Genomic DNA, 45,630 nt, shown 5'->3' with positions numbered 1-45,630 from the left:
CTTAAAATCTAGTATTTTTTAAGAGGATGGATCTCGATGCCGGAAGCGAAAGTGATCTGAGCTCTACCGTAATCGAAAGGTACTCTCGATGCCGGAATCGGAAGGAATCTGAGATCTACGGTAATCGAAGAGTGTTCTCAATGCCGGAAGCGAAAGGAAGTTGGGTTCTACGGTAATCGAAAAGGTGTCTCGATGCCGGAAGCAAAAGGAAGTTGGGTTCTACGGTAATCGAAAAGGTGTCTCGATGCCGAAAGCAAAAGGAAGTTGGGTTCTACGGTAATCGAAAGCCCGTCTCGATGCCGGAAGCAAAAGGAAAAGGAGTTCTACGGTAATCGAAAAGGTGTCTCGATGCCGGAAGCGAAAGGAAGTTGGGTTCTACGGTAATCGAAAGGTGCTCTCGATGCCGGAAGAGAAAGTATCGGGGGTTCTACGGTAATCGAAAAGGTTTCTCAATGCCGGAAGCGAAAGTGATCTGAGTTCTACGGTAATCGAAAAGGTGTCTCGATGCCGGAAGCAAAAGGAAGTTGGGTTCTACGGTAATCGAAAGGTGCTCTCGATGCCGGAAGCGGAAGGAAGTTGGGTTCTACGGTAATCGACAGGCTATTTCAATGCCCTTTTCATCAAGGAAACAAGTCAAAAGGTAAACGAAAGCCCGTCTCAATACCCTTTGGCTCAATCTCTCATCCAAAAAAGTCATCGAGAATTAACTATACCATCCCAAAAGCACTCCAATAAAAAAAGTGGATTAAATTAATCCACAGTTATAGCAATTATTTAAGGTATTTCCAAAAGTTCCCGTGTTTTGCTTGGATTTTCTTTACTTTTTGTTTTAATTGTAACTTCTTCATTTCTCGTTCTGCTTTTCCAATGGTCCAGCCGTATACCTCAGATACTTCTTTACTTCCGACAACATCATAGTAAGCCAGAAATTGTTCAAGAGGTGGTTTTTCGGATGGGATTGGTGTTTTTTGAAGCATTTCAATTAATACGCGTACATAAATATCGTATGGATAAAGTCCTGAAATTTTGATTCCTTGTTCTTCTATATCTCTGTTAAAGAAAACGATCGTTGGTGTGTAATCTACTTCCATTTCTTTCGTTAATTTTAGGTCGCATTGAAGTGCTTTTTTGGCAGATGGGGAATAGAGGTCTTCTTGGAATTCCTCAATATCTAATTCTGCTTCTTTCGCACACTCTAGCAGTATTTCATTTTTGGATATATCTTGTTTATCTAAAAATATTTTTTCTTGTACTTTTCTCAGAAATACTCTACCAGCTCTTTTACCTTGTAATTCTGCTGCTTTAATAGCTAGGAAAGCTGCCTTTGGTGAATTAATTGGATTCTCTATCCATAGGTCGCCATCACAGCTCATTCCGGTTCGTTTGGCTGTTCTTTCCCAAATTTCACGTAATTTCTTAGGTTGGTCAAAAGGCTCTTTGTTTAACGGATTTAAATAACCACCTATAATTGGATAGATAGTAAAAAAACGTCCATATTCAATCGTAAGCTTTTTAATATAAGGCTCGAGTGACCAGCACTCTGGGCATAGTGGATCAATAAAAACATAGATTTCAATTGGCTTTTGTACAAAATAGCTGTCGTAATGAGGCGATGTGTTTGTCTGATTTGAGCCACCTAGCCCAGGACGATTCCAACTCACATCGATTCTCCTTTCTTTGTTTCCATTGCCTGAGATTAAATTCCGTAATAGGAAGTCATCTATCAGGCGATACCACTTTTAATTAAGATGAATAGCTTCGTGCACCTGCGACTAGTGAATTGCCACAGGGAGATTACCTTGGCCCTTGTGCCGAGAAATCGCAGTCCCGATCTCAGTACATCGCAAAGCGGGCGCACTGCATTTTTTTATTATGGTGTGTTCATCATATGATGAGCGGTCATGGTCAATCTTTCAAAAATAGCTGTACGATATGGTTCTTCAATGTTTGCTTCATCAAGTGCTTCATCCATACATTCTAACCACGCATCTTTTCTCTCTGGTGTTATTTCAAATGGTAAGTGTCGACGTCTTAACATTGGATGTCCACGGTATTCATTATATAATTTGGGTCCACCAAAAAACTGTGTTAGAAACATATATTGTTTTTTAGCTACCTCTGTTAAATCATCTGGAAAAATAGGAATTAACTTTGGATGATTTCCTACTCGTTTGTAGAAAGCATTCACTAGACGGTCGATAGTCTCTTCCCCGCCTATCGCTTCGTAAATTGTTCCTGGTTCATTCATCCTTGATATCTCCTTCTATATTTGTACAAAGATAAGAAAGTATGACTTTCAGAGATGTCTAGCTCCGAGCGCCTGCGACTAGCGAGACTTCCTTCGCCTCCGTACGATAAGTCAACATCGACTCCCTTTGGTCGTCGTGTTTCCTTTATCTCCTACGCCTCAGTCCAGTCCGTACGTCGCAAAGCGGGCGCTCTGCGCTTTTCTTATTATTGTAGCAACGAAATGATAGGTGGGCAAATAATCTGATTTTACCAAGGATTAATTACCTACTTCATTAAGCTTATAAACAACCGCTCGATCTTATTTTTCGTTTGTCTTTTTGGAATTTGAAATTGGGTTAAGATTGATTGAAACGCATTTTCTCCAGCCGTAACAGTAGGTGCTTCAATTTCTAGTTCATAGTCATGTTGATGATTATAGGTGCTATAGTCCAAAACGTATAAAATATCATTTTCGGCATATTCTCTTCTCTCAGTAGTTAAACTACCAAAGAAACGGAGTGACTCCAGAGGGATTCCCATTTGTTTTAAGGCCTCTTGAATATTTTCTTTTGCGATGCAGTGACCGTTTAACCACTCGAACGCTTCTTCTTTTGTAAGAGAATCATGGGTTTCTAGTAAACCATCTCCGTGAGGTTGTTTTAAAGTTAGCTGATATTTCCCTTGTTTTTCGCGAATGCGTAAGGCGCTACTTTTTTCTTTAAGTTGAAAGTCATCTGTCTCAAAATAATAATTCGTTTGAGAGAAAGCTTTGTTAGGAAAAGGTAGGGCAGTTAATAATTGATTATATTCATGTTCAGTCAATAAGTTTTTAAATTCGATTTCAATTTCTTGGGTCATAATTTCCTCCAGTATTGTATACATTAGGTTTCATGAGTGAATTTTAGTTACTATTGATTATGGCGAAAGAAAGTTAATTATGCAATCATTATCGTTTTCATAATTGTATGGTAAAATAGTAAAAGATATGGTACGGAAGGTTTGGTGGTAAGATGAATTGGCAAGTAAAGCTTGCACCGTATTCGCAAGTAGTTGCAGAATTAAAAGTTAAGTTAAGAGGGATGAGGGCACAATTTGAATATGAATCCAGCCATTCCCCAATTGAATTTGTGACTGGTCGTGTAAAGCCAGTAGATAGTATTATTAGAAAAGCAGAAAAGAAGAAAATACCACTAGATCAAATCGATGAGCAAATGCAAGATATAGCTGGTTTACGAGTGGTTTGCCAATTTGTTGATGATATATATACGGTTGTTGATATGATTCGTTCTAGAGAGGATTTATCCATTATTGAAGAGAAAGATTATATCACGAATAAAAAGGAAAGCGGATATCGTTCCTATCATATGATTATTAATTATCCGGTAGAAACCATACATGGAATGAAAAAGGTGATCGCAGAGATTCAAATTCGCACATTGGCGATGAATTTCTGGGCAACTAATGAACATTCGTTAAACTATAAATATGAAGGGGCAATTCCATCAGAAATCCAGACGCGTTTAAAAAAGGCAGCTGAGGCAGCTTTTAAACTAGATGAAGAAATGTCGAAAATAAAGAATGAAGTACAAGAAGCACAACGATACTTTCATCATAAAACTACATAATCGTACCAGTAGAGGGGGTTGGCATGAATGAAATTTAAAATTGTATCTAAAGGTGACGAACGATCTAACAAAATAAAAACAACGATTAAACAATATTTGACTGATTTTGAATTAATTTATGATAGAGAAGAGCCAGATTTAGTTATTTCGGTTGGAGGAGATGGAACTTTTTTAGAAGCATTTCATCGCTATGTCCACCGATTAGATAAAACGGCTTTTATTGGAGTACATACAGGTCACCTAGGATTTTACGCTGATTGGTTGCCAGAAGAGGTAGAAAAATTAGTAATAGAAATTGCAAAAACACCATTTCAAGTGGTGGAATACCCATTACTTGAAGTAATTATTCGTTCAAAAACAGGTGAAAGCGAAGACCGATTCTTGGCCTTAAATGAAGCTACGATCAAAACGCCAGATGGCTCGGTTGTATTTGATGTGGAAATAAAAGGGGAACATTTTGAAACGTTCCGAGGGGATGGATTATGTATTTCAACGCCTTCGGGAAGTACAGCTTATAACAAAGCATTGGGTGGTGGAATCATTCATCCAACTTTAGAAGCAATACAGTTGACGGAAATGGCTTCGATTAATAATCGTGTGTTCCGTACAATTGGGTCGCCACTTATCTTGCCTAAACATCACACATGCTTGTTAAAACCTATTGTTGACCGAAGTTTTTTAATTACGATGGATCATTTTACTAGAAACTATACGAATGTAAAATCAATTCAATGCCGAGTGGCCAAAGAAAAAATTCGTTTTGCCAGATTTCGTCCATTTCCATTTTGGAATCGTGTTCGTGATTCGTTTGTTACAGAAGATGACGGCCAACTAAACAGACTTAAATGAGATTTGTGGAGGCAACAAGATGGAATGGAAAATAAATGAGCAAAATGAAGGAATGACGATACGAGAATTCCTCCAGCGAGAACATCAATTTTCCAGACGAATAATTAAGGCAATTATTTATGATGGTGGCAAAATATTAGTCAATCATGAGCCAAAAACAGTTCGTTATGTATTAAAGTCTAATGATGAACTTAAAATTGTATTTCCTCCTGAATCGAAAGGAAATCACATGTACCCAGAAAATCTCCCATTAGACATTGTATACGAAGACTCATCTATACTTATAGTTAACAAGCGGGCCGGGATAGCAACGATTCCTTCCTCTCAGCATCAAGGGGGGACAGTGGCAAATGCAATACTAGCTTATTATGAAAAACAGCAGATTCCCTACACGGTGCATGTTGTCACAAGATTAGACCGGGATACGTCAGGACTATTATTAATTGCTAAAAGTCGTTACATACACTCGCTCTTATCAACGTCTCAAAAACAAGGTAATGTGAGTCGAAAATACCAAGCAATCGTTGAAGGAATACCAGTTCCCCTTGAAGGAGTAATTGATGAAAAAATCGGGAGAAAAGAAGGCTCGATTATTGAACGAGAAGTACGATCAAACGGTCAAAGGGCAGTGACGCACTATAAAGTGATGGAAACAAATCATGGTCATGCATTGGTCGATGTTGTGCTAGAAACAGGTAGAACCCATCAAATTAGAGTACATTTTTCTCATATAAAACACCCATTAGCAGGGGACGACTTGTATGGGGGTTCATTGAAGCGAATTAATAGACAAGCATTGCACTGTTATCAATTACAGTTTATCCATCCCATTACGAAGAAGAGCTTAATATTTACAACAGAGATTCCTGAAGATATGAAAAAGATCCTTGCCCAGTAAGTTAGTCTTCTGGGAAGGATCTAAATTTTTCTTCAACAAAAGGTTGTTTGGAAGGGACAGCAATGGTTGTTTCTTCAGGCAAACGAAAGGCAGTTAGTTCATTGCCAAATACACAACCAGTATCAATATTAATAGTTTTATGGATGATTCTTGGTTTCAGAACCGGTGTATGGCCATAGATAATCCATCGTTCGCCATGATAATGTTGAGCCCAGTCTCGACGAATTGGGCGACCATCCACATCAAACTCACCAGTAATATCCCCATATAACACAAATGTCTGGACTTTTTTGTCCTTTCTTCCTATATAGGACTCTTTAATTCCAGCATGAGCGATAATGGCATTTGCTTCTGGAATCGATAAATATAGCTCTGCATTGTCGTATAAATACATAAATTGCTTGCGTATTTTCTGTTGCCTATTTTTATCTAAGGCTTGATACTCGGCAACCGTAGTTTCTAATCCGTGCTTTTGTTGTACTTTGTTACCAAGAAAAAAACGATAAAGTTTGTTACAATGATTGCCTGGAACATAATTGGCTTTTTTCTGTTTCACAACCATTTCATAAACAAGTTCAATCGTTTTAATGGAATTGGGTCCACGGTCTGTTATATCACCAACAAAAACAGGGATTCTCCCATCAGGGTGAACAAAATAATTCTCTTGTTTTTGTTCGTAGCCTAATTTGTGAAATAGCTCGCATAATTCTTCATAGCATCCATGAACATCGCCAATCACATCAAATTTCATTGAAATCACCACCATTCATATCGTAGTTTTTGTTAGAAAACCAAAATGCATTCTGAGAAGTCGAGGCACCGGTAGTCCGTACGTCGCAATACGGGCGCTCTGCGCTTTTCTTGTAATAAAGTATAAACGAATTTAATCTGCTAATGGTAATAAAAAGTTTAATCAAATATATTTAGTGAAATATAATCAATATAAGTACAACGCTTTACATTTGGCACTAATTCCTACAAAATAAATAAGTCACTGATTTAGAACCGATACAAGGGAGTGGCAAAGGGGAAATGAAGATGGAAAATAATCAACCAATCGAATTTGATGAACAAATACAACGAGCATTAGAAAAAGAAAACCTGGATGAATTCCGTACCCATTTTTTAGAGTTGCACCCCTATGAACAAGCTATCTTCTTTATGGAAAAAGAACATGATGATCGAATGAAAATTTATTCGTACCTTTCTCCGGAAGAAATTTCAGAAATGATGGAACACATCGAGATTGAAGATATCGATCCGTACATAACAGAAATGGATCCACGATTTGCAGCGATGGTGTTTAGTGAGATGGCAGCAGATGACGCTGTTGACGTTTTGAATGAAATGGAAAAGGATAAAGTTGCTAGCTTCCTAACAATGATGGATAAGGAAGCGTCTGATGAAATCAAAGAGCTGTTGCATTATGAAGAAAAAACAGCCGGAAGTATCATGACAACGGAATTCATTTCAATTTATAAAACACAAACCGTCAAGGACACGATGCTGCAATTAAAAGAAGAAGGTCCCGACGCTGAGACCATTTACTATATGTATGTGGTAGATGAGGATAAAAAATTAGTTGGTGTTCTTTCATTAAGAGATTTAATCATTGCTGATGATGATCAATTAATTGGTGGCATTATGAGTGAGAAAATTGTCCATGTTTCCGTAGCAGCTGACCAAGAAGATGTTGCTCAAACGATGAGGGATTATGATTTTCTAGCTGTTCCGGTAGTTGATTTTCAGCAACATTTATTGGGGATTATTACGGTAGATGATATTTTAGATGTTATGGATGAAGAAGCTAGCGATGATTATTCCAAACTAGCAGGGGTTGACGTGGAACGACCAGACGTTAATGCATTTGCATCGGCTAAAAAACGTCTGCCTTGGTTAATTATATTGCTTTTCTTAGGTTTATTAACAGCAAGTTTAATTGGAAGGTTTGAAGATACGTTAGATCAAGTTGCGATTTTAGCAATATTTATTCCATTAATTGCTGGTATGGCTGGGAACACTGGGACGCAAGCTTTGGCTGTTGCCGTGCGTGGGTTGGCAACAGGAGAATTTGGAACAGAGGGTAAGCTCAAATTAATTTTACGAGAAGCAGGAACGGGGCTTATTACTGGTACTGTTTGTGGTGTATTGATTACAGGAGTTATTTTTGTTTGGCAGGGCCAGATTTATCTTGGTATTTTAGTAGGGATTTCGATCATGGCAACCTTGGTAGTTGCTACTTTGGCTGGATCCTTAGTACCACTGTTAATGTATAAATTAAATATTGATCCGGCAGTTGCATCAGGGCCATTCATTACAACAATCAATGACATTATCTCGATTTTAATTTACTTTGGAATGGCAACCGCATTTATGGGGTTATTGATTTAATTAGAAAATCACACAGGGAATTGTGTGATTTTTTGTTTTGGGGAAGGTGGATTCATGGCTGAAAGTTGGTGGTCCTACGTTCCGTTAATATGCTGTTTTTATGCAAATATGAGGTTCAGATGGTTCTAGATTCCGTTATTTGCTATATTCACAAGTTTTTCAATGGAAAATCCTTGAATAGAGGAAAGAGGATTCATCAGGAGGTAAATTTTGCTGGAATTTAGGCGAATAACGGAATGAGGATTCATGGGTGAAACGTGGTGGTCCTAGGTTCCGTTATTAAGCAGATTTGATGCAAATTAGAGGTTCAGATGGTTCTGGATTCCGTTATTTGCTATATTCACAAGTTTTTCAATGGAAAATCCTTGAATAGTGGAAAGAGGATTCATCAGGAGGCAAATTTTGGTGGAATTTAGGCGAATAACGGAATGAGGATTCATGGCAGATACTTGGTGGTCCTAGGTTCCGTTATTAAGCTGATTTAATGCAAATATGTGGTTCAGATGGTTCCATATTCCGTTACTTTCCATATTCACATGTTTTTTATTGGTATATTCTTGAATAGAGGAAAGAGGATTCATCAGGGGGCAAATTTTGCCGGATATCTTGTGATTAACGGAAAGAGAATTCATGGCTGAAACCTGGTGGTCCTAGGTTCCGTTATTCCCCTACGACTTAGTCTTGCAACACGTTTCTCCTTCTAGGTACATATAATGGTTTGACGAATTGTTTATGAAGGAGTGGTTGTTAAATGGCAAAAAAAAGATATGCGCGATCACCGTTGATGTATATTCAGCAGCCCAATATAAAAAAGCCAGAAGCTACGATGCAGGATTCCTATAATAGTCCTAAAAAGAAAAAGGAAAAAGCTACCCAAAAGCAGGATGAGCCAAAAAGAAATCCTAGAAGAGTTAGTCCAATTAGACGTCCAGTCGCTTCAGTCAATCAGCAAGTGAATCCTGTTAATTCATCTCAACCAGAAGTGGAAGAAAAAGAGTCAACAGTTGATCAAGAAGAAGATAAACCTAGTAATGCTCGTACAAAAAAATTCAAGGATATGAATTTAAAGGAAAAGGTAGAGTATTTTGCTGATTCCCCTAAGCATTTACCAAAGATGAAATGCATTATTAAAACGGATGAAAAAACATATCGTGGGATTGTTTTAGAATTTAAAGATGATACTGTATTTTTTCGTGTAGGAAATAGGGCTACCCCTAGAAAAATTCCATTTGATTCGATTACAGAGGTAAGAATGTTAGGTCTTTAAGAAAAGCGCAAGCAATTGGACTTAGACAACTCTGATAGTTATACTAAATATCTTAAAAAAAATGCCAATTGAAGGGGGGAATGACCCTTCAATTGGTATTATTAAAGTAATTAGTTAAATACACTAATTGCTGGTAAGCAAGTTACATGGCAGAAGCAATTTAAGTCAACTGTGATACAAATGCCTGTGTTATCAAGGCCTTTTGTTTCTTGATCACAAGGGTCATGTAAGTGATCACACTTACAAGGGTCATTTGGATTTCTTAATAGTTCTAGTACTGCACAGCAATCGTCATCTATATCTTTAACACGGAAGATGAAGCTTGCTTGCATTTCACCAATTTTTCCTAGCTCATCGTTGTAACGATTTGCACCGAATCCTTTGAAAGGCTTACAACTATCTTTGCAGTATAATATTACTGGTACAGTGTCTAAACCAGTTCCAGGATCTGTTTCACCTAACAAATCATTAATTGAACGTTCACAACTGGTTTCACAGCAATTTTCAATTACATCTTCTTGTGCATCAAGGATCTCCCTCAACACATCACATACACAGTTACCTGTTGCAGATTCTCTTCCACAGCCACAACCCATAAATTATTTCTCCTTTCTAAATCTTTATTGACGTATTGTCTCTAATAGAGTATGTGTCTTAGGGTATATGGTGTGGGCATGCGTCCGGGTATAAGCAACAAAACTTTTACGAATATAAAATAGGCTTCATGTAAGAAGTTGGGAAAAAATTCAGCATATTAGGGCATGTGTCTATACCTAAGCTAAAGTAAAACATAGACTAATATCGAGTATATTTTGCAGAAGGAGTGACAGTTTGTATGTCTGATAATAAAAGAATTATTAAAGTGAAAGATCTTGTTATCGAAGCAGAGAATGTAATTATCGAGCCTAAAAGACGTCCTATGCGAGATCCTTTCTTCGGAGGATTTGATGATCGTCGACGCGTGGATGACATAGGAATGGAATCAAGTAGTAGTAGCAGTAGTCGAAGCGGTGAACTACTAGGAGATGACGATCGTAAAGATGATGACCGAAGACCATTTTGGATTTAAGGTTTAAGTAATATTGAAATCCCTCCCTTTATATTTGTTCGAACCTTGCAGCTAGCTATTAGCTGCATTTCTTTTTGTAAAGTAAAGAGGGGAGAGAGGTGATTGTTTGGGAGAAGGTAAAAATAGTTCAATTCCATGGATTAAGCATTTTCGTGATATAGAAAAGCATTTAGATATAAATGAAAAGTACTTTCAGGCACCAGAACGAAAAATAATTGAGTTTGAAAAGGAAATGGATATATTTAACGAGAGATTTATGGGGAATATCAATATAGTAGAAGATTGGATGAAAAAGTTAGAAAAAAAGATGGAAAATTAAGAATATGTTATAATTAAAGTAAGAGTTAGGATCAAATGGGGAGTGGTATTTATGGGATATATTTTGCCAGTGCAAAATCACCAATATGTAGATTATCAAAAACGTATTGAAGAGGCCAAAAGAAAGCCCCACACCATTGAAAAAGCCTACAAAGTCATTTTAGAAAATCAATATGAAGAAATAGAAAAAGATTATGAGCAAAGTGAAGGGAAAAAAGAAACCCCTTCTGAGAGTATGGTTGAACCATCATTCACTAACCAACCACCATTACCAGGACTAGGTGAAAATTTTAACAAAACTGTATAGAGGACGAAAGCGCAAGCAATCGGTTATTAACGAATGGACCAAAAAAAGGGTGTACACAAATCCCAACTGTACACCCAACTTATAGTTAATTTTCTTCCTTTTCATTAACAAATGGAAGAAGAAACAAATTTTGATCTCCTGATGTATACTCGGCATAAAAAATTTCTTCCACCTGTTGCACTTCTTGCTTTTTTAGTTCCTGTTTAAGCCATGCTTCTGTTAAATTTAATTCCTCTAAATTATCGTAAATAATTTCTCCATCACTGATTATTGTATAAGACAAATTGGCTTCTTGAGGGGGTAAATTTAAATCTCCTCTAGTTGGTGTCTGCTTTTGCGACTTTCTCATGACGGAAATAGTACCATCCGTTTCCAAAATTGCAAATGCAACTTCTCGAATAGAGAAAACGTCTTTTGATCGTAATAAATGTTGTAATTGATTAATATCGAGCTTGTTCTTCTTCATAACATCTCTTATTAATTTTCCATTATGAATGACAATTGCCGGACTTCCTTCAAGAAGTGCTCTAGTACTTTTAAATTTTTGGGTGATAATTTCCGTAATATAAAGTAGTCCACCCCAAATAATAATAACGAATCCTATGTCGAGAATACCAGCCTTTTCGTCAAATAATGCATTACCAACTAATTCACCTAAGATGATGGCAGAAATGAAGTCAAATGCAGTTAATTGAGAAATTTGTGTTTTACCGAGAAGTTTTGCAACGGTAAGCAATGCAACAAAGCCGAACAAGGACTCATACAAGATTGGTAAATAGTGATTCAATGATTAGCACCACCTTCTCAACATTAGCATGTCCTTTCGATTTAAACTAATACAAAAAAGAGGGTGGTGCGATAGGTGAACTTGTTATAAAATATAGATAATCCACACAAAGGGAGTTGCTACATATCGCTGCAATACTTACATTAATTGGAGATATTTTTAGTGCCATTGCTGCCGCTTTAACTGGTAAATCAAAGAAAGAAAAATAAAAAAAGCGCATGTCTGCGCTTTTTTTATAAACTTTTTACCATTGTAACGTGTGGGATTCCGGCATCCATAAATTCTTCAGAGACGGTTTCGTAACCTAGTTTCTGGTAGAATGCCTCTGCATGGGTTTGTGCATTTAGTTTTGATTTTTTAAAGCCTTCTTCTTTAATAACCTTTTCCATTTCTTCAATGATTTGTTGACCAAAATGTTTACCACGATATTCTTTTAGAACGCATATTCGTTCCAGCTTACCATATTCATCTACAAATCGAAGTCGACTAGCAGCTATTGGTTGATTATCTTCATAGCCAACGAAATGGATGGCTGTTGCATCATGTTCATCCAATTCTTCCTCGGGTGATACATTTTGTTCCTCTACAAAAACAGTCGTACGAACAGAGAAGGCATCATTTTTTTCTTGGGTGTTCTTAGTAATTATTATTCTCACAAGTATTCCTTCCCAAATACAAATGATTCATGTACGGTCCAAGAACCATTTTCAAGTTGGTATAGAAGCTGGAATCTGTCAACGGTATCTTTAATTTGGAAATTCCTCATTTTCATTCTTCCAAAAACATCGGAATACTCATCATCTAATAATTTTTGTCCGATGGTAATATGTGGAACAAATGCGAAACGTTTGTTGTCAGGGAATTTTCCTGTATGCATTTTTTCATATAATTCGTTCAGTGTATCGTGTGGTTCAACTTTTAAGTAGATGGTGTTGGTTACAGGTACAAATGAACTTACTTTATTGATTTCAACCTCAAAAGGTTTTGTTTCATTGGCGATTTTCTTTAATTCAACAACTAGTTCATCAATTGTTTCATCATCTGCATCAAATGCTTCTTTTAATGTAATATGTGGTGGTATAAGATCGTAGTGGGGATCATATCGCTTTCTGTAAGAGTTTGCTTCGTCTTGGACTTGCTTGGATGGGAAGATTGCAATTCCGTATTTCATATAAAAAACCTCCTATTCAAAATTATTATTTAAGTAAGTAGTTTGTTAATTTTGTTGGTTAACTTCTATTATAACAAAAATAAAAAGAATAACATTGATTTTTTTCAAATAAGTAAGAAGATAGAGCAAAATAAAGCTAGGGGAAGTTCGTATAATCCCACGCTCCGGAAATATACTTCGCTTTCACTTCCAGCACAAGGACGACATCTGTTCAATCTTCCTTCGGTCGATTTCACAGTGTCTTCTTTGCCGTGGGGGAGTGGTGAGCCACCTACTTGCTAAGCACTACGGTGTCTCACCGAGCTCCTACTTCCCACAGGACAAATGTTTTCGGTGGGGCGAGTAATCGCAGTCCCAAGGAAGGCATCGGAAGCATAATCTTCGCACGAAGGAAATTGTATTTTATTTCCAAGGAGTCTGCGTATATTTCCTCCGCTTTTATAGTCATTGTCCGCCTCATTGATAATTTTTTGGTTATTTTCCAGCCACTCTTTGGTTTTAATCATCACCAAACATGGTTTTTAGTGCGTTTGGCATGTCTTTTTGCCAGTACTTCCATGTGTGTTCACCATTTTCGATTTCTTTATACGTGTAGGTGAGTCCTTTTGTCTCCAATAAATCACGTAACTGGCGATTTGGTGTTACAAAGTCGACATCGGGTTCCATGGAAGTTTCTACACTCAACTCATTCGTTCCAATCGTATGATAGATATCTATGGTGTCTAATCTCTTTGCCTCATTTACAGCATTTAGTACCGTATCATTAACAAGAGGGGACTGCATAATAACTTTACCAAATGTGTTTGGATATTTTAATGCAGTCATTAGTGCTAGCGTACCTGCTAATGAGTCACCCATGAGAGTACGAGCACCACCCATATTATAGGTTGGTAATAAATCATCTAGAAATGGAACAACTTCACGAATAAGAAATTTAGTATAAGCCTCATTTTGTTCGCCATCCGGATGATATTTTTTTAGACGATCATAACGGTCTTTGTAATGGATTCCCACAAATACCGTATTTTCAATTTCAAAGTCATCATGAAGCTGATCACTTAATGTTGCAATTCGCCCCATTTGATAATAGTCATTTCCATCCTGCATGATGCAGAGATGATATTTGTATAATGGGGAGAATGTCTCCGGTTGATATATTTTCAATTCCATCGATTGTTGTAAAAATTCACTTTCTATTTGTTCTACAATCATTTTTCCTTTACGTGCCATCGTTACACCTCATCTTTCGGTTTCCACAGTCATAGTTTACCATATTCACACAATAAGACTAACTTCCAACCTCTTGCAGTTGGCCTTTGTATAAATCGTAATAATTTCTTCGTAGCTCTAATAGTTCATCATGACTGCCTTGTTCCATAATTTCCCCATTTTTTAGCATGACAATTTTGTCTGCTTCTTGAATGGTGTTTAGTCTGTGGGCGATTATGAAACTAGTTCTTCCTTCCATTAGATGTTTCAGTGCTTCTTGGATTTTTAACTCCGTAATAGTATCGATATTACTCGTTGCTTCATCTAAGACTAAGATAGATGGCTCAGCAATGAAGGCACGTGCAATGGTTAGTAATTGCTTTTGACCTTGACTAATCCCACTTCCTTCTTGGTCAAGAATGGTATCATACCCATCAGGAAGTTGAGTGATAAATTCATGAGCATTCGCTTTTTTCGCAGCTGTAATTACTTCTTCGTCACTAGCATCTAATCGGCCATAACGAATGTTTTCTCGAATCGTATCATGGAAAAGGAAGGAATCTTGTAAAACAAATGCCATATGCTGACGTAAGCTGGAACGTTTTATTGTTTTTAAGTCTTTTCCATCTAATAAAATCTCTCCACCATCATAATTGTAAAAACGAGAAATTAAATTAATAATCGTTGTTTTACCAGCTCCAGTATGACCGACGAAGGCAACTGACTGACCTGGCTTTGCTTCAAAGCTAATTCCTTTTAAAATCATGTCATCTTCATAGCCAAAGGTAACGTGTTTAAACTGAAAATGACCTTCTGTTGTGGATAGTTCTTTTGCTTCTTTTTCATCGATTTCTTCTTGTTGTTCATCAATTACATTAAATACACGTTCAGCACCAGCAACAGCAGATAATAGGACATTAAACTGGTTGGATAACTCATTCAATGGTCGTGTAAACTGACGTGCATATTCCGTGAAAATAACGATAATCCCAACTGTAACTAATCCATCTGTATTTATGACAAGGATCCCACCAACAAGGGCGATTAATCCGAAACTTAAAAAGTTCAACATGTTCATTACTTTAGGGATAAATCCTGCAATAGTTAATGCCCAGAATCCAGAACGATTTAATTTTTTATTTTTTACTTCGAATTCTTCAATGACGCGCTCTTCTTGAGAATACGTTTTAACAACATGCTGCCCAGAAACGATTTCTTCTACATAACCGTTCAGTTCACCTAAGTCATTTTGTTGTAATTTGTACAAAGGACCTGTTCGTCTCGTAATCCAACGGGTAGCAAAGAACATGACTGGAATAATCGTCATGGTCACTAACGTTAAAATAGGACTCAAAGCAATCATGACAGCAACTGTTCCTAATAAGGTTAGTACACTAGAAAAAATTTGGATAACTGATTGGTTCAATGTGTTATTAATGTTATCAATATCGTTTGTGATTCGGCTCATCAATTCCCCGTGCTGTCGTTTATCAAAGTAACTGATTGGCAGGCGATGGAACTGACTAAATAAATCGGAACGCAAGGAATAGACCGTATTTTGCGCGATTCCTACCATTAAAAAGTTCTGCAAGAAAATGGACAAAGAATGCATTAAATAGACGAAAATTAACAAGATGGCAAGTAGTCCTAATCCATCAATTTCTTGCAAAACAATATATTTATCAATAGATTTACCAACCATATATGGTCCTAATAACGCTAATCCTGAACTAATTACTACTAATAAAATAACGATCCAAAGCCTAGATTTTTCTCTAGCTAAATACGACCATATTCTTTTTATCGTTGCAGCTGTATTTTTGGCACGCTTATCCTTTATGTCCTTTGATATATTTTCTAGTGGAATTTTTTCATATTGAAAAGGTTCTTTTAACTGTTTAATGGACATGCGGATACTCCTTTCCAAATTGTGATTCTACGATCGAGCGGTACAATGCAGATTCTTTCAACAATTCGTCATGAGTACCAATTGCTAAGATTTCACCTTGATCCATTAATAGTATTCGGTCAGCATTCATTGCTGTAGAAACCTTTTGCGTAATAATTAACATGGTGTTGACATCCTTTTGAATCGCATCTAATAATCGTGCTTCTGTCGCTAAGTCGAGTGCACTCGTACTGTCATCAAGCATTAGTATTTTTGGTTTACGTATTAATGCACGCGCAATCGAAATTCTCTGCTTCTGACCACCAGACAAGTTGACTCCTTTTTGCCCAACTTTGGTATGGTACTGATTTGGCAAATTCATAATTGTTTCATGAATTTGTGCATCTTTTGCTGCTTGTAGAATCTCTTCATTAGAAGCATTATCTTTACCCCAAGCAATATTTTCGATAATCGGACCACTAAATAATAGTGGGCTCTGTGGAACATATCCAATACTTCGGCGTAATGTATCTAACTTATAGGAAGTAATGGGTTTCCCGTCGATATAGATTTCGCCTTCCGTTGTATCATACAGTCGTGGAATTAACTGGAATAAGGAAGTCTTTCCTGCTCCTGTTGCACCAATGATAGCCAATTTCTCCCCACTGTTTACAGTAAAAGATAGGTGATTTAATACAGGGTCTTCGGCTGTTGGATATTGGAAGGAAACATTAGAGAATTCAATTTCCCCGTTGGTTACCGGTTGGTCTTCCAATGACTCTTCACGATCTGTTAAATCAACCTCTAGATTCAATACTTCACTCAAACGGTCGGCAGAAGCCTTCGTACGTGAGAATGCCATAATAATAAATGAGAACATCGATATTGCCATAGCGACACGCATGGCATAGTTAACAATAGCAACAACATCCCCAACTTCTGTTGTTCCTGCAATTGATTGAGTATTACCAAACCAAATGATAGCGACGATACTCATATTCATAATAAAGAGTAGAACAGGCATGGAAGCTTCTACAAATCGAAAAGTCATTCTCGTATTATCTCTTAATCTCGTATTTGCTGTTGTAAAACGTCCCTCTTCATGATTTCTCCGGAAGAAGGCTTTAATTAACCGCATTCCCGCTAAGTTTTCCTGCATGACGCGGTTCACGTTATCGACACTCTTTTGAACTCGGTCAAACATCTTAGTCGCTTTTTTTAATACCCATAATAAAAATCCTAATAATAGTGGAACGGTAATTAGAAAGATAAGCGCCAGACGTGGATTGACAATAAACGCCATGATGACACCACCAGCAACTAGAAGTGGAGCTTTCACCATGATTCTAAGTGCCATAAATATTGTGTTTTGAATTTGGCGGACGTCGTTTGTGAAGCGCGTCATTAATCCTGACGTAGGATATTTGTTTAAGTTGGCAAAAGAAAATGCCTGCACTTTACGAAATAATCGCTCACGCATGTCATGTGCGAAACCCCAACTAACATGGGATGCGAAAAATGAATTAATGATACCAGAAACAAATGAGAAAAGTGCGAGACCAATCATAATGCTTCCCCACATAATAATGTTGTTTAAATCTTGGTTCATGACTCCTTGGTCAATCATTTTGCCTAAGAAAAAGGGGAGCAAGAGCTCTACACCAAGTTCAACTAGCATGAGTGAAAAGGCGACAAATGCTGGTAGTTTGTAAGACTTTAACGATGAAAAAACAGTTTTCACAAGTAGACCTCCGTTGTCAAAATAAATAATTTTCACTTTATTATAAATTAAAAACAAGTATTTTTCCAAGAATTTATTTCGAAAACAGAAATATATTGTAAAAATATGCGGTTGTCCTATTGGTCCTATAAAATAAAGAACATGAACTCATTTGAGTTTGCTCAATATATATTAATTAATAACAAAAGTCACCACAGGCTGCGAATTGCTCTGTGGGGACACCATTATTCGTTGTTAATGGTTGTTCGATTTCTTCCTTCATTTTTGGATTGATAGAGAGCAGTATCTGCCCGGTCTATGATAGCTTCGAAATCTTCGTCTTTGATGTTGGAAGAAGAAATCCCAATAGATATAGTAATAGGTTTTCCTGTAGGACTGTTCGTTTCTGCTATTGTTGTGCGTAATCGTTCTGCTAGATTATACGCATCATTCTCGTCATCATCTTTCAATATGATGGCAAACTCTTCTCCGCCATAACGAAAACATTGATCGGTACTTCGGGTAACCTCTTGCATCGTATTTGCCAAAAATTTGATCACTTCATCCCCTGTAGGGTGCCCGTACTGATCATTGACTCTCTTAAATCGATCGATATCAATTAAAATTAAGGAATGGGGTATTTTTTGATTAAAATACGTAACGATTTGATAATCAAAAGCTAATCGATTAAATAACCCACTAAGTCCATCTCTATAAATTCGGCTATTTAAGACTTGGAAATGCTTGCGAAAATGAAGATAAAGTTGCCTAACCTCGTAAAGATTAGAATGAATATTTATTTGGTCAACAAGGGCCGGAGTTGTTTTTTCAGTGATAGCTTTTTTAGAGAATTTTGCTAATTTATTAATTGGATTGGATATACGAAAAGCCACTAACCAAGCAAAAGATATAATGATAATTAACAATGGTAGTGATTGTAAAGCGATTTTTTGGACTAATGTATGGAGTGGAACTTGGATGACTGAAGTAGGGGTTTGGCTAATTATCCCCCAGTTGGTTTCATTGATGAAAGCATAGCCTGACAAGTATTCTTCCCCTTTATGGTTGGTGATTTTGGCAGATCCATAATTTCCTTCAAGCACATCTTGAATTAACTCGTGTTCAGCAATATTTTCGTTAATCCTTGAAGCATCTGGGTGATAAATAATTCGTCCATTACTATCAACTACAAAAGTAGATGATTCATCTAAGTGTTCATGAGTGGTTAAAATTCTTCCGAGTGAATTGTCTGTTTCTAAATACAACGTTCCATCGACAACACCTTGATACACATCGGAATCATTGAAAATGGGATAAGAAATAAGGATAACTAGGTTACCAGTTTGTGCTAAATAGGGTTCAGAAATAAATGGTGTTTTGTTTTCTAATGCTCGCTTCATTAAGTCTGAATTTATTTTCGTGCCAGGCTGTACACCATTCGCATTATTGGTTAAGATTTTCGGACTCATTAATTGGACGTATCCTTTGTTGTCCGTTGTAAATAGTGAGTTATAGTATCCCTTATTTGCCTCTAACCAATAATTTAAGTCTTTCTGTGTAAATTCCTCGTCATTTCCAATAATGTCAGCTAACGTACTCAAGTTTCTTGGATATCAGACATAAGTATCTCAGTACTGTCTGCAATGTTCTGTGCATATCGAAGGTTATTTTGTAAGTAATTGTTAGATAGTGAGGTTTCTAGTGCACGAATTGATATGTATAAGTGCGTAGCTGTAGTAGCAACTGCAACTAGAAACACTAATATACCTAACGCTGTTCTAATTTTAATGCCTTTTACTTTTCTCATAGTAATTCCTCCTCTATTTATCATGGAAGGAAATATTTACCTTATATGTCTATTTTATCAGACTATAGTCGCATATAAAGGGATGTAATGTGACAAAAGTATTACTAATGAGTTGTATCGGAAAGTGATAGTGAAGTGGGGAGGAGGTATATATAAGTGGCACTGATAATTAGCTTTTATGTAATATCAACAGAATAAAAACGTTGACAGAACATAGTAGGCTACATATAATTAAATTAGTTTTTACATTACATTACGATTCCGTAGCTCAGCTGGGAGAGCGCCACCTTGACAGGGTGGAGGTCGTTGGTTCGAGCCCAATCGGAATCACTAAATTAAGAAAGCGTTAATCCTTTGTGTAGCAAGGGGGTGACGCTTTACTTTGTTTTTGAAGTGACTTTTTATCCATATATACATAGGTGCTGCACTCATCATACTAAACTGTATCAATCTAAAGTTTTACTGCTATGGATTTATCTCTGTTTTAAATATCTGTTTTGGGGCAATAGTATTAATTCTAATAGTTGCTCAACCATATAATCTGAGTATTAGACTATTGTGAAGCAAGAGCTCCGTCCCCATGCTTGTATAATAACCGTTGTTTCTCTATTTTTAATGCATTTAATTTTTGGTATTGGGGATTATTTTCTTTCCAATTACTAGTATAGTTCTGTTCCCCTAGAAGGATGGTTTCCAATAGATTGTTAAGTTGGTTCTCAATTGTTTGAATTTGTGAGTTAATCTCTTTTCGGATATTTCGTAGTTGCAATAGAGAATGCTTTAGTAGCTTATTAGAATTTAAGTGGATTATTATTTGACTAATCACCATTTCTATAATTTTTGCCAAATCAATTGTTGATATAAATACTTTTGGGTGACTTTTGGTTGTACATTTAAAAAAGCTATTATTGTTTATTTTGTCCTTGCTGTAACATAATGGTTTCTGACAATAACCGCAGATGGGTAAGTAACTCTTCTGCGATTCTAAGTCGTCAAGTCGCTTAAGATACTCATTGAATACCTCACCAAGTGAATCTTGGATGGCACGAAAGTCTTTAAGGCTTAAGTAGGCTTCTACATGCTTTAATTTGTAATTACCCTTACTCAAGTCATGTCCTGCATAAAATGGATCCTGTGCAATCCTAATAAGGGTTTCATCGTTAGTTTTAAAAATACTTCGATATTTCTTTAGAAATAAAGCCAATTCATCAAGAGTCGAAATTTTACTTAATGAAGAAAAATACGCTTCTAACAATTCTTTTTTAACTGGGTCCTTGTAGTAATGTTTGTTTTCTTTTACATAGCCCAACTTTCTACCTGGGTATCTCTTGCTCGCTTCTATATTCCTTCTAGCAATATTTTTTCCTTCAATATCACTAAACATAGCAAGAATTCCCTCAAGGAAAATATCTTTAGTTGCTTGGACATTGCCATTGCCTTCAGATGTATAAATAACTTGAATATCGTGCTTAAGGCAAAGATCCGTGAATTCAATACCCTCATAGTAATCCCTAAACAATCGTGTTCTGTCAAAGGCATACAGTGTATCCACTTGGTCTTCCTTAATTAATGAAATGAGTTTCTGCATTTCAGGTCTTTCATTAATGAATTTTTTGTTAGCTGATAATGCATCCTCGTCAATTACTTTTATTTCTTCAGGTAACAACTTCTCTCGATAATAAGCATCTGCTGATTGTTGCATCTCCATGTTCTGCTTATCTGTACTTACTCGTCGAAAAAACACATGGTATTTCATTACTTCTCACCTCGATTATTTTTTGGCAATGTTTCGTAAAGTAGCTTTGCTTGTAATCGCGGAGGAAGGTTCAACTGCTCTACAATAATCCTGGATACCATGTGCTGAATCCATATATTAGTAGTTTGGTTGTTTTCCTCTGCGCTACGAAGCTCAACACGTCTTCTCATAATTACACACCTCCGTCTATCATCATTGACATTTGGAGGCTATGTTTATACTTCTAATTACTAGATTTATCCTCATCATTAAATAGATTTAGTTCGAGTTGAACTGATTCTTCACGTTGGCCACGTTTGACTAACACTCGTATTGATCCACTCTTATGACCAGGAAAGGGTTGCTTACTTAGCTTCTTCTTCATTTCGGTTTCTCCTTTGTTGTCGATATTGCAGGAAACCATTAAAAGCAAAAAGTGATATTGTTCCATTGTTAACGGTTTTCTTTAGTTTTTTTATATGATGGGGGAGTGTATTATTCATTTAACATTCCCCTTTCTTTTAAATGCTTTAGAGCTCTTTCGGTGTTATTTCGGATTTTATGGGAAGGTCTTTTGATGTTATATTTCATGTTGTGATTCCTCCTGTTATTTTTCGGTAGTTCATCCACCGCCAGAAAGAAACATAACCATTACGAAGAGAAAATCAATAGGCAATATATGGTAACTATACTAGATTTGAGATTCTATTTATTCCTCTAGTTTGCTAAATGTAATATTATATTAACAATTTACATAATGATCAAAAAAGGGTTTTTTACAAAAATGTATAATACTAGATATAGGTAAATTTAAAAGGGTGGGAAATTAGTATGAAGAAAACAGTTATCTCTATTTTTTCATGTATTCTAGTAGGTTTGTTCTTTGTAGTTGCACCATTACAGACACAGGTATTAGCTCAAAACTCGGAAGAATCTATTCAGTCTCAGACTAAAACAGTAACTCAGACTATACCTTATGGCCTTAATGACTCAATAGACGCATCAATTGAATATGATGTTGCGGGTTGGAGTGGAATCCTGTACTTAATAAACACTCAATCTACGGGAGATCATATCCTTGCAACGTATAGAGGAACTGTCCGTTGTTCGGGATTTTGTGGAATACCACCATACCAGTTTGAAGAAGATGAATAAAATTAATTAATTAAGGTTGAAAAATCGGGAATGCTTCATTCTTTTAAATTAAAGCATTCCCGATTAAACAATATAAATAAACTTATCAACAAATACATACCTTCAAGAAAAGAGGTGAGCATCATAAAAAAGCTATTTTTTATTATAGCTGGTTTAATTATTTTAACTAGTTGTACGGATGCTAAAATAGTCGTACCCATTCATGAGTATGCTGAATTACCAGCGGAAGAAATAGGAGAGGAACTAGGGGAAGAAACAATAGAGGAGAAGGAAGAAGAAATAGAACACGAAAAAAACGTCCCAGAAAGACCTAATCAATCTTTTAATGTATACAGTGAGGCAGGAGTGGTCGGAGGTTTAAGAGTTGGAGTTTGTTGGAAGGAAAGTGTGGAAGAAGACTGTGCTTTTACTCCGGAAAACCCTAGAGAGGAAACCATGAGTAAAAATCGGTTATTTGCAAATAAGGGAGAAGAATTGCATATCTCAATGACTCAAAATAATGAAGATTTCAAAGTTGGGATTAAACCACATCAAGTGGAGGTTATCCAATTTGGATTTCGTGATGATGAAGGGAAAGTCATTGATAGTGAAACAGTGGAAAACCAAACTTTCTTTTCGGCTCCTGATGAGCAAGGAAATTACTACTACCTTATTCATGTAATCTGGGATGAGGGTAAGACAAAGAGAGCCTATTATGCTTTTCGAATAAGAGTAAGCTAAACACATTTTTAGATACAGTTTTGTCGACCGCAGGGGCTCTTCCTATGGCCAGATTCTAGGAGGTTTTTCATGAATAACTTGTTACTATTTGAAAGTAAAAAAATAATGAAAACGCTATATTTTATAATTTTAATCATTGCACTATTCTCATTTGTCAGCTTTTATTTCGTTTATAACTTTGTGCATACCGAACGTGCTGACGATTATATTTATAAAAACGAAACCGTTAAATCAAATTTCCAATCAACAATAGAAGAATTAAGTATTACGGAGGAAAGCAATGCGGCAAATAAGGAAGAAATCGAATTCTTTGTTAATGAAATAGAAGAGCTTGATATGCTTTCTGAAGCAGCAAAGAATTATGATTGGAACACTATTCTCAATTACGAAATTGCAAATGGTGAAGAACTAGTTAAAATGTCCCCTTCTCAGAATGTATATACTTGGCCAACCGGTTTTACATATGAAGTTGTTTACGAGAAAAATAAATGGCTATTGGAACATAATATTCAACCTGTTTTCCCTATACATAGTAATTCAGAAATAACCGCTTATGACAGAGTGTTTGATACAGCAATAATAGAAGAAATCGCCTATGATTTTTATAATAAGTATGATTCATCTTCTGTATATTTTTTATATCTTCTTATTGGAGTCGGTCTAAACATTGGAGGAGCTATATTCTTTTTATTCTTATTTGGAAATGTTGTTACAAGAGAAGATATCGGTCGAAATGGACCAATTAACTTTTTGGCCACCATGCCATTAAAAAGCTGGAAAGTAATTTGGAGTAAGTTGATAACCACCGTCTTATTAACATTCCTCATATTATTAGCAACAGCTTTATGGGGGCTACTTTTAGGCATTATCTTTGATCGTTTTGGTGACTGGAATTACCCAGTACTCATTTACAAACCTGATTCTTCATTTCGATTTATGGAGATGGGAAACTTTATTCTTTTATCTATGCTGCTATTTTTTATTGTATTGATATTCTGCTACAGTTGGCTATTTTTATACTCCGTTCTAGTAAAGCAAACGTTTATGACAATTGTTCTTACCATCGTAACCTTAGTCTTGGGCAACTTATTGAGCGGATCCGATATTGGAAGGGGTCTATCGTTTGCTCCATATAATCCTTTTAATTACTTTCAGATAAACGACATCATAACAATGGAATACGCTCTAACTGCAGAAAATTTTAGTTTCACCATATGGAACGGTATTTTCAGCCTATTAATCTCTAGTTTTATTATATTATTTGCTTCCTATTTAATTTTTAAAAGAAAAGCTAAATAAATAGTAAACAACAATTTCGAGGGGGATTCTTATGATTGTTCAAGTTGATAACTTAACAAAGAAATATAAAAAAGAGTGGGTTTTACAAGGGGTCCAATTTGAAATAAACCATCCACAAATCGTTGCAATAGTGGGACCTAATGGTTCGGGGAAAACAACATTATTTAATTGTATGACAAATCTATTGTCGATTAATAGTGGGACAATTAAAGTACTTGAAAAGGATTACAAAGATACCTCTTTGTTTTATGATGTTTCCTATTTACAGGATAATCGAATTCTATATGAAAATTTAACTGCTTATGACCATTTGCAATTTGTTTGTAGTGTCATGAAACAGCCTAGCACCAAAATAGTAGAAGTAGCAAAACGAGTTGGGATGGAAAGTTATTTAAAGAAGCCTGTACAAAAATTCTCTCTAGGTATGAAGCAACATTTGTTACTAGCGATGGCAATCATTAATAACCCAAAGTTACTGCTCATGGATGAACCATTAAATGGTCTAGATCCCTCAAGTGCCATTAATATGCGAAAAATCTTATTAGAGCTATATGAAGAAGGAACGACTATTATGATTTCGTCCCATAATTTAGATGAAATCGATCGATTAACCAACACGATTTTCTTTATGAAGGATGGGCAAATTTTAGAAGAGTCATTAAAGAACTATAATATGAAACAATATTTCTTAAACGTAAATAATCTAGCACAAGCAAAAGACAAATTAAATGAACTATCCGTTTCTTATACAGTTAATAAGGATGACCAGGTTGTATTTTATGATAATGAAACATCCTTTCAAGACGTACTTATCCATTTAAATCAAAATGATGTTCTGGTTGAGGATATAGATATTAAACGAATTGGTGCTGAAAAAAGATACCTTGAACTATTTGAAAGGACCGTATCTGAATGAAGCTATTTCTATTTGAGTTAAAAAAGTTTGCTTGGACCAAAAAGTTTCTCATTATACTAATCGCACTAGTCTGTTCAGTGGTATTTCTATTCATTAGAAATGTCTTATTTCAGGATTATGCACAGGAGCAAAAAAATGAAGAAATTGCTTTATTCATTGAAACGAGTTCATCAAAGGATAGTGGCTATACCAGTCAATTAGAGCGATTAGGAAACAACGAAGAAGTTGAAATGAAACAAGAATTAAATCTTACCGTGTTGAATTTGGCTAGGGAATTACGAAATGTAATGGCAACTGAGGACGATTGGAAAACGGAATTAACGGTTGAGAATCGGTTATTAGTAGCTATCAGTGAGTATAAAGCTACCGGTGAGGACTATCCCATTTCTGACGAGGACATTTCTCATAGAATAGCAATGAATCATACCTTACTGGATTTGGAAATTCCACCTGAATTTGAGCATTATAGTACGGCATTTCCTAACTTTTTAAAGCAAGTGGTGGACCTATTTATTAGCTATAGTGGTTTAATTATTGTCTTACTACTTATTGGAGAAATAATGACGAGAGAATTTGAGAATAGGTCAATTAATCTATTATTTACATTACCTTTAAATCGGACAAAGTTAATTTTGGGTAAGTATTTTAGTGCACTACTGACTTCTGTTTTTACTTTTTTCTTCATTATTGCTGTAGGGGCGCTAATCGGAAAATTATTTGGAGCAGAAGGATCCTTTGCATATCCAGTACTGATTGAAAAAGAAGGGCATTTGTACTATATGTCAACGATGGATTATTTACAATTTGTCGTACTTTTATTTGCTATTATGCTCCTTTTTGTCATTGCACTATATATTTATTATAGTCTAGTATTCAAACATTTACTCGCATCCTTGTTAGCAATTATTGCTACTCTAATAGGTGGATATCAGCTAGGGAATTTTATTAATTGGACCCCATTTGCTTGGGTTAATCCGTTTCAATACACAATCCCTAAAGAAGCAATTCTATATCAGAATGAACACCTTTTCTATCAAGGTATTTCGGTTACTTTACTGGCGACATTGTTATTAGTCGTTATTTCTATACTTAGGATAAAGCGGAATTTTAATTAGTGGGGATTGGTATTTTCCTAATGAACAAAGTTTCACTTTATTGTTTCATCCGTTAAGTCGATATCAGCCTAATTAGGTTTTGTAGTACACTCTACCTCCATATGTTTTTAATAAAAGACTGCACCAAAATTACACAGAATTTCTAGACACAATGGAATTAACAGAAACAGATTGCATAAATAAACATTTGGAAACTGATTAAATGGACGTATTGGAATTTATAGATGCATAAATACTTAATAAAACTCGCTCTTGAGAATTGACAGGGTGGAGGTCGTTGGTTCGAGCCCAATCGGAATCACTAACTTAAGAAAGCGTTAATCCTTTGTGTATCAAGGGGGTGACGCTTTACTTTGTTTTTGAAGTTATGACTTTTTATCCATATATACATAGGTGCTGAACTCATCATACTAAACTGTATCAATCTAAAGTTTTACTGCTATGGATTTATCTCTGTTTTAAATATCTGTTTTGGGGCAATTGTATTAATTCTAATAGTTGCTCAACCATATAATCTGAGTATTAGACTATTGTGAAGCAAGAGCTCCGTCTCCATGCTTGTACAAGAACAGGCAGAAGTGGGGGACAGGAACGATAACCTTAAATTCTACTAGATTTAATAGTTTGCATACTTATAATTAAACATCCAATCATAAACAGGATGGAAGCAGGGATTCCTTGATACCAAATACTATCATTTTGATTAACGATTGTCCTTTCAGCCAATACATACTGGAAAGGATTTATCCAAAACAGACCATCCCACGGAATAAAGGTTAACACAAACCCCACTAAAAGTATTCCTATTAAAATGTAACAGGTAATAATGGGACTCCAATTTTCCCAGATATGATTGAAGTAACACAAATTCATAAAGGAAATAAATCAAAAGTTGATATAACTAAAACTAATAGACAATTTACTGCGCCTACCGAAACGGGTCTTTATTATTATAATGTTCATGCAAAATGGGAAGAAGAAATAAAAGGAGAGGCCTATTACGCATTTAAAGTAGCTGTGAGAAATTAAGCAAGAGTATTTTGTTTAGAGTTGAGACTTTCGTGTAGTTGAATAAACACTTCTTTCTTTTTTTATAAAAAAAGAAGTGCAGAAACATAATTTGCCTCTTCACTTCTTGTTCTAATGTGTAGGCTTTCTTACAAACTAGCGTTAAAGTAGTGAATGACGAAAATTTCAAATCACTTCAGGAATCAATTCCAATCGAAACAAACTTCTTCTCCAAGAATTCATCCATTTCGTGGTCAACATCCTCTTTGGAGAAGTGGGGGTGAGGTGCGTCAATGGGATTCTTAATATTTGGTCAATTGGTGTAGATTAATTGCACTAACCTTATCTCTCCTTAAATTTCTTGTATAGGTCTTGAACAAAGATTCAGTCACACTCCGTCCCCATGCTGATTTCAAGCAGTAATAAAAATGTGATATTATTGTAAATAAAAAGAGAAAGCACGTTCAATTAATAATTTGATTTTTAAAGGAAGGTAATAGGTGGATGAGAAAGATTTCATTAACAGAAATTGATGAAACTATTAGAGAAAATCGGAAGTGGGCGAACAATTCGATTCGAAAAGAAATGACATCTTCATCCCGCCGTAAAAAATCTCGAACAAGAACACAAAGTGAAGTTATTGCATTAAATGGAAATTGCTGTAACACGGTGGAATAAAGCGGTTGAAACAGGTAAAATTAAAAGATTGGGCGTAAGGCGTATATATTATGATTACAATTGGTGACCTTCGAAAGGAAATTGGCTCTTAAAGATAAACCTAAGTTCGAGAAACAAGTTGAATTTTCTGCTTTATTAACAGAATATTTAAAAATTAATAAGCGTTATTCCTGCTGTTATAGAAATGCTAAATTGAACTAGTAAACTTAATGCTTCGTAAGTCGACGTTCCTATCAATTAAAATAAATGGGGTAGAAAGATGATGAATAGTAGAATGAATCCAAAGGTAGATGAATATTTAAGTAACGAAAATAATTGGCAAGAACATATGGAGGAATTGAGAAGAATCATCCTTGATTGTGGACTAACGGAGGAACTGAAATGGAACCTGCCTTGTTATATGTTGGAGAAAGGTAATATCGTTATAATTCAAGGATTTAAAGAATACTGTGCCATTATGTTTTTCAAAGGCTCTTTGATGAAGGATCCTAATGGTATTTTAACGAGACCTGGGAAGAATTCGCAGGCGCAGCGTCAAATCCGATTCACTAGTGTACAAGAGATAATTGAAATGGAAAACATCATAAAAGCCTATATTCAGGAAGCAATGGAAGTAGAAAAAGCGGGGTTGGAAGTGACATTTAAAAAGAGTACAGATTATGCAATTCCTGAAGAACTACATAGTAAATTTGATGAAATACCAGACCTTAAAACGGCTTTTGAGAAATTGACTCCAGGACGGCAAAAAGCATATATCATTTATTTTTCTAATGCTAAACAATCTAAAACTCGAGAGTCACGCGTAGAAAAGTACATACAGCATATTCTCGATGGAAAGGGTCTGCGTGATTAGTATATTTAGATATGCTCCTTCAATTAAGACGAATAAAAATATCTATGAGGACGATTCTGCAGAAATATGAAGCAAGAGCTCCGTCTTTCCAGGATGCCAATCCTCGAACAATAAAAAATAATGTTTATATAGAACGTGTTAAACTTAAGGGAGTTTAATGCGTTTTTTATTTTAAAATAATTGAAACTTTTTACATATGTAGTCTATCTAATGGTTAGAGAAAGGAGGTATAGGATGAATCATTTAAAACTAATTAAAAAAGCAAAATCTGGTGATAGTGAAGCATTTGAAGAACTTTTGATGTTACATGGTGAACAACTTTATCGTACGGCATTTCTATATACAGGTAATCGCCAGGATGCTTTAGATATTGTACAAGAAACGAGTTATAAAGCATTTGTAGCAATTAAAACATTGAAAAAGAATAAATACTTTACTTCTTGGCTCATAAAAATACTTATTAATTCAGCCTATGAGTTTTTGAACAAGAAAAAAAGGGATATTCCACTTGAAAATATTGAACAATTTCTCCCACAACAAGATTCCACATTTAGTATCGAACAATTAGATTTATTTCAAGCAATTAATAATCTGCGAGCAACGTATCGTGATGCTATCATCCTATTTTACTTTCAAGATTTGCCAATAAAAGAAGTTGCAAACATTATGAACATCCCGGAGAATACGGTGAAAACTTACCTACATAGGGGGAAGGAACAACTAAAGGTTAATTTAAAAGGGAGTGAGTATGGTGAAAGAAAAACAATATCAGGAAGCCTATGAGAAGATAGAAGTTCCAAGTGAAGTTGTGAAACAAGCAATAAGAAAAGGAGTTCAAAGGGGTACTACAATAAAGCATAATAAAAAACCAATATGGAAAGTTGCCTCTATTATAGCTGTAGTATTTATGGTGGCTTTAGTTTCAGTAAGTATAACTTTCCCTTCATTTGCTGAAAGACTGCCAATTGTCGGTAGTATATATGACTTTTTCAAAGAAGATAACCAGGAATTTGTTTTTAAGGAGTATGAAGACAAATCTACAGGCATTAATGTTACCGAAGAGAGCAATGGGGTAAGTGTAACCATTACTGATGCTGTATATGATAGGGAAAGTATTACGATAGCTTATAAAATAAAAAGTGAAAAAGATTTAGGTGACGGTGCAGTGCTATCTGGGAATTTAGAAATAGAGGAGATAGCAAATACCCTCAATGAAGGTTCAATGCCTCCTAAAAAAATTGGAGAAAATGAATATGCTGGTCTACTCATTGCGACATTAGTAACAGGCCAAGAAGCAGATCAAATTCATGTTAATTGGAAAGGCAACACAATTATATCCTTTGATGGGGATCAACAAATGAGAACTTCAGGAAATTGGTCATTTGAATTTACCTTAGATTCCCTTGAAAGTAAGACGCAAAATTTTGCTGAAAATAACTACACATCAACAACAGATGGATTCAGTGTAGAACTTACAAGAACTACAACAACACCAATTTCTAGGGATTTTCATTTTAAAGAACAGATTGATCGTGATCTAGATGGTTGGATCGAAGAAGAATGGGACATTATTCTTTTTGATTATAAAGTATATGATGATTTAGGTAAGGAATATGACTCAATCGGTTTGTCTTCCTATGGTGATAAATTCGACAAAGGACATAGAATAAGAACCACAGTGATTGATGAAGAAGCAACTTCATTAAGAATTATTCCTATTGTTGAAATTTACGATAGAAAAGTGAATTTAGTTAAGGAACCATTTTATCTTAAACCAATTCACGTACCTTTAAATAAGTAAAAAAAGTATAGGGCCGGCAAAATGATCGGTCCTTTTCTATTGAAGGATACAAATTGGCAATGCACAGAAATATATTAATTGTCCAAACATCACTTTTAACTGTGGTAAGAGGTATTTATAGTATAATAGCGAGAGAAAGTTTTGTAAAATACCGAAATTTCATAAAGGATATCAGAAACTGCAATTTTGCATTAAATATTGTCATTAAAATAGAGAAATTTAATTAGAAATCTTAAAACTACATAGTGATAATAAAAATAATAGGTTTTTTTAGTTAATTTTGCTTGATTCAACATTTGAGTCAATGCTTGAGTTAACACTTGAACTAAAACTTGAACTAACACTTGAGTCAAATCTTGAGCTAAGACTTGACCAACAATGATTTAACTCATTTGATTCAACTTATTTGAGTCAACACTTGAGTCAACACTTGAGTCAACACTTGAACATACCTAAACATAGACGAAGAAGAAGAAGATGATGATGAAGATGATGATATAGTTCAACAAAAAGCTAAAGAAATAATTCTGTGAAAAAAATTTTTTCAAAAAGCACCCCTTTTTTCAAACTTTTTTCGAATGTAGTAGTGAAAGGAGGAATTGGAATGATTATGACTGTGGAGAGTGTAATCGTTTAAGCACTTGTGGGAGTGGTGTATTTTGAGAACGTCTGGATGAAATGGAGTCGAGGGGAGGTCTGGAAACTGTTGGTGATTGAATGAACCGCAACTTGCTGAAGCAGCAAATAAGTAATTTTGTAATTCTTCAAATTGATAATCAGTTAAAGAATATGTGACTATGGAAAAAGATTGTGTGATAGCTTATTGACTACATGCCCCCAGTGTTTGTAGAGCAAATGCTGAAAGAGAAACATTCAGTTGGAGGAGTGCTTATGAGAAAGTTGGAATTAATGCCTTTTAAAGAGAATTGGATGACGAACTACAATGAAGAGTCTAAAAGAGTTCAAGAGATTTTTGGTGAACTGCTTCTGAACATCCATCATATTGGAAGTACTTCTATTCCAGGAATGATAGCAAAACCGGTTATTGATATATTAGTTGAAATTCAGAATATCAACGATGTGGATTCGTTCAATAATGATATGAAAATGTTGGGGTATGTCCCCAAAGGAGAAAACGGGATTAGAGGAAGACGGTATTTTTTCAAAGAGAAGGGTAATAAAAGAACGCATCACGTACATATTTTTCAATCCGGTTCACATGAGATCAATAAACATTTAGCTTTTAGAGATTATTTAATTATTCATCAGGATGAGGCTGAGAGATACATAGAACTTAAAAGAAATCTTTATCAAAGAATGGGCGTTAATGTTAAACAGTATCAAGAAATGAAGGGTCCCCTTATTCAAGAATTAACGGATAATGCGCTTAATTGGGCAAATAAAAATAAAAAAACTTCGGTGATGGGATTCATTATACGTCAGAAGGAAGATGGAAGTAACGAATTACTGACATTATCAATCAGTTCTATCCCTTACGCAAGCCTGCGAGTACCAGGTGGAGGCGTAGAAGGCAATGAAGATTTAATAGGAGCGCTTAACCGTGAAATTTTGGAAGAGGCAGGATTATCCAATTTAACGCTTATTAGAAAGATCGGTTCGATCACCTACTATAAACCGTATATAAAACGAATGGTAGAGAGGCATGACTTTTTACTATTAGCCCCTGCAGACATTGAAGATTCATGGGGACATCGAGTAACAGGGGGGGACAAGGACTCCGGTTTGTCATTTAACTATCGATGGATACAAGAACATGAATTTCCAAAGCTAGATGGAGAGTTAAGAAGTTTTATTTCACCAGAATATATTTCGGAGTTATTTAATAGATAAAACAGTGCTATTGGGTGAAATCCTCATAGGACTGTTTTTTATTCTTTTCTAGCAATTACCATTAAATGAAAATACTAGTTGATTTCAAGGAGTAATTGGCGTATTATTTAAAAAATAGAATTTGAGAGGTATGAATAGATATGAATCCAATGCTGATAGAATTTCCAGAAGAATTTACAACAGAACGATTAATAATTAGAATGCCAAGACCAGATGATGGGAAAGTTGTTTATGATGCTATCCAAGCTTCCATTAATGAGCTAAAGCCTTGGTTGCCATTTGCTCAAAAAGAGCAGACAGAACAGGATGTAGAATTAAACATAAGATCGGCACATATTGCTTTTCTAAAAAGAGAAGATTTAAGACTATTAATCTTTCTAAAGGAAACAGGGGAATTTATTGCTACTTCTGGATTACATAAAATGGATTGGTCTATACCAAAATTTGAGATAGGATACTGGATTGATAGTCGATACAGTGGAAAAGGGTATATGACAGAAGCAGTTCAAGGAATTACTGACTTTGCCTTTAACGAATTACACGCAAGGCGAGTAGAAATTAAGTGTGATAAAAGAAATACGAAGAGTAGAGCTATTCCTGAAAAATTAGGGTTTGAATTAGAAGGAATTTTAAAGAATGATGACTTATCACCTGACACCAACGAATTAAGAGATACATGTATCTATGCAAAAACAGTCTAATTTTTCTTTGAGAGATTACATAGTTAAAAGAGGTCATTAGGCGTACTGAAAAAATAACCTTGTAAGGATTGTTAAGGAGGATATATGAACAAAAATATATACATAATTAGGCATTGTGAAGCGACAGGACAACCTTCAGAATCGCCATTAACGGAAAAAGGTTTTACTCAAGCTAAAAAAATATCCGAGTTTTTATCTGATAAACAAGTTGATCGGATCATATCCAGTCCATATTTACGTGCAGTTCAATCAATAAAACACTATGCTACAAGTAAAGATTTGGATATCGAAACGGATAATCGCTTGACCGAACGAGTGCTTAGTAGCACTTATTTTCCAGATTGGATGGATAAGCTAGAAGCAACCTTCAAAGATATGGATTTAACGTATGAAGGTGGGGAGTCCAGCAATGAAGCTATGAAAAGAATTGTTGAAGTTGTAAATGACGTTGTAGCGAGTCGTTCCCGTAATACAATTATTGTGGCACATGGAGGGATAATTTCCTTATTATTGCACCACTATGATAAAAACTTTGGATTTGAGGCATGGAAACGTTTGAGTAATCCTGACGTGTACCAATTGAGCATAACATCTGAGGAAACTCATATTAAACGACTATGGACTACGGCTTATTCGTCCTAATAACCTAGAAAATAAAAACGGGAGGTCTAGAATCTAGATCTCCCGTTAAAAACATTGTGCACTGAATTTTTCTTGAGGTATTGGCTTGCTTAAGTAAAAGCCTTGAATTTCATCGCAATGATTTTTTTGTAAAAAAGATAGTTGTTGCTGATTTTCAACGCCTTCTGCAATGACGGTCATATTTAAGTTATGGGCTAGATTTATCATTGCTTGAATAATCACACGGTCATCTGAATCATTTAACAAGTCTAAGACAAATGATTTATCAATTTTTAAACGGTTTAACGGTAACTTTTTTAAGTATAGTAGGGACGAATAATGTGTACCAAAGTCATCCAAGGAAAGCTGGATACCTATTGAATTTAACTTTTTAATATTTGATAACGTTAACTCAGGATTTTCCATAATCACACTTTCGGTCAATTCTAACTCGATATATTTAGGTGACACTCCTGTTTTCGATAAGGTTTTACTTACGATTTCAAAAAGGTTCTTCTTTTGAAACTGGGTCATCGAAAGATTCACAGCAATTTTAATAGGTGGAAAACCTTTATCCAACCAATGCTTATGTTGGAGACAGGCTTGATAAAGAACCCATTGATCGATTTCTTGGATTAACCCTGTTTCTTCTGCAATTGGAATGAATACTCCAGGGGAAATCATTCCTTTCTGAGGATGATTCCAGCGGATTAAGGCTTCTACCCCAGTAATTTTATTCGTTTTGAGTGACGATTGTGGTTGGTAATACAGAGTAAACTCATTATTTTTGATTGCTTGACGCAAATCGTTGGCTAGCATAAGCTTTTCAAAAGACTCTTTGCTATCAACAGGTCTGTAGAAATGAAAGGCTTCATTTTTTGTATGCTTTGCTTTGTACATGGCAGCGTCAGCATGTTTTAATAAAGTATCTGCATCATCACCGTGGTCGGGATACATGCTAATCCCAATACTTGGTGTAATATAAAGGTTATAGCCTTCAATTTCGAAAGGTTGCTCAAAAGCTTTTAAAATTCTATAAACCGAAAGCTTACATTCCAATTGATTACTTACTGTGGAATCAATAATGACAAATTCATCTCCACCATATCGACTTATGAAGACCTCATCGGAAACGGCGTTAGATAATCGTATTGCCACATGTTTTAGTAAGGCATCCCCTGCACTGTGTCCCAACGTATCATTGATTTCTTTAAATCGGTCTAAATCGAGGAACATCACAGCCCAACTCGTAATGGATTTATCTTTAAGACAGGTACAAATATACTCATAAAGATAGTTCCGATTAGGCAATTCTGTTAACTCATCATGATGTGCTTGGTAGTGTAGCTTGTTTTCGAGTTGCTTTTTTTCTGTGATATCTCGAAACATCGCTACATGATTTTCGATATGCCCTTTTTCATCCGTAAAAATCTGAATGGTAATTTCTTCTAAAAATAACTCCCCATTCTTTTTCCTGTTCCACATTTCACCAGTCCATTTCCCTTCCTGCCGTAATGTTCGCCACATGGATTGATAAAAGTCACGATCTTGTATTCCAGAACTTAAAATGTTAGGGTTTTTCCCAATCACTTCTTCAGGCAGGTAACCGGTTAGTTTTGTGTAAGAAGGGTTAATATAGATGATTTTATTTTTCTCATTTGTCACACACATTGCTTGTGGCATATTTTCATATGCTTTAGCTAATATATGGTTTCTTGTTTGAGAATCATCATTAGTTGAACATAAAACAATTCCTAAAATGTATTTGATGTTGTCGTCACTAAATGGGATAAGGATCATCTCAGCTTTACAATTTTCAATAGAGAAATTCTCTTTCTGAATACAATTAGAGTCAAACGCTTGTTGGCACAAGCTTATAAATCTGTTTGCGTCTGAATGATTAAGAACCTTATGGAGTTCCATATTAGTAATAGAAGTGTTCTCTTTACCCGTGTATTTTAAGAAGGAATCATTAGCAAACACAAAAGAATATGTAGAGTTACATTTAACTTTAATTATAAATAGACCATTTTCTATTGCTTTTAAAGCCTTGTTAAAAGTGGTTAGTTGATTGTTTAGGGCGTTTTGTTTATTTTCTATTTCTAACATGAAATCACCTCTATTTAACGGAATAGCCTATTAATCCGGTTTTTCCTTATCCAATCTTGAGGAAAAGGAAAAGTATTTCTTCTAATTGTGACAAAATCTTACAATTTTTGCTATCGGGTAAAACCCTATATATATTTCACTTGTATCCGTCTAAATACCTAGAATAGAGGTTATATTTTAATTATTTCTAATATAAAGAGGTTATGGTATGATACAAGAAAAATAAAGGGCTACCTCACAATGAGATAGCCCTAGCCATTATATTCATTTTTAATTAAACTTATTGTCCACCAAATTGTTGCTCTGCTGCTTGAACAAGACGTTTAGTGATCTCGCCACCAACAGAACCATTTGCACGTGAAGTACTATCAGCACCAAGTTGTACACCAAATTCTGATGCGATTTCAGTTTTCATTTGGTCTAATGCTTGTTGTACACCAGGGACTAACAACTGGTTTGAGTTATTGCTATTGTTGTTTGCCATGGTATATCACCTCCTTGGTACACCTTATATTGTGTTGAAAAATCGAGTTATATTCAAGAATTTTTGAATGGATAAAATTGGTTTAGCAATTAGAAAAATTTGACTTTTAGACGAGTTAGACTATTTCTTAAGAAAGTAGTGATTGTAATGTATGCCACTGCTTAGACTGGCGAAATAAGAAATTATCTTACACTCAACAACCCATTGTTAATTAAATTATTAATAATCTCCGCCATTTCCTTCGGTGGTTTATCCATACCATTAAATAACCACATCTTCATCATCTGAATACTTCCACTTACTATAAACGCACTCAAATAGTTGGAGAGTTCTTTGTCTAGATTGTTAATTTCCATCCAGTTTTTCATAAGAAAGCGGTGGGCAACAGTCTTCACTTTCTTCTCAAATGATGAATTTCCATTTTCATTTAATAATGTACGGCATTCATCATGCTTCGTGGAAAAATACTCAAGCAATTTAATCGTCATCTGGAGTGCTTCTTTCTCTTGCTCAAAATTATAACCACTTAAGTAACGATTCATTTCCTCTATTATTTCATCCTCCACTTGGTCAAGTAGGTCAAAATGATCGGTATAATGGGCATAAAAAGTGGAGCGATTAACATCAGCTAATTTACACAATTCTTTTACCGTAATAGTAGAGATTGGTTTCTCCTTTAAAAGTGTCATTAAACTATCCTTTAGCACCTTACGTGTATATTTTTTTCTTCGATCCATTTTTTCAGACATGAGCTTCCTCCTAAAAATCGACAACATATCCAACAGAAGATGAAAATGTGTTGGGAATTGTACGTTTTTTACAAAACTGTTTGTTGTAAATCCAACACGGTGTTTATATAATTGTAAGGTGGAATTTTTATCGGTGCAACATAAACTAATTGGATGACCTAGAAGAATCGTCCCGTAAGGAGTGAATGAACATAGCAGCAAGAATTATAAAACATAAAAAATCAATCGTTATTGTATTTGCTGTGCTCATGATAGTTAGCATTTTCGCACAGTTTACGGTGTCGGTTAACTATAATATGGTAGAATACTTACCTGAAGATGCACAGTCGACGAAAGCAATGGAAATCATGGAAGAGGAATTCGATGGCTCTATTCCTAATACGCGAGTCATGATCCATGATGTAACCATTCAAGAAGCATTAGATTATAAAGAAAAGTTAGCTTCCATTGAAGGCGTCTCTGATGTCACGTGGCTAGATGACGCAATTGACATTAAAACTCCTATCGAAATGGCAGATGTGGATACTGTTGAAACATATTATAAAAATGATCATGCTTTATTTTCCTTCAGTATCGAAGAAGGGGAAGAAGTAAAAACAACAGATGCTATTTATGAACTTATCGGAGAAGATAATGCGATGTCAGGGGAAGCATTAGATACGGCCACCCAACAGAAAATGGCCTTTACGGAAACGTTATATGCGGCTGCATTATTAATACCAATCATTGTTCTCATCCTAGTCTTATCGACTAGTTCATGGATTGAGCCGGTATTTTTCTTAACAGCGATTGGGGTTTCTGTCCTAATTAATCTAGGAACGAATATTTTTATCGGGGAAATTTCATTTGTTACTCAATCTGTTGCACCAATTCTGCAATTGGCGGTTTCCCTAGATTACGCTATTTTTCTTTTACACAGTTTTTCTGATTACCGGAAAAAAGTAGAAGATCCTGAAAAAGCGATGCAGCTTGCAATTAAACGCTCATTCCCAGCAATTGTAGCGAGTGCATCAACGACTTTCTTTGGGTTTATGGCATTAAGCTTCATGAATTTTGAAATTGGCTCTGATTTAGGTGTCAATTTAGTAAAAGGGATTGTCTTAAGTTTTATAAGTGTTATGGTCTTTTTACCTGCACTTACAATTATGTTTTACAAATGGATTGATAAGACGCAGCACAAGCCATTGTTACCAAGCTTTAAAAATATTGGAAGCAAAGTGCTTAAACTAAAAGTACCTAGTTTAATACTCGTATTTGTTCTTATTATTCCTGCATTTTTAGCTCAGAGCGAAACTAATTTTATTTATGGAATTGGTGAGCAACCAGAAACAACACGTGCTGGAAGTGACATAGCTAAAATTGAAGATGAATTTGGTAAGAGTACTTCGATCGTCTTGTTAGTACCTAAAGGTGATACTGCAAAAGAAGAGCAGCTCGTACAAGAATTAGATGAACTAAACCATGTAACTAGCATTCTTTCTTACGTTAATACAGTGAGTGCTGCTATTCCGCATGAGTATTTAGACGAATCAATCACCGAGCAATTTTATTCTGAGAATTACAGCCGGATTATCCTTAATACAAACACAAATACAGAAGGTGATGCTGCCTTTGGATTAATAGAAGAGATACAACAATTAGGTAAAGATTATTATGGGGATGATGCATACTCACTTGGAGAGAGTGTGACATTGTATGATATGAAAAATACAGTTCAACGAGATAATACAGTAGTTAATCTTCTTACCGTTATCACGATTGCGATTGTATTGCTTGTGACATTTAAGTCCATATCATTCCCAGTGGTTCTACTGTTGACGATTCAGTCGGCGGTGTGGATCAACTTATCTGTACCATATTTTACTGATTCTTCCTTAGTATTTGTAGGGTATCTCATAGTTAGTACCGTGCAGCTAGCAGCAACAGTGGATTATGCGATCCTACTGACAGAAGATTATAAAGAAAAACGTAAAGAAATGCCTGCACTTAAGGCAATTAAGCAAACACTTGATGAGAAAATATTCGCGATTGCGATATCAGCTTCCATTTTATCAAGTGTAGGGTTTATTCTTTGGATTACTTCGTCCAATCCAATCGTATCATCCATTGGGTTATTATTAGGACGTGGTGCATTACTAGCCTTCTTAATGGTAGTATTTTTCCTACCAGCCATGTTAGTGGTGTTTGATAAAATCATGGAAAAAACAACTTTAAAAGCAAATTACTATAAGGAGAAATGATGATGGGGAGAATGAAAAAGATTGTACTTGTCTTATTGGCTGTAATCCTTATTTTGCCGTCATTTCTTACGACAGCTTCTACTAATGACAGTAATGCAAAGGAAAATAAGACTGAGAGTGAGAGCGTTGGAAAAATAGGTTCCAAGGATGAAGTCATCTACGCGAATCTTAGTGCCACTGGTGAGAGACAAGAAATTTATGTGGTAAACACATTAGAAATTGATGAACCAGGAAAGGTTACCGATTATGGAACGTATTCCAGTCTTAAAAATTTGACGAATTTGACAGAAATGACTTACGAAAACGATCAAGTCATGTTCACAGCAGATAAGGGGAAATTTTATTATCAAGGGAATATGGTGGATCAAGCCTTACCTTGGGATATTTCAATCGACTATCTGTTAGATGGGGAAAAAATTGCACCGAGTGAATTAGCAGGAAAAGATGGTCAGGTGCAAATTCGAATGAATACTTCTGCAAATGAAACGATCAATTCCGTGTTCTTTGAAAATTATCTATTACAGGTTTCCCTGACACTTAATTCTGATCTATTTACGAACATTAGAGCAGAAGAAGGTACGATTGCTAATGCTGGTAAGAATAAGCAAGTGACATTCACAGTCATGCCTGAGAAGGAAGAAGAACTAGTATTAGAAGCAGATGTTGTAGGATTTGAACTAGACGGTATTGAGATTTCAGGTGTTCCATCATCGATGCCAATCGAGAAACCAGATGTCAATGAAATGACCGACGATATGAGAACATTATCGGATGCGATTTCTGATTTGAATGATGGTGTTGAAGATTTTAAAGAAGGAGTTTCTGAACTTAATAGTGGCGTTGTTGAACTACAAGATGGCTCTAAACAATACAAAGATGGTATCGTGGAGCTAGATGATGGTTCTTCTAATCTAGTGGATGGTTCTAAGGAGATTGAAGAAGCTCTTAATACTATGAGCAATTCATTAGATGGGTTAGAAGAGTTAGACTTTAGTTCTATGGAAGATTTGGCTAATGGGTTAACTCTTACTGTAGATGGATTAAGAGAAATTTCTCAGGGACTAGAGAATCTAAAGGAAAATTACGTTATTGCGTATGGTGCGCTTGATGGTGCAATAGAAGATATGCCTTTATATAACATTACTCAAGAAGACTTTGATGAGCTATACGAAAGTGGAGCAAATCAAGAAGTAATAGCACAATTAGAAGAAACGTATCATAAATCTGTTGCAGTGAAACTCACGTATGGTGAAGTGAAAGCAGCTTTTGATGCTGTTGAGGGATCGTTAGAAGGAGTTATTAAAGCCATTAATGATATGGCCAATAACATGGATGAAATGGCAAGTGGTGTTTCTGCCTCCCTTAAAGATATGGAAAGCTTAAATGATTTAACTCTTTTACAAGAGGGGATTGCTGAATTAGCAAAAAATTATCAGTCTTTCCATGATGGATTAGTTCAATATACTGGTGGAGTTGGGGAATTATCCGATTCTTACAAGGAACTACACAGTGGAATTGTTGACTTATCTGATGGAACGAATGAGTTAGAAGACGGTGCAGTAGAATTGCATGAGGGCACTACAGAGTTACATGAAGAAACAAGTAACCTACCTGATCAAATGACAGAAGAAATTGATGAGATGATGTCTGATTACGATAAATCTGACTTTGAAGCAGTATCTTTTATTTCAGCAAAAAATGAACAAATCAATACCGTTCAGTTCGTCTTCAAAACGGAAAGTATCCAATATGAAGAACCTGAAGTGGTGGAAGTAGTTGAAGAAGAAGAAAAAGGATTCTGGGCTAAATTGAAGGATCTATTTTCTTAATAAGAAAGGTGCTACCTACAGTGTGTGGGTAGCATCTTTTTATATCTGTAGGATTCAGAAAGTTATGATATAATCAGGTTATTCTATTAGGGATAAATTTTTGTCCCAATGTTAGCAACGATTATAATGGGAATACTATTATTAATTGAAGGATTATTTTTAATAAGTTATCCTTACAAAAAACGCAAAAATCGAGTTTGACAAGGGAAGTTAGGTGGGAGAAAAAATGGAGAGTCAAATGAAAAAGGAATTCGAAAAATCAAAATCAAAAGATAAAGAGGAACGATATGAAGCATATCACAATATATTAGAGGCAACAGAACAAGAAGTGGATTGGGCTTATGAAGTATGGGATCAATTACTAGAAGATTTAACGGATAAAGATAATCATCAACGGTCTCGCGCTGCACAATATTTAGCTAACTTAGCAAAAAGTGATCCGGAAAAAAGAATGCTTGATGATTTTTCAAAGGTTTGGAACGTTACATATGATGAAAAATTTGTTACAGCTAGACACAGTTTGCAGTCCATTTGGAAGGTTGGACTTGCTGGTAAAGAACAAAAAGAAATGGTTATGGAACATATGGTTGATCGCTTTAAAAATTGTGAGGATGAAAAGAATTATACGTTAATTCGGTCTGACATCATTCAAAACATGAGAAATTTATACGATCATTTAGAGGAAGAGGAAATAAAAGAAACAGCTTTAGAGTTAATTGAAACTGTAGATGATACAAAGTATAAGAAAAAGTATAGGAGTATTTGGAGATAAGAAGGAAAGAGGTTGGGACAAAAGTTCTTTTGAAATTACGAGAGGATTTTAAGTGGTGGCGTGAATCCTACCGCTACGGAAAATACACTTCGCTTTCACTTCCAGCACAAGGGCGACATCTATTCAAGCTTCCTTCGGTCGCTTTCATAGTGTCTTCTTTGCCGCGGCGGCTGGTGAGCCAGGGAACTACTTGGTTAGGCTTCCTAGCTCCCTTGCGCTGAGGAAGCCCACTGCGTAGCATTACTTGTAGACGCAAGCGCATCACGGGGTCTCACCTATGCCTTTGTTCCCGCAGGACAAGTAATGCTACGGCAGCATTATCATCGCACGAAGGAAATTGTCTTTTATTTCCGAGGAGTCTACGTATATTCCCTCCGCTAAGCTAGCAAATTGTTCGTCTTTGGTAATGACTTTTTAGTTATGTCCCATCTTCTTTTCTTCTAAATCTTTTTTTGTAATAGCAACATTATTAATTTTTAATCCTTCAATTTTTACTTTGCCATCGATTAGTTGGTCTTCTGTAAGAATACATGGTATTTCATAATCAACGGCTTTTCCAGTAATATCGTAAAAAATATACCCTTCCTTTTCATCATAAATGAACGAGTTTATTTTCATATTTGGTGTAATGAACAAGGTCATTTTTTCCTGCTCGTTCCATATTACTTTTACAAGAATTTTCTTTTTGATTTTTTTCTGTACCAAAGTTGTTAATGCAGTTAATGATAGGTTTTCCTCCATTAAATTCTCCTCCACTATGCTTGTTTGATATTTTCTTATTTTTAGCATACATGAATGAAAAATCCAAGTATTTATTAATACCGTTAAATAAAATGCAAACTTCCTAGAGGATGATGAGGGAATCAAGGTGAAAATGAATCTAATTTGAAACGCTCAGAAATTCACTTCTGAGCGTTTTGTCATTCTATTCTGCTTTACTTAGTAACCGAAGCTAGTTCCTACAATAATTAATAGGATGAATAGAACGACAATTAAAGCAAAGCTTCCACCATAGCCTCCTCCATAACTTCCGCTCATCATTTCACCTCCAATGCAAACGTGATAGTATATTATATGAGTCAACAAAAAATCTGAAAGGTACAAGTATATTAATGCTGACTCCTATTTACCAAAATCAGCATATTACTACACTTGAAGCAGAAACTACATATAATACTGTAAACAAAAAGCTAAAGTAAAGAAGGGTTACAATGAATGAAAAATCATTAGGTTGGAATTTTGATAACAGTTATGTACGTCTTTCGGAGACACTTTATACGAAGCAAGAACCTACTCCGGTTCAATCTCCAAGATTACGTACTTTTAATAAATCTTTAAGTGAGTCGCTTGGTTTGGAAATAAAAGGAGATAACATAGAAGAACTCGTGCCAGTTTTTTCAGGCAACAAAATTCCAGAGGGTGCAGAACCTATATCTCAAGCATATGCAGGGCATCAGTTTGGGCATTTTACGATGCTAGGAGACGGGCGTGCCGTTTTACTCGGTGAGCAGATAACACCTGAGGGTGAGCGACTTGACATTCAGTTAAAGGGTGCAGGACAAACTCCGTATTCCCGTGGTGGAGACGGTCGTGCAACACTAGGGCCTATGTTACGAGAGTATATTATTTCTGAGGCAATGCATGGACTAGGTATCCCTACGAGTCGAAGTTTAGCAGTTGTAACTACTGGAGAAATGGTCAGGAGAGAGACAGCATTACCAGGAGCAGTACTCACGCGAGTTGCAGCTAGTCATTTGCGGGTAGGTACCTTTGAGTATGTTGTTAGATACGGTTCTATTGAAGAACTCAAACAGCTAGCTGATTATGCAATTGAACGCCATTTTTCTGATATTGAACTAGGGGAAAATCACTATCTTTTGTTGTTTCAAGAAGTGTGCAGAAGGCAAGCTTCACTTATCGCAAAATGGCAGCTTGTAGGATTTATTCATGGCGTGATGAATACTGATAATATGACGATAAGTGGAGAAACCATCGATTATGGACCATGCGCGTTTATGAATGAATTTGACCCTGCTACCGTATTTAGTTCCATCGACCAGCAAGGGCGCTATGCTTATGGAAATCAGCCTGCAATTGGGCAATGGAACCTGACGCGTTTGGCGGAGACATTGATACCATTGTTAGATGAAGATCAAGACAAAGCAGTTGAATTGGTAAAAGCGGCTCTGAATGGTTATGCAGATGATTATAATCATTATTGGAGAAGTGGCATGAGAGCTAAATTAGGACTCTTTAATGAAAAAGAGGAAGATAAGCAATTAATTGAAGACCTTTTAGGTTTAATGAAAGAGCACGAAGCAGATTTCACGAATACTTTTCGTGCACTGACATTAGATGACTTTGAAAGTATGGACATGTATAACGAGGATAAGTTTAAAAGTTGGCTGAAAAAATGGCAAGAACGATTGAGTAGACAATCTCAATCAAGTGAGGATATAAAGGAATTAATGCAAAAAAATAACCCTTCCATTATTCCACGTAATCACAGGGTTGAAGAAGCTCTAGAAGCAGCAGTAGGAAATGATGATTACTCTGTCATGAATCAATTACTTTCAGTGCTTTCCAATCCTTATGACTATACACCGGAACAAGAAGAATATACGAAGCTTCCTGAACCATCGACTATACCATATCAAACCTATTGTGGAACGTGATGGTATTGTGGGAATTATAAGTTTATTGGTGTTATAATAGGACTTAAATCTCGTCTCCAAGGCTAATGTCTTGGGGGTGAGATTTTTTTGTTGGTCAAAATTAAGATTGTGATGAAATAGGAGGCTAACGAATGAATTTTAGAAAAAATTCTTATTATTTTTGGAATTATATGTTAACATCTTGGTAGATGTTAGTAACTGCTGAGGAAACAGATGTGTAGAGAGAAATTATATAAGGGGAGAAGTAAATGGATGTTGTTGGAACAATATTATTATTAATACTCATCGTATTCTTAATTTCTAGAGTTGCTCACTTTTTCAATGATACAAAACATAAATTAAATGAGATTGATCGGAAAGTAGAAGAGATACAAGAGTATATTGCAAATAAGGAGGACAATTAATCTATTGTTTAGATAATTGTCCTTTTTTTTCAGTGATGTCTAGCTTCGAGTACCTGCGACTAGCGAAGGAACTACATAGAATTACTTCTCTGGCCTTTGTGCCGAGTAACCGCAAAAAAACTACGTGGCGAAACTTCATTGCTTTTGTGCCGAGTAACCGCAGGCACAGGCACAAGACTTCCTTCGCCTTCGTACGATAAAGAAGACTTGCCGATTGGTGAAACCAGAGGTTTAGTCGCACTTATACCCTTGTGGTTAAAGTCAACATCGCCTCCGATATAAAGGAAGGCCGACTAAAAGCGGACTTTGCGTCCAACGTCGGCATACCCCTATGAAGGGGCATGTTTCCTTTTCGCTTTCGAGCATAAGATTAACTAAAA

Annotated in this window: 50 protein-coding genes and 1 tRNA gene; 27 read left to right on the top strand and 24 right to left on the bottom strand. The window is 35.7% G+C overall.

Annotated features, from left to right (window positions below):
- Window positions 1-770: 770 nt before the first annotated feature.
- The 3 genes from BUB12_RS10890 to BUB12_RS10880 form a co-directional block, all read right to left on the bottom strand.
- Entirely contained in the window at window positions 771-1,661 is an 891-nt protein-coding gene (locus tag BUB12_RS10890) for a ClpXP adapter SpxH family protein (protein WP_072890848.1), read from the bottom strand.
- Between the two features lie 209 nt (window positions 1,662-1,870).
- The gene (locus BUB12_RS10885; protein WP_072890847.1) at window positions 1,871-2,248 is read right to left on the bottom strand and encodes a globin domain-containing protein; all 378 of its coding nucleotides are present in this window, start codon (window positions 2,246-2,248) and stop codon (window positions 1,871-1,873) included.
- Between the two features lie 266 nt (window positions 2,249-2,514).
- Window positions 2,515-3,087 (bottom strand): CYTH domain-containing protein, encoded by a 573-nt coding sequence (locus tag BUB12_RS10880; RefSeq protein WP_072890845.1) that lies wholly within the window; start codon window positions 3,085-3,087, stop codon window positions 2,515-2,517.
- A 152-nt stretch (window positions 3,088-3,239) separates the two neighbouring features.
- On the opposite strand from BUB12_RS10880, the gene BUB12_RS10875 reads away from it, so the two are divergent.
- Genes BUB12_RS10875 through BUB12_RS10865 form a run of 3 tightly spaced genes read left to right on the top strand, consistent with a single transcriptional unit; the run spans window position 3,240 to window position 5,601 of the window.
- Window positions 3,240-3,854, top strand: a complete 615-nt coding sequence (locus tag BUB12_RS10875; protein ID WP_072890844.1) for a GTP diphosphokinase — start codon at window positions 3,240-3,242, stop codon at window positions 3,852-3,854.
- Window positions 3,855-3,881: 27 nt separating this feature from the next.
- Window positions 3,882-4,703: an NAD kinase gene (locus BUB12_RS10870; RefSeq protein ID WP_072890842.1), complete on the top strand. Its 822-nt coding sequence runs from the start codon at window positions 3,882-3,884 to the stop codon at window positions 4,701-4,703.
- A gap of 19 nt (window positions 4,704-4,722) precedes the next feature.
- Window positions 4,723-5,601, top strand: a complete 879-nt coding sequence (locus tag BUB12_RS10865; protein ID WP_072890840.1) for an RluA family pseudouridine synthase — start codon at window positions 4,723-4,725, stop codon at window positions 5,599-5,601.
- A 1-nt stretch (window position 5,602) separates the two neighbouring features.
- On the opposite strand, the gene prpE is transcribed toward BUB12_RS10865, so the two are convergent.
- Window positions 5,603-6,352 carry a bis(5'-nucleosyl)-tetraphosphatase PrpE gene (gene prpE, locus BUB12_RS10860; protein ID WP_072890839.1) on the bottom strand — a complete coding sequence of 250 codons (750 nt, stop codon included), beginning with the start codon at window positions 6,350-6,352 and terminating at the stop codon, window positions 5,603-5,605.
- Between the two features lie 287 nt (window positions 6,353-6,639).
- On the opposite strand from prpE, the gene mgtE reads away from it, so the two are divergent.
- A complete protein-coding gene (mgtE, locus tag BUB12_RS10855) occupies window positions 6,640-7,992 on the top strand; it encodes a magnesium transporter (protein WP_084063305.1) in 1,353 nt (450 codons plus the stop codon).
- Between the two features lie 751 nt (window positions 7,993-8,743).
- Window positions 8,744-9,259: a CotO family spore coat protein gene (locus BUB12_RS10850; protein ID WP_072890836.1), complete on the top strand. Its 516-nt coding sequence runs from the start codon at window positions 8,744-8,746 to the stop codon at window positions 9,257-9,259.
- 110 nt (window positions 9,260-9,369) lie between these two features.
- Here BUB12_RS10850 and BUB12_RS10845 read toward each other — a convergent pair whose 3' ends face one another.
- Window positions 9,370-9,855 (bottom strand): CotY/CotZ family spore coat protein, encoded by a 486-nt coding sequence (locus tag BUB12_RS10845; protein WP_072890834.1) that lies wholly within the window; start codon window positions 9,853-9,855, stop codon window positions 9,370-9,372.
- A gap of 239 nt (window positions 9,856-10,094) precedes the next feature.
- Between BUB12_RS10845 and BUB12_RS10840 the strand changes: the two genes are divergently transcribed.
- The 3 genes from BUB12_RS10840 to BUB12_RS10830 all read left to right on the top strand — a co-directional run bounded on the left by BUB12_RS10840 (window position 10,095) and on the right by BUB12_RS10830 (window position 10,953).
- Entirely contained in the window at window positions 10,095-10,328 is a 234-nt protein-coding gene (locus BUB12_RS10840; protein ID WP_072890833.1) for a hypothetical protein, read from the top strand.
- Window positions 10,329-10,434: 106 nt separating this feature from the next.
- Window positions 10,435-10,647 carry a hypothetical protein gene (locus BUB12_RS10835; RefSeq protein ID WP_072890831.1) on the top strand — a complete coding sequence of 71 codons (213 nt, stop codon included), beginning with the start codon at window positions 10,435-10,437 and terminating at the stop codon, window positions 10,645-10,647.
- 51 nt (window positions 10,648-10,698) lie between these two features.
- On the top strand, window positions 10,699-10,953 hold the full coding sequence (locus tag BUB12_RS10830) for a hypothetical protein (protein WP_072890830.1): 255 nt from the start codon (window positions 10,699-10,701) through the stop codon (window positions 10,951-10,953).
- An 85-nt stretch (window positions 10,954-11,038) separates the two neighbouring features.
- On the opposite strand, the gene BUB12_RS10825 is transcribed toward BUB12_RS10830, so the two are convergent.
- The 8 genes from BUB12_RS10825 to BUB12_RS18040 form a co-directional block, all read right to left on the bottom strand.
- A complete protein-coding gene (locus tag BUB12_RS10825; RefSeq protein WP_072890828.1) occupies window positions 11,039-11,740 on the bottom strand; it encodes a DUF421 domain-containing protein in 702 nt (233 codons plus the stop codon).
- A 233-nt stretch (window positions 11,741-11,973) separates the two neighbouring features.
- Entirely contained in the window at window positions 11,974-12,396 is a 423-nt protein-coding gene (locus BUB12_RS10820) for a GNAT family N-acetyltransferase (RefSeq protein WP_072890827.1), read from the bottom strand.
- Complete coding sequence (locus BUB12_RS10815; RefSeq protein WP_072890825.1) at window positions 12,393-12,911, bottom strand: YjcG family protein; 519 nt, start codon at window positions 12,909-12,911, stop codon at window positions 12,393-12,395. Before BUB12_RS10815 ends, BUB12_RS10820 begins: the two co-directional genes overlap by 4 nt.
- Before the next feature lie 498 nt (window positions 12,912-13,409).
- Entirely contained in the window at window positions 13,410-14,141 is a 732-nt protein-coding gene (locus BUB12_RS10810) for an alpha/beta hydrolase (protein WP_072890823.1), read from the bottom strand.
- Between the two features lie 58 nt (window positions 14,142-14,199).
- Window positions 14,200-16,029 carry an ABC transporter ATP-binding protein gene (locus tag BUB12_RS10805; protein ID WP_072890822.1) on the bottom strand — a complete coding sequence of 610 codons (1,830 nt, stop codon included), beginning with the start codon at window positions 16,027-16,029 and terminating at the stop codon, window positions 14,200-14,202.
- Window positions 16,019-17,749, bottom strand: coding sequence for an ABC transporter ATP-binding protein (locus BUB12_RS10800; RefSeq protein ID WP_072890820.1), 1,731 nt, complete (start codon window positions 17,747-17,749; stop codon window positions 16,019-16,021). The genes BUB12_RS10805 and BUB12_RS10800 overlap by 11 nt, the downstream gene beginning before the upstream one ends.
- A gap of 224 nt (window positions 17,750-17,973) precedes the next feature.
- On the bottom strand, window positions 17,974-19,329 hold the full coding sequence (locus BUB12_RS10795; RefSeq protein ID WP_234982665.1) for a sensor domain-containing diguanylate cyclase: 1,356 nt from the start codon (window positions 19,327-19,329) through the stop codon (window positions 17,974-17,976).
- Complete coding sequence (locus BUB12_RS18040) at window positions 19,326-19,535, bottom strand: hypothetical protein (protein WP_234982663.1); 210 nt, start codon at window positions 19,533-19,535, stop codon at window positions 19,326-19,328. Before BUB12_RS18040 ends, BUB12_RS10795 begins: the two co-directional genes overlap by 4 nt.
- A 257-nt stretch (window positions 19,536-19,792) precedes the next feature.
- Here BUB12_RS18040 and BUB12_RS10790 point away from each other — a divergent pair.
- Window positions 19,793-19,865: transfer RNA gene (locus tag BUB12_RS10790), tRNA-Val, on the top strand.
- A 223-nt stretch (window positions 19,866-20,088) separates the two neighbouring features.
- Here BUB12_RS10790 and BUB12_RS10785 read toward each other — a convergent pair.
- Genes BUB12_RS10785 through BUB12_RS17690 form a run of 4 tightly spaced genes read right to left on the bottom strand, consistent with a single transcriptional unit; the run spans window position 20,089 to window position 21,773 of the window.
- The gene (locus BUB12_RS10785; protein ID WP_072890818.1) at window positions 20,089-21,291 is read right to left on the bottom strand and encodes a recombinase family protein; all 1,203 of its coding nucleotides are present in this window, start codon (window positions 21,289-21,291) and stop codon (window positions 20,089-20,091) included.
- Window positions 21,291-21,461: a hypothetical protein gene (locus BUB12_RS17700; RefSeq protein ID WP_159431572.1), complete on the bottom strand. Its 171-nt coding sequence runs from the start codon at window positions 21,459-21,461 to the stop codon at window positions 21,291-21,293. The genes BUB12_RS10785 and BUB12_RS17700 overlap by 1 nt, the downstream gene beginning before the upstream one ends.
- Window positions 21,462-21,514: 53 nt before the next feature.
- Window positions 21,515-21,655: a hypothetical protein gene (locus BUB12_RS17695; RefSeq protein ID WP_159431571.1), complete on the bottom strand. Its 141-nt coding sequence runs from the start codon at window positions 21,653-21,655 to the stop codon at window positions 21,515-21,517.
- A complete protein-coding gene (locus tag BUB12_RS17690; protein ID WP_159431570.1) occupies window positions 21,636-21,773 on the bottom strand; it encodes a hypothetical protein in 138 nt (45 codons plus the stop codon). The genes BUB12_RS17695 and BUB12_RS17690 overlap by 20 nt, the downstream gene beginning before the upstream one ends.
- Before the next feature lie 328 nt (window positions 21,774-22,101).
- Here BUB12_RS17690 and BUB12_RS10780 point away from each other — a divergent pair, with 328 nt between their 5' ends.
- From BUB12_RS10780 to BUB12_RS10760, 5 genes are all read left to right on the top strand, one after another.
- Window positions 22,102-22,425, top strand: coding sequence for a hypothetical protein (locus BUB12_RS10780; RefSeq protein ID WP_072890816.1), 324 nt, complete (start codon window positions 22,102-22,104; stop codon window positions 22,423-22,425).
- Between the two features lie 30 nt (window positions 22,426-22,455).
- Complete coding sequence (locus tag BUB12_RS10775) at window positions 22,456-23,145, top strand: hypothetical protein (protein WP_072890815.1); 690 nt, start codon at window positions 22,456-22,458, stop codon at window positions 23,143-23,145.
- A gap of 69 nt (window positions 23,146-23,214) precedes the next feature.
- Window positions 23,215-24,444, top strand: coding sequence for an ABC transporter permease subunit (locus tag BUB12_RS10770; protein WP_072890813.1), 1,230 nt, complete (start codon window positions 23,215-23,217; stop codon window positions 24,442-24,444).
- Window positions 24,445-24,475: 31 nt separating this feature from the next.
- Window positions 24,476-25,360 (top strand): ABC transporter ATP-binding protein, encoded by an 885-nt coding sequence (locus tag BUB12_RS10765; RefSeq protein WP_072890811.1) that lies wholly within the window; start codon window positions 24,476-24,478, stop codon window positions 25,358-25,360.
- Window positions 25,357-26,475 carry an ABC transporter permease gene (locus BUB12_RS10760; protein WP_072890809.1) on the top strand — a complete coding sequence of 373 codons (1,119 nt, stop codon included), beginning with the start codon at window positions 25,357-25,359 and terminating at the stop codon, window positions 26,473-26,475. The genes BUB12_RS10765 and BUB12_RS10760 overlap by 4 nt, the downstream gene beginning before the upstream one ends.
- 600 nt (window positions 26,476-27,075) lie before the next feature.
- Here the strand turns inward: BUB12_RS10760 and BUB12_RS10755 are convergent.
- Window positions 27,076-27,267 carry a hypothetical protein gene (locus BUB12_RS10755; protein WP_072890807.1) on the bottom strand — a complete coding sequence of 64 codons (192 nt, stop codon included), beginning with the start codon at window positions 27,265-27,267 and terminating at the stop codon, window positions 27,076-27,078.
- Window positions 27,268-27,324: 57 nt separating this feature from the next.
- On the opposite strand from BUB12_RS10755, the gene BUB12_RS18035 reads away from it, so the two are divergent.
- Both BUB12_RS18035 and BUB12_RS17685 read left to right on the top strand, forming a co-directional pair.
- Window positions 27,325-27,504: a hypothetical protein gene (locus tag BUB12_RS18035; protein ID WP_072890806.1), complete on the top strand. Its 180-nt coding sequence runs from the start codon at window positions 27,325-27,327 to the stop codon at window positions 27,502-27,504.
- A gap of 483 nt (window positions 27,505-27,987) precedes the next feature.
- Complete coding sequence (locus BUB12_RS17685) at window positions 27,988-28,161, top strand: hypothetical protein (RefSeq protein WP_159431569.1); 174 nt, start codon at window positions 27,988-27,990, stop codon at window positions 28,159-28,161.
- Between the two features lie 147 nt (window positions 28,162-28,308).
- Here the strand turns inward: BUB12_RS17685 and BUB12_RS18260 are convergent, their stop codons facing one another.
- Window positions 28,309-28,398, bottom strand: a complete 90-nt coding sequence (locus BUB12_RS18260) for a putative holin-like toxin (protein WP_407668445.1) — start codon at window positions 28,396-28,398, stop codon at window positions 28,309-28,311.
- Window positions 28,399-28,420: 22 nt separating this feature from the next.
- Here BUB12_RS18260 and BUB12_RS10745 point away from each other — a divergent pair, with 22 nt between their 5' ends.
- The 6 genes from BUB12_RS10745 to BUB12_RS10720 all read left to right on the top strand — a co-directional run bounded on the left by BUB12_RS10745 (window position 28,421) and on the right by BUB12_RS10720 (window position 34,009).
- Window positions 28,421-29,014: a YdeI/OmpD-associated family protein gene (locus BUB12_RS10745; RefSeq protein ID WP_072890804.1), complete on the top strand. Its 594-nt coding sequence runs from the start codon at window positions 28,421-28,423 to the stop codon at window positions 29,012-29,014.
- 234 nt (window positions 29,015-29,248) lie between these two features.
- Window positions 29,249-29,797, top strand: coding sequence for a sigma-70 family RNA polymerase sigma factor (locus BUB12_RS10740; protein WP_072890802.1), 549 nt, complete (start codon window positions 29,249-29,251; stop codon window positions 29,795-29,797).
- Complete coding sequence (locus BUB12_RS10735; RefSeq protein WP_159431568.1) at window positions 29,766-30,815, top strand: DUF4179 domain-containing protein; 1,050 nt, start codon at window positions 29,766-29,768, stop codon at window positions 30,813-30,815. The genes BUB12_RS10740 and BUB12_RS10735 overlap by 32 nt, the downstream gene beginning before the upstream one ends.
- An 891-nt stretch (window positions 30,816-31,706) precedes the next feature.
- Window positions 31,707-32,666 (top strand): GrpB family protein, encoded by a 960-nt coding sequence (locus tag BUB12_RS10730; RefSeq protein ID WP_072890799.1) that lies wholly within the window; start codon window positions 31,707-31,709, stop codon window positions 32,664-32,666.
- Between the two features lie 140 nt (window positions 32,667-32,806).
- Complete coding sequence (locus BUB12_RS10725; RefSeq protein ID WP_072890798.1) at window positions 32,807-33,367, top strand: GNAT family N-acetyltransferase; 561 nt, start codon at window positions 32,807-32,809, stop codon at window positions 33,365-33,367.
- 84 nt (window positions 33,368-33,451) lie between these two features.
- Window positions 33,452-34,009 carry a histidine phosphatase family protein gene (locus BUB12_RS10720; RefSeq protein ID WP_072890796.1) on the top strand — a complete coding sequence of 186 codons (558 nt, stop codon included), beginning with the start codon at window positions 33,452-33,454 and terminating at the stop codon, window positions 34,007-34,009.
- A gap of 45 nt (window positions 34,010-34,054) precedes the next feature.
- Here BUB12_RS10720 and BUB12_RS10715 read toward each other — a convergent pair whose 3' ends face one another.
- From BUB12_RS10715 to BUB12_RS10705, 3 genes are all read right to left on the bottom strand, one after another.
- Window positions 34,055-36,097 carry a sensor domain-containing protein gene (locus BUB12_RS10715; protein WP_072890795.1) on the bottom strand — a complete coding sequence of 681 codons (2,043 nt, stop codon included), beginning with the start codon at window positions 36,095-36,097 and terminating at the stop codon, window positions 34,055-34,057.
- Window positions 36,098-36,377: 280 nt separating this feature from the next.
- Window positions 36,378-36,581 carry an alpha/beta-type small acid-soluble spore protein gene (locus BUB12_RS10710; protein ID WP_072890793.1) on the bottom strand — a complete coding sequence of 68 codons (204 nt, stop codon included), beginning with the start codon at window positions 36,579-36,581 and terminating at the stop codon, window positions 36,378-36,380.
- 182 nt (window positions 36,582-36,763) lie between these two features.
- Window positions 36,764-37,330, bottom strand: coding sequence for a TetR/AcrR family transcriptional regulator (locus BUB12_RS10705; protein WP_072890792.1), 567 nt, complete (start codon window positions 37,328-37,330; stop codon window positions 36,764-36,766).
- Window positions 37,331-37,515: 185 nt separating this feature from the next.
- On the opposite strand from BUB12_RS10705, the gene BUB12_RS10700 reads away from it, so the two are divergent.
- The 3 genes from BUB12_RS10700 to BUB12_RS10690 all read left to right on the top strand — a co-directional run bounded on the left by BUB12_RS10700 (window position 37,516) and on the right by BUB12_RS10690 (window position 42,171).
- Window positions 37,516-39,570, top strand: a complete 2,055-nt coding sequence (locus tag BUB12_RS10700) for an efflux RND transporter permease subunit (protein WP_084063303.1) — start codon at window positions 37,516-37,518, stop codon at window positions 39,568-39,570.
- 2 nt (window positions 39,571-39,572) lie between these two features.
- Window positions 39,573-41,399, top strand: coding sequence for a YhgE/Pip domain-containing protein (locus BUB12_RS10695; RefSeq protein WP_327196143.1), 1,827 nt, complete (start codon window positions 39,573-39,575; stop codon window positions 41,397-41,399).
- A 226-nt stretch (window positions 41,400-41,625) separates the two neighbouring features.
- Window positions 41,626-42,171, top strand: a complete 546-nt coding sequence (locus tag BUB12_RS10690) for a hypothetical protein (RefSeq protein ID WP_072890789.1) — start codon at window positions 41,626-41,628, stop codon at window positions 42,169-42,171.
- A gap of 414 nt (window positions 42,172-42,585) precedes the next feature.
- Here the strand turns inward: BUB12_RS10690 and BUB12_RS10680 are convergent, their stop codons facing one another.
- Window positions 42,586-42,912 (bottom strand): hypothetical protein, encoded by a 327-nt coding sequence (locus BUB12_RS10680; RefSeq protein ID WP_072890786.1) that lies wholly within the window; start codon window positions 42,910-42,912, stop codon window positions 42,586-42,588.
- 198 nt (window positions 42,913-43,110) lie between these two features.
- Window positions 43,111-43,209: a YjcZ family sporulation protein gene (locus tag BUB12_RS10675; RefSeq protein ID WP_072890784.1), complete on the bottom strand. Its 99-nt coding sequence runs from the start codon at window positions 43,207-43,209 to the stop codon at window positions 43,111-43,113.
- 173 nt (window positions 43,210-43,382) lie between these two features.
- Between BUB12_RS10675 and BUB12_RS10670 the strand changes: the two genes are divergently transcribed.
- Both BUB12_RS10670 and BUB12_RS17870 read left to right on the top strand, forming a co-directional pair.
- Complete coding sequence (locus tag BUB12_RS10670) at window positions 43,383-44,846, top strand: protein adenylyltransferase SelO (protein WP_072890783.1); 1,464 nt, start codon at window positions 43,383-43,385, stop codon at window positions 44,844-44,846.
- Between the two features lie 248 nt (window positions 44,847-45,094).
- Complete coding sequence (locus BUB12_RS17870) at window positions 45,095-45,250, top strand: hypothetical protein (protein WP_200801056.1); 156 nt, start codon at window positions 45,095-45,097, stop codon at window positions 45,248-45,250.
- Window positions 45,251-45,630: the final 380 nt, after the last annotated feature.

The sequence above is a fragment of the Ornithinibacillus halophilus genome (assembly GCF_900129485.1).
In the GTDB taxonomy this organism is placed as follows: Bacteria; Bacillota; Bacilli; order Bacillales; family Amphibacillaceae; genus Ornithinibacillus; species Ornithinibacillus halophilus.
The sequence above is the reverse complement of the archived record's forward strand: the minus strand, read 5'-3'. Positions and strand labels throughout refer to the sequence as shown.

What these genes read in the sequence shown, in the direction of transcription:
- BUB12_RS10885 (WP_072890847.1), bottom strand. Translation starts at nt 2,248, where the DNA reads ATGAATGAACCAGGAACAATTTACGAAGCGATAGGCGGGGAAGAGACT.
- BUB12_RS10880 (WP_072890845.1), bottom strand. Translation starts at nt 3,087, where the DNA reads ATGACCCAAGAAATTGAAATCGAATTTAAAAACTTATTGACTGAACAT.
- BUB12_RS10875 (WP_072890844.1), top strand. Translation starts at nt 3,240, where the DNA reads ATGAATTGGCAAGTAAAGCTTGCACCGTATTCGCAAGTAGTTGCAGAA.
- BUB12_RS10870 (WP_072890842.1), top strand. Translation starts at nt 3,882, where the DNA reads ATGAAATTTAAAATTGTATCTAAAGGTGACGAACGATCTAACAAAATA.
- BUB12_RS10865 (WP_072890840.1), top strand. Translation starts at nt 4,723, where the DNA reads ATGGAATGGAAAATAAATGAGCAAAATGAAGGAATGACGATACGAGAA.
- prpE (WP_072890839.1), bottom strand. Translation starts at nt 6,352, where the DNA reads ATGAAATTTGATGTGATTGGCGATGTTCATGGATGCTATGAAGAATTA.
- mgtE (WP_084063305.1), top strand. Translation starts at nt 6,640, where the DNA reads ATGGAAAATAATCAACCAATCGAATTTGATGAACAAATACAACGAGCA.
- BUB12_RS10850 (WP_072890836.1), top strand. Translation starts at nt 8,744, where the DNA reads ATGGCAAAAAAAAGATATGCGCGATCACCGTTGATGTATATTCAGCAG.
- BUB12_RS10845 (WP_072890834.1), bottom strand. Translation starts at nt 9,855, where the DNA reads ATGGGTTGTGGCTGTGGAAGAGAATCTGCAACAGGTAACTGTGTATGT.
- BUB12_RS10840 (WP_072890833.1), top strand. Translation starts at nt 10,095, where the DNA reads ATGTCTGATAATAAAAGAATTATTAAAGTGAAAGATCTTGTTATCGAA.
- BUB12_RS10830 (WP_072890830.1), top strand. Translation starts at nt 10,699, where the DNA reads ATGGGATATATTTTGCCAGTGCAAAATCACCAATATGTAGATTATCAA.
- BUB12_RS10815 (WP_072890825.1), bottom strand. Translation starts at nt 12,911, where the DNA reads ATGAAATACGGAATTGCAATCTTCCCATCCAAGCAAGTCCAAGACGAA.
- BUB12_RS10810 (WP_072890823.1), bottom strand. Translation starts at nt 14,141, where the DNA reads ATGGCACGTAAAGGAAAAATGATTGTAGAACAAATAGAAAGTGAATTT.
- BUB12_RS10805 (WP_072890822.1), bottom strand. Translation starts at nt 16,029, where the DNA reads ATGTCCATTAAACAGTTAAAAGAACCTTTTCAATATGAAAAAATTCCA.
- BUB12_RS18040 (WP_234982663.1), bottom strand. Translation starts at nt 19,535, where the DNA reads ATGAGAAAAGTAAAAGGCATTAAAATTAGAACAGCGTTAGGTATATTA.
- BUB12_RS10785 (WP_072890818.1), bottom strand. Translation starts at nt 21,291, where the DNA reads ATGAAATACCATGTGTTTTTTCGACGAGTAAGTACAGATAAGCAGAAC.
- BUB12_RS17700 (WP_159431572.1), bottom strand. Translation starts at nt 21,461, where the DNA reads ATGAGAAGACGTGTTGAGCTTCGTAGCGCAGAGGAAAACAACCAAACT.
- BUB12_RS17695 (WP_159431571.1), bottom strand. Translation starts at nt 21,655, where the DNA reads ATGAAGAAGAAGCTAAGTAAGCAACCCTTTCCTGGTCATAAGAGTGGA.
- BUB12_RS17690 (WP_159431570.1), bottom strand. Translation starts at nt 21,773, where the DNA reads ATGAATAATACACTCCCCCATCATATAAAAAAACTAAAGAAAACCGTT.
- BUB12_RS10780 (WP_072890816.1), top strand. Translation starts at nt 22,102, where the DNA reads ATGAAGAAAACAGTTATCTCTATTTTTTCATGTATTCTAGTAGGTTTG.
- BUB12_RS10775 (WP_072890815.1), top strand. Translation starts at nt 22,456, where the DNA reads ATGCTTCATTCTTTTAAATTAAAGCATTCCCGATTAAACAATATAAAT.
- BUB12_RS10770 (WP_072890813.1), top strand. Translation starts at nt 23,215, where the DNA reads ATGAATAACTTGTTACTATTTGAAAGTAAAAAAATAATGAAAACGCTA.
- BUB12_RS10765 (WP_072890811.1), top strand. Translation starts at nt 24,476, where the DNA reads ATGATTGTTCAAGTTGATAACTTAACAAAGAAATATAAAAAAGAGTGG.
- BUB12_RS10760 (WP_072890809.1), top strand. Translation starts at nt 25,357, where the DNA reads ATGAAGCTATTTCTATTTGAGTTAAAAAAGTTTGCTTGGACCAAAAAG.
- BUB12_RS18035 (WP_072890806.1), top strand. Translation starts at nt 27,325, where the DNA reads ATGATTGAAGTAACACAAATTCATAAAGGAAATAAATCAAAAGTTGAT.
- BUB12_RS17685 (WP_159431569.1), top strand. Translation starts at nt 27,988, where the DNA reads ATGAGAAAGATTTCATTAACAGAAATTGATGAAACTATTAGAGAAAAT.
- BUB12_RS10745 (WP_072890804.1), top strand. Translation starts at nt 28,421, where the DNA reads ATGATGAATAGTAGAATGAATCCAAAGGTAGATGAATATTTAAGTAAC.
- BUB12_RS10740 (WP_072890802.1), top strand. Translation starts at nt 29,249, where the DNA reads ATGAATCATTTAAAACTAATTAAAAAAGCAAAATCTGGTGATAGTGAA.
- BUB12_RS10730 (WP_072890799.1), top strand. Translation starts at nt 31,707, where the DNA reads ATGAGAAAGTTGGAATTAATGCCTTTTAAAGAGAATTGGATGACGAAC.
- BUB12_RS10725 (WP_072890798.1), top strand. Translation starts at nt 32,807, where the DNA reads ATGAATCCAATGCTGATAGAATTTCCAGAAGAATTTACAACAGAACGA.
- BUB12_RS10720 (WP_072890796.1), top strand. Translation starts at nt 33,452, where the DNA reads ATGAACAAAAATATATACATAATTAGGCATTGTGAAGCGACAGGACAA.
- BUB12_RS10715 (WP_072890795.1), bottom strand. Translation starts at nt 36,097, where the DNA reads ATGTTAGAAATAGAAAATAAACAAAACGCCCTAAACAATCAACTAACC.
- BUB12_RS10710 (WP_072890793.1), bottom strand. Translation starts at nt 36,581, where the DNA reads ATGGCAAACAACAATAGCAATAACTCAAACCAGTTGTTAGTCCCTGGT.
- BUB12_RS10705 (WP_072890792.1), bottom strand. Translation starts at nt 37,330, where the DNA reads ATGTCTGAAAAAATGGATCGAAGAAAAAAATATACACGTAAGGTGCTA.
- BUB12_RS10700 (WP_084063303.1), top strand. Translation starts at nt 37,516, where the DNA reads ATGAACATAGCAGCAAGAATTATAAAACATAAAAAATCAATCGTTATT.
- BUB12_RS10695 (WP_327196143.1), top strand. Translation starts at nt 39,573, where the DNA reads ATGGGGAGAATGAAAAAGATTGTACTTGTCTTATTGGCTGTAATCCTT.
- BUB12_RS10690 (WP_072890789.1), top strand. Translation starts at nt 41,626, where the DNA reads ATGGAGAGTCAAATGAAAAAGGAATTCGAAAAATCAAAATCAAAAGAT.
- BUB12_RS10680 (WP_072890786.1), bottom strand. Translation starts at nt 42,912, where the DNA reads ATGGAGGAAAACCTATCATTAACTGCATTAACAACTTTGGTACAGAAA.
- BUB12_RS10675 (WP_072890784.1), bottom strand. Translation starts at nt 43,209, where the DNA reads ATGAGCGGAAGTTATGGAGGAGGCTATGGTGGAAGCTTTGCTTTAATT.
- BUB12_RS10670 (WP_072890783.1), top strand. Translation starts at nt 43,383, where the DNA reads ATGAATGAAAAATCATTAGGTTGGAATTTTGATAACAGTTATGTACGT.
- BUB12_RS17870 (WP_200801056.1), top strand. Translation starts at nt 45,095, where the DNA reads ATGGATGTTGTTGGAACAATATTATTATTAATACTCATCGTATTCTTA.